Consider the following 52,302-nt stretch of genomic DNA (forward strand, 5'->3'; position numbering starts at 1 on the left):
ACAACGTATAGGGTCTCTGATGAGCAAACTAGACAAAACAGAAGTGTTAAATGCCTTCGAAGCAGCATACGAAGCAGCGAATGGTAAGAAACCTGAAATCACAACAAAACCTGGTTGGTATAGCATCGACGGTGGCAAAAATATGCGCCTTGCTGATGTTGCAGCGCTGACTGAAGAGCTCACTTCTGGTAAAACAGCTGAGCCTAAAGCAGAAGAAGCACCTAAAGCACCAGCGAAAAAAACCAAAACTAAAACCGCTGCACCGGCTAAAACAGCTAAGAAAGCATCGTTCACTGTTGTTACAGCAAACGATGACGGTTACAAAGCTGAAGAGCTTTGGATTGTTAACCTAGCTGAAAAAGACCACGATTGTCGTTTACCGCGTGGTGTTGTGTAATCAAATTACACTTAGCAATTTTAAAAACCGCTACTCGTTAGCGGTTTTTTTATGGCTGTTCATTTGGCTAGTTATAATCCATTGGCTAACATGGCCAAACAACACTATAAATACGGTTCCAATCAATACAGGCATCACTAAAAAGTCCCAGCTTTGCATAGATTGCATTATCAAAATTGGGTTTGCGCCTGCAGCGGGATGTACGGTATCTGTCAACATCATTAGGCTAATTGCAAACCCTGTAGCTATAGCAATTTCAACAGGCCCTACTCCGACATAATTTACAAAAACAACGCCGATTAGTGCAGTTAAAAAGTGCCCACCAATAACATTCTTCGCTTTAGCTAAAGGACTGTGTGGCACACCAAATACCAGCACCGCAGTTGCTCCAAATGGAGCCATCAACCACACCCCATAACTTCCTAATTGCTGTAAATAGGCCAATACAAAAATTGCCATACAAGCAAATATACCCGCAATGGCCGCCTTGCTTACTTTATTCTCCATAAAACCTCCAATAGGTAGACCGATTTGTCTACCAGCAAATGGTAGACAAGTCGGTCTACTTCTGTCAAGCTATCATTAGTCACCTAATGAGACCTTGTTATGGATAAACGAACACATATTATTTTGACCGCCCTGTCACTTTTTTATCAAAAAGGCATTCATAGTGTGGGAATAAACGAAATTATTAGTGTGGCGGGTGTCGCCAAAAAAACCATGTACCATCATTTCGCAAGTAAAGATGAGTTATTATTAGCGTGCCTTAGTGAGCGACATAACAGGTTTTTAAATTGGTTAACGCATGCCACCAGCAAGCTAACTACTGTTGAAGAATTTAAAGTCGCTTTGATCAGCTGCCATGAAGCTTGGTTTAATTCTGAAGTGACTGAGTTAGGTGATTTTAATGGCTGTTTATTTATTAACACTGCCGCTGAGTTTGCTGATCCTACAAGCCCGATAAATCAAGCCTGCAAAGAGCATAAAATGGCAGTACAGCAGTTAATTAAACAGCGTTTATCAGCGTGTAATAACATGGAAAGTTCGCAGCTAGACTCGCACAGCCACTATTTGATGACGCTTGTAGAGGGCATGATCTGCCAAGCAAAACTAGTTGAAATTAAACATTTTCCTCATTTAAAACAATAAATTAACAATAAAAAAGCGGCGCAATGGCCGCTTTCAGTTTAGATTTACGCTATGTTAGATTTTTTCAAAATATAACTTTTCGCGTTTTTTCTCACCCACTTCATTCATGGTGGCAGCATCAAATAGTCGACCATTGATCATGGTGTAATCGATTTTATCTGTATCACGAATGTTAGTTAGCGGGTTCCCGTCAATAACAATTAAATCGGCAAGTTTACCCGGCTCAAGAGAACCGATGTTGTTATCAAGGCCAATGTATTTAGCAGGATCTAAGGTTGCTGCACGAATAGCTTCAAGTGGTGTCATACCACCTTGCGCAAACATCCAAATTTCCCAATGTGCCGCTAAACCTTCACGTTGACCGTGAGCACCAAGGTTTACTAAAACACCTAAGTCTTGCAGCTCTTTAGCAACACGGGCGTTGTTAAAGTGGTTATAGTGATGATCGGGCGCCTTAACACGACGCATTGAGCGAGGTAAAAGCTGATTCTTTGGTACAAACTTACTTAAGCGTGGGTGATTCCACACATCCGTCTTGTCGTACCAATAATTTTCACCCCAAATACCACCGTAAGCTACACCCAGCGTTGGCGTATAACCCACATCGCTTTGAGACCAAAGCTGGCGAATATCATCGTAAATATTGGCAACAGGAATTGAGTGTTCAATACCCGTATGGCCATCAACTACCATAGTTAAGTTGTGCTGCAGTAATGAACCGCCTTCTGGCACAACCATCATTTCAAGTTCACGACCTGCTTCAATAACTTGCTGGCGCTGTTCACGACGAGGTTGGTTATATGATTTAACACTAAACGCACCTACTTTCTTTAAACGCTCAAGGTGGAATTTAGCATCTTCTAACGAGTCAATATGCGATGTATAACCTGGCATATTTGCACCATATAAAATGGTACCCGTTGAGAAAATACGAGGGCCGACAATCATGCCTGCTTTTTGCATTTCGCTTGCAGCAAAAATCTCTGTGGTGTCGTTTGATGGATCGTGAATCGTTGTCACGCCTAACGCTAAGCCCGCTAAGTTCTTCCAGTTTTGCTGTGGAATGATCTCATCGCTACCTTGTGAGCCGTGCGCATGCGCATCAACAATACCCGGCATAATTGTCTTGCCAGTTACATCAATTACTTCTGCGCCTTTAGGAATAGCAACACTGTCTTTACTACCAACCGCTTTAATATGCTTACCATCAGTAACAATAACGCCGTTTTCAATGACCTGCTCACCGTTCATGGTGATAATACGCGCACCAGTTAACGCAAAGATTGATTTAGGCTCCGCCATGGTTTTTGTAAAACCGATGTTATCGCCGCTTTTAACTTTAAAGTCAGTCTCTGCATTTTGGTTAATATCAAATAAACCCGCTAAGCTTGCATGATATAACTCTGGGCCTAAGCTCCAATAAAGTTTATCGCTTGTGCCACTCCAGCTGATGTTTTCACCCGCGCGAACAGAAAGCTGCTCAATTGGGAATTGGCTATCTTTCGGGCCAATATTAATGGTTTTGCCACGCTCAACAAATGGCGTAACAAATACTTTAAAACGCTCTGCAAACGCTAAGTATTGGCCATCTGGTGATACTCTAAACTCTGTAGCATGTTCTGATTCGTAAAGTTTACGAACTTGCTTTGATTCAAGCTCAACAACACTTAATGTTGGTTTCGGCCAAGGGCTCATCACATAAATACGGTCATTCGCTGCACCAAATTGTGGCTGATATCCTGATTTAGTGATTAGCGTCGCTTTACCACCTTTAGCACTTACTGAGTAAATGCCTGGCTCTAATGACCATGTTGGGTTAAGGATACTGCCGCCAGACGCTTTACGGTAAACAACTGTTTTGCCATCAGGGCTGAAAGTTGGCTCTACATATTTACCCGGCTCTTTAGTAATGGTATCGCCACGGCCACTGCGCGCAGATACAACACGTACTGAGCCCTGTTCGTTATCATCCCATGTGGTGTAAACAACCTTCTTACCATCACGAGAGAACTGCGGGAATAATTCAAAGTGGTCGTCTTGCTTAGTCAGGCGCTTTACTTTGCCAGACTCTAAATCACGTTTATAAATATGACCTAGCGCTTCAAAAATAGCCGTTTCACCATCCGGTGAAATTTGTACATTGCGCAGCATTTTCACATCAAAATTATCGCTATCGATGTTTTGTGTAAAACGCACCGCTTTTTGAATTTGCTTATTGGTCTCAACTTTAAATGGAATAGTCGAGACAGACTTATCATCTACATCTAGCTTATGAATGGTACCACCCGCCCAAAAGACCAGCTGTTCGTTATCTGGTGTCCAAGCAATTGTTGGGTATACGCCATGAATTGCCCATGTCTCTTGCATATCACGCTCAAGCTCGCCATACAGCTTGGTATGCTCACCGGTGTGAAGATCATATAAGTACAAGCTTGTTTGGAAATCATCGCGCTTGATATACGCAAGCTTTTTACCATCTGGTGAAGGTGTTGGTCGAATAGCCCCACCCATACCATCTATAATTGTTTCAATTTCGCCGGTTTCACGGTCATAGCGTTTAATTTTATAAATACCCGCTACAGAATCTTTAGAGTAATGGAATGTTTTACCCGGCGTTGCATCATGAGAGAAATAAACATAACGACCATCTGGTGAGAACATTGGCTCGCCTAAGTCTTTTTGGTCGTTTTCGCGTGCGGTTAGCTGTACACCTTTACCACCCGCTTTGTGGTAGAGCCATACTTCACCAGCCCCTAAAGAGCGGCTTGCAGTAAAGTGCTTACGCGCAACTAAGTAGTCACCATCTGGGCTCCAAGCTGGGCTGTTTAACAAACGAAATGTTTCGTTCGTTACGGCTTTTTGGTTTTCACCATTTAAATCCATCACCCAAATGTTATCGCCACCTCCTTGGTCTGAAGTAAACGCAATGTGCTTACCATCAGGGCTAAAACGTGGTTGCATTTGCCATGCAATATCACTGGTTAATTGCGTTGCTGTGCCACCTGACATTGGCATGGTATAAATATCGCCGAGTAGGTCAAACACCACTGTTTTACCATCAGGGCTAATATCTACGTTCATCCACGTGCCCTGCTCAACACTAATTTTAGCGTCTAGGAATTGGCCTTTTGGTGCGTCCACCTGCCATTTGTCGTCATTTGATTGCTCAGCTGCCGCCACTTGCCCAGTTAGAGCAAGTGAAATAGATACAGCGAGCGCTGTATGAAGCATTTTCTTCATTGAAATCTCACTTTTTATTGTTTTGCTTATATGCACACTTTTAAGATTGCACCAAATAGCATAGCAAGATTCCAGTGATTCGTGTTAAACAGACGTAAATAGTCGACTAATGCCACGCAATCGGATCAAACTGATAAAAGCCAACCAGTAAATGATAAATTTCTGGGTCAAACTGTCTTAGCTCAGCGGGTTTTTCTAAGAAGGTTTCGGTGATAACAGCAAAAAACTCTGCCTCATTGGTCGCGCCATAGCTATGAATAACATGAGGCATGCCATAAGCTAAATGGGTTTTGAGTTGATTAAACGCGCGGCTAAATACTTTTGCCCACTTTTGGTAATCTTCGTTACTAGAAAGCAGTGGTGTACCCGTGGTTTTACCGGTTTCTTGGTCGAGCTGATGGGCAAATTCATGAAATACCAAATTATGACCATCACTTGGTAAGCGGTTCCCCTCAAGGACATCATGCCAACTCAATACCAAGGTTCCACCAGGCCATGATTCACCTTGACGCACGGTATTGTGATAACTCACAAGCCCAGCATTATCACGGGAAGTTTGCGGGGCATAATACGCGCTTGGGTATAAAAGGATCTCTTTTACATTACGATACAATGGCCACGGTTTATTAAGCACTAAAACACAGGCATCTGCCGCTACAATCAGCTTCATTGCATCATTAAGCTTAAGACCATCACAACCAATAAAGCGTTTTTCATTTAAAAACCAAACGATGTGACGCTCCAGCTTTTCACGATCGGCATCCGTCATCTTTCGGTAGATAGGCATATATTTTAACAGCAGATTTTTTTGCTGAACATTGAGGGAGTTATTAAGGTATTTTTTCTGCCAAAAGTGATTACGGATATCGTCCCAGCGCCAGTAACACACAACAAAAATTATTAAAAAAAGTATCAAAACCAGGTTAAGCATTACTATCGCCTAAAAAACAATCTTGATACTTTAATGTGTGCAAACAAAAAAAGATCAATTGTTTACACACATTTTTATTTGAAAAGCTGATTAATCGAGCGTAATACAGCCTTGATTATAAATAAAAATTTGGTTTCGACCGTTATTCTTCGCATTGTATAAAGCGTTATCGGCATGTGATAGCAAGCGGTCATAATCAGCAACTTGCGCGTTATCTGCTACACCAAAACTTACCGTGACAGAAAGACTATCTGCTAATTCTGAGAAATCGTAACCCGCTATCTCTAAACGGATAATTTCACACAATCTTGCGGCTTCTTCAGCATTTTTGTATGGGAACAACAGGGTAAATTCTTCGCCACCCCAACGCGCCGCATAGCCTTCATCAGGGAAATTCATACGCAGTAAACGAGCAATTTCACAAATCACTTTATCACCAATTAAGTGCGAGAAATTGTCATTAATCAGTTTGAAGTGATCAATATCCATAATGGCAATACTGAGCGTTTTATTATCACGTTGGAACTGACTAAAGTTTTCAGACAGCCACATATCGAAAGCACGTCTATTCGGTAATTGCGTTAATTGGTCATGATTCGCTAAATGAGCAAAGGCATCGGCTTGCGTTTGCAAATCATGCATTTGCTGTTCAACTTTTTCCGTTAACTCAATTTCAATGCGCTTGTAATGATATAAGCGGTATTTATAAATGGCATAAGCAGCAAAAAGCACAGCAACTAAGACAAATAACTTAAAGCTGGTTTTTTGCCAAAAATAAGGGGCAATTTTAAAACGCAGAACTTGCTCATTATTTTGCCAGTCACTATTTGGGTAACCTGCACGCACTTTAAAGGTATATTTACCTGGTGGTAAATTGGTGTACTCGGTAATGGCCAAGCGCCCCCTGTCTACCCATTGTTGATTGTAACCACTTAGTTGAGTTTGGTAATTTAACCGCCCAGGCATGATAAAACTTAGCCCAGCGTAGTTAAACGAAACACGAGAAACACCAGCAGGTAAGCTCAAAACCTCATTACCAACAGGTAAAGTCATGGGTTTGCCATCGACTTCAAAGCTTTCAATAACCGTCGATAATCGTCGTTTACTGGCTTCTTTTAAGCGCTCTGGTGTCGCAATAGCGACGCCTTTGGCTGTTGCAACCCATACTTGACCATCTGAATGAAGTACAGCAGCAGGGTTTGAACCGCCATTCGCTTGCGCGCTTAGCATGCCATCGCCTTCATCATAAAGCTGCATCGAAACGCTCATTGGTTGAACTTTTTCAGGGTTATCTAAAAGTGCAACTAGCTGAGCTTTGTTCACTTGAATAACACCGCGGTTACTGGTCAGCCACAATGAATCACCTTGCTCTATGACTTGGAATAGCTTATCGACCGGTAAACCTTGGTCTCGACCAAACAAACTCATTTTATCTGTACTGAGATTGTAACGAACGAGACCTCTATCGGTCGCAAGCCACATTTTATAGCCATCTAAGTAAAAGCCGAATGCATATTCAGTGCTGAACTGCTTTGGAAACTCGAGTGTTTTAAACTGCTTTGTCGCTGGGTCATAAATGGACACACCCACTCCCGTGCCGACCCATAACCTGCCATGGTCATCCTCAACAAGGGCCATAATAAAATCACCAATTAAGCCATCTTCGGTGGTGAATAATTCGGTTTGCCCAGCAGGGTCTATTTTGGTTAAACCACCGGCGGTGCCAATCCATAAGTTATCTGCTTTATCGAACAACACAGCACGAACTTCGTTACTGTTCAGGCCATTATTGCGGTTTTTTACTGGGTAAATTTGCCCATTAACCACTTTCATTAAACCGGCAGTGTAAGTACCTAACCAAACACCACCTTGCTTATCCTCGGTTAAACTTAAAACGGATAGTGGGTCTTTTTCATAGGCTTGAGTAAGGGTTGTAAGCTTGCCATTTTCAATGCGATTTAAGCCATTACTGCTACCCACCCATAAGCTGCCATCAGAATGCGATAACACGGTACGTACATAGTCGGATGCAAGCCCACGACTTTCACTCCAATTAGTAAATGGTGCTTCACGCAAGCGGAATAACCCGGCATTAGTGCCAACCCAAATACTTTTTTCGCGGTCTTGCAGTAAAGATAAAATACGGTTGTTGGGTAAGCCATCATCTGCCGCTAAGTTTTCAAGGCCTAAACTACTGAGTCTGAACACCCCTTTATTGATGGTGCCAAACCACAAATCGCCCTGCGCATCTTCGAGTAAGCTGGCAATTGATTCGTTGTTAAGGACAGGATTAATAGCAACAAACTTATCGTTTTGCTTTTGCCATGCGCCTTTTTCAGTGCCGACAATTAAAGTGCCTGACTCAGTTAGTAATAAGGTAAACACAGAGGCATTTGGAAGCCCAGAGTCTTCACTGACCTTACTAACTTGCTTATTCTTTATTTGATAAAGACCATCACTGGTCGCAGCCCAAATCACGCCTGTGTTGTCTTGTAAAAGACGATAGGCGCTTAGCTTATCAAGCAGTTTTTGCTCAGTGGCAGTTTCAGAAGCGCGGTAAACAATGCCTTGCCCTTCAAGTGCCAGCCATAGCTCACCTTGTTCAGTAACAAGTGCATGGTTAACCATGGCTGATGAACTTGGTAATGCTCGCCATCCCCCTTGTGAGCGAAGCGCAATACCGCCACGGGCACCCACGATATATAAATCACCATTATCCATCGGGATCAGGCTACGTAAGCCAGAATCAGGTAAGCCAGGAATTTCTGTTCGAGTAAAAAGTTTAAACTCGCGACCATTAAAACGGGCAAGCCCTTCCCAAGTCGCTATCCAAATGTAACCATCTTTGGTTTGCGTTACGCCATTAATGCTATTGTGAGGAAGGCCGGCGCGAGTGCTCCAAGTCTCTGTAAAATAATCACTTAAAGAGAGGCGTGCAGAATCAGCAAAAACGCTGAAACTCAATAAAAGAAAAATACAACTAACTACCCGCACCATAAAACTAAAACCCTGATATTTATTATCGTTCTATTCAGTGATGTAGCTCTGTGAAGCCAAAGTCATCCCTAACTTCAGATAATACTACATTAGTTGCAATTTTTACTCACTTTAATGACATTTAGCAACAATCAATTACAAAAATTCGTAATTTTTTCTTGCAATATTTTCACAAATCGCGCCACATGCAAGCCATCCATCAAAGCATGATGCACATCGATTGAAAGCGGCATCTTGCCAGTTTGTGAATCATATTGACCAAACACAAACTTAGGAATACCAAGACCATGCCCCTCACTTACAGCATGCGAGAAGCCGCTAAAGTTTAACCATGGAAGTACTGAGATATGAATAAGGTCAGGCTGCCCTTCTGTTGCAGCAAATGCATCAGAGAAAAATGGTTTTGCTTTACTTGTTTTACCCACAGCAATAGCGTGTTTTGAAAAGTCTGCCATCGACGCTTGTTTTTCAAAATAACTAAAGCGAAATGTTTCATCTTCTGCAAGCTCGACCACACTTCCTCTTACCGATGACAGTTGTACCGGCAACGAATCAATAATACGTTGGCGCATTGGTGCATAGTCATGACATGCTTCAAGTGTTAGGTAAACATAGCTGTGAAAGAAGGAATACGGTTCTGCTTTGCACTTGTTGTAAAGAGCCGCCATGTCGAGTGAAACACATACATTAAAATATGGCAGAGAAAATTCTTTGAAAAAAGCGAAATGCTGTTTGCGAGGCCAAGTAGCTAGATCGATAGGTGTGATTTCACAAGATGGAGTTTTCATTAGGTGCCCTCGAGATTTAAAAGCCGAGTTTACCTAGCCTGCGTGACTTCGTCACCTTGATGCGATAAATAACAGAGACAAAAAAGGTGCGACTTGCGCACCTTTTTACCTGTAAATTTATCGATTTACTAAATTATAAGCCGTTTTCGATGATTTCTAATGCGAGTTCATCGGCAATTAAATGCGTCGACTTCTGCTCTTTTTCAGAGCGAGCAAAGATTTCTGTTAGCGTATCAAAAATGCCTTCAACGTGTTTCGTTGATGCTTCTGCACTATAACCTTCTGGTGCCGTTTCGTAATAAACGTTGATGATACCACCTGCGTTAATTACGTAATCAGGTGCATATAAGATACCTTTTTCGCGGATGATCTCACCGTGACGAGACTCTGCTAATTGGTTATTCGCACAACCTGCAATAATTGTTGCTTTTAAACGCGGGATAGTCGTGTCATTTACCGTTGCGCCAAGTGCACATGGTGCATACACATCAACATCTAAGTCGTAGATTTCATCAATACCCACAGCCGTTGCATTGAAGTCATTTACAACACGCTCAACAGCTTGTTCGTTGATATCTGTTACAAATAATGTTGCGCCCGCTTCATGTAGGTGTTTACAAAGGCCATATGCTACTGCACCTAAACCTTGCACGGCTACTTTGATACCAGCAAGATCTTGATGACCTCGTTGATGTTGTAAAGCGGCTTTAATACCTAAGAATGTACCATATGCTGTGAACGGTGAAGGGTTACCACTTTTACCTTCAAGGCCTAATACATAGTTAGTTTCTTTATTCATGATTGCCACATCATCACAAGTGATGTTTACATCTTCAGCTGAATAGTAGCTACCGCTTAAACGCTCTAACTGGCGACCAAATGCACGGAAAAGTTGCTCTGATTTAATTTCTTTAGCATTACCGATGATCACTGACTTACCGCCACCAAATGGTAAACGTGCCACAGCATTTTTGTAGGTCATACCTTTTGATAAACGAAGTGCATCAGTAACAGCATCTTCATCAGTTGTGTAGTTCCACATTCTGCAACCACCAACCGCTGGACCTAACTTGGTATTGTGAACCGCGATAATAGCTTTTAGGCCTGATTCTTTATCTGAACAAAACACCACTTGCTCGTGGTTATCAAAGTCGACTTTATTAAATACAGCCACAGTTAAATACTCCGAAATTTTCTTACCCTAAGGGGTGTGAGCGCTGAAAGTGCCGAGACTTTATCACTTCGTTTGCTCCCTTGCCACTAAATGAGATGATAAAACTAAGTAAAGTTCTCAGACCGAAATAACAACTCAAAAACTAACACTTTATGGAAAAAATATACCAATCAATGTACGCATTAAGCATTGTTAATTCAAAACAAAATATTAACATTACAAACTTTATTACGTGAACGTAAAGGTAAAGTATAGCGTAAAGAAAAAGTGACAAGAAGAATGTGCCGATAAAGCCAATTAAAATCGGCTTTTAAAGAGATGTTAGAGAAATAGCTGAGACTGGTCAGAGCTGAAAAAAAACGGCGCAGGTGCGCCGTTTTTTCAAGAGAGTTGCAAGATGGTTACTTTAATTTGCCATCAAGTTCTTCGATTTTTGCTTTCCAAATAGCAGGACCTTGCGTATGCGCATTGGCGCCTTCACTATCAACAGCAACCGTTACTGGCATATCTTCTACTTCAAACTCGTAGATTGCTTCCATGCCTAAATCTTCGAACGCAACAACACGTGCTTTCTTGATTGCTTTAGATACAAGGTAAGCTGCACCACCTACTGCCATTAAGTAGATAGATTTATTGTTTTTGATTGATTCAACTGTTGCAGGACCACGCTCTGCTTTACCAATCATACCGATGATGCCCGTTTTTTCTAACATCATATCAGTGAATTTATCCATACGAGTCGCAGTTGTAGGGCCAGCAGGACCTACCGCTTCATCACCCACTGCATCTACAGGGCCAACGTAGTAGATAAACTTGTTATCAAAATCAACGCCTTCAGGTAAACCTTCACCTGATTGGATCATATCTTGTAAACGTTTATGCGCGGCATCACGACCCGTTAAGATAGTACCAGACAGAAGAACCGTTTCACCCATCTTCCATTCTTGCGTGTCTTCTTTAGTCAGTGTGTTTAAATCAACACGACGTGTACCTTCACCTACTTCAAATGTAACTTCTGGCCAATCTTCAAGTTTAGGCGCTTTAAGATCGGCTGGGCCTGAACCATCTAATGTGAAGTGAACGTGACGAGTTGCCGCACAGTTCGGGATCATAACCACTGGTTTTGATGCTGCGTGAGTCGGTGCTGTTTTAACTTTTACATCAACTACGGTTGTTAAACCACCTAGGCCTTGTGCACCAATACCTAATTTATTAGCACGTTCGAAGATATCAATACGCATTTTTTCTTCAGTTGTTTCTGCGCCGCGCTCAATAAGCTCGTGAATATCAACCGGATCCATTAATGATTCTTTAGCAAGTACTGCAGCTTTTTCAGCAGTACCACCAATACCTATACCTAGCATGCCAGGTGGACACCAGCCCGCACCCATTGTTGGTAATGTTTTTTCAACCCATGCAGCCACATCATCAGATGGGTTAAGCATAACCATTTTCGTTTTATTTTCTGAGCCGCCGCCCTTCGCAGCCACCATTACTTCTACTTCAGCGCCTGGCACTAAGTCGATATGAACAACTGATGGAGTATTGTCTTTGGTGTTTTTACGCGTGCCAGCAGGGTCTGCAACAATTGATGCACGTAATGGGTTATCTGGGTTTAAGTATGCGCGACGTGTACCTTCATCAACCATTTGCTGAACAGTCATGTCTGTTTTATCCCACTTAACATCCATACCTACTTTTACGAAACAAGTAATGATACCTGTATCTTGGCAAAGTGGACGTTTACCTTCAGCAGACATACGAGAGTTAATTAAAATTTGCGCAATGGCATCTTTTGCCGCTTTGCTTTGCTCTTTATTGTAAGCTTTTTCTAAGGCTTGTACGAAATCGAGAGGGTGATAAAAAGAAATGTATTGCAATGCATCTTCAATGCTATCAATGAAGTCTTGCTGACGAATTGTACTCATTACGGGTTCCTTAAGTTTTTATCGCGTAGCGCTGTACGTGATCCTGAGTAAACCGGTGACGAAGATTTACTCTACGGGTTAGTCATGGCATCACTATAAAGGAAATCATAACGCTGCCAATCAAATTTAACTTATGATACCCTCCTCGCCCGTTTCGGGCTAGTTATTCAGGGCAATGTAGATGATAAACGATGAAAATTTGTGCATTAAATTAAATTTAAGTGGTGATTGTATCGCGCTATTTAGTCATTTTGCTCATTTGCCCCATGCCGTGTTGCTCGATTCAGCCAATAGCGAGCATGTAAATAGCCGCTTCGATATCATTGCTATTGCACCATTAATGCAATTAGAAGTGCGTGAAAATACATGCTTTGTCGACGGCAAAGCACAATCAAGTGATTGTTTTAGCTTGATGAAAGAAGGTCTTCAGGAATTTAATCACACAGCTAACCCTAATAACCTACCCTTTACAGGTGGATGGCTTGGCTATTTTGGTTATGACTTAGGTCGTGTGATTGAAAGTATGCCAAGTACTGCCGAAAACGACATTAACATGCCGCAAATGGCTGTAGGCCTTTATCCAGATGCTCTTATTTATGATAAGCAACAACAAAGCTGGTTTTACGTCTTTCAGCCAAATCATAATCGCTTAGCGCTATATCAGCAGCAGCTAAACGAAACACCAGCAAATGCAGAGTTCGCGCTACAAAGTGACTGGCAGTCAAACATGAGTAAAGCCAGTTACAGCGAAAAGTTCGAGAAAATTCAAGCTTATTTAAAAAGTGGTGACTGCTACCAGATCAACCTTGCGCAGCGTTTTAAAGCTGAGTTTTCTGGTTCAACATGGCAAGCGTATAAACAACTTCGAGAAGCGAATAAAGCACCATTTTCAAGCTATATAAATCACCCAGATGGCGCTATTTTATCTATCTCCCCTGAGCGTTTTATTTCGATTAATCAGGGCCAAATAGAAACCAAGCCAATTAAAGGAACGCTCCCTCGATTGGCTGGCTCTGAACAAGACCAAGCGCAAGCAACTCGTTTACAACAATCTGAAAAAGACCGCGCAGAAAATGTCATGATTGTTGATCTGCTGCGCAACGATTTAGGCAAAGTGGCTCGTCCAGGTAGTGTCACCGTCCCCTCGTTATTTGCCATTGAAAGCTTTCCAGCTGTACATCATTTAGTAAGTACTGTGCGCGCAGAATTAGCAGATGGCAAAGATGCCGTTGACCAAATTCATGCCGCTTTCCCGGGTGGTTCAATTACCGGAGCGCCGAAAATTCGTGCTATGGAAATCATAGAAGAGCTCGAGCCGCATCGCCGTAGTGTGTACTGCGGCTCAATTGGCTATTTAAGTGCCTGTGGCAACATGGATACCAGTATCACAATTCGTACTTTAGTGTGCCACAAAGGTGCAATCTATTGCTGGGCTGGCGGTGGCATTGTGGCTGATTCAAAGGTCGACTTGGAGTACCAAGAAACTTACGATAAAGTAAATAAAATACTGCCTTTATTAAAGTAAAAGTTGAAGTAACTACCTTGAATAGCCAGCAAATAATTGCCCGTTTTAGTTTAAGCCAAACCACAGAGCGCCCAGCAACCATTCGCTTTAATGCCGAAAAGCGTGCCAGTGCCGTAATGTTACCTCTGCTTGATGTTAACGACGAAGCGCATTTGTTGCTGTGCAAGCGACCTAGTTATTTACTTCATCACCCGGGGGAGATTTGCTTACCGGGTGGCAAGTATGAAGAACAAGATGACACTTTGCTGCACACCGCTCTTCGAGAGCTTAATGAAGAGCTTAACATTGCGACACACCAAGTGACTGTCCACGGTAAATTACATCAGTACGCGACCCTAACCGGTTTCACTATTGAGCCTTTTGTGTGTGTGCTTAGTGAAGGCACAACGTGGCAAGCAGATCCCAACGAAGTGGCTGCCAGCTTTTTACTGCCCTTATCTTATTTAAGTAATCAACAAAATTGGCAACCCCTTCCCTTTGTGCGAAATGGTAGAACCATTACTTTGCAAGGTTTGATGACCCCCCATGGACTGCTTTGGGGAGCAACAGCGAGCATAATTAATAACTTTATAAAACAGCTCGCCCTACCAGTTTAATTATCCTGCTTTTAGGGTTACACAGGCACGTTTAAACGTTATCATGTGGCACCGTTCAAAGGCAGGTAGTATGCCGTTAATAGAAAAATGAGTAGCAAATTATGATCAGTGCATTCGATATGTTTAGTATTGGTATTGGCCCATCGTCATCTCACACTGTTGGCCCAATGCGCGCTTCGCGTTTATTTGTAAACGAACTAGAAGAAAAAAACTTACTTGCAAACGTCACCGATATTAAAGTTGAGCTATTTGGCTCACTCGGCCAAACAGGTATTGGTCACGGCTCTGGTAAAGCTGTGATCTTAGGCCTTGCCGGTTATGATCCAGAAACCATTGATGCTGATTTAGTCGACGATATCCTCGCAAAAATCGAAAAAGAGCAGGTTATTTATTTAAATCAAAGCCATAAAGCCAATTTCCCTAAACAAGGTGCGATTGTATTTCATCGTCGTAAAACATTACCAAAACATTCAAATGCAATGGAAATCATTGCCAGCCAAAATGGCGAAAAGTTATTCAGTAAAGTGTATTACTCAATCGGTGGCGGCTTTATCGTCAGTGATGAAGAGTTCGAGAACGAAAAACAAAAAGCACTCGAAATCCGCGAAGAAAACCCAGCGCCTTATCCGTTTAATACGGCAAAAGAGCTGTTAGAACTGTGCCGTGAGTCTGGTTTTAGTGTATCAACGCTAATGATGCACAACGAAAAAACCCTGCGCAGCGAAAAAGACATCAAAGATGAGCTGTTTAATATTTGGCAAGTAATGAAAGCCTGTATTGAGCGTGGTATGCGTACAGAAGGTATCTTACCAGGTGGTTTAAAAGTAAAACGTCGTGCCCCTAGTTTACACCTTAAGTTAAATATTGAGGTAAACAACGACCCATTACGTGCTATGGATTGGGTTGATTTATTTGCCCTTGCAGTAAACGAAGAAAATGCTGCCGGCGGCCGTGTTGTTACCGCACCAACCAATGGTGCTGCAGGTATTTTGCCAGCGGTATTAATGTATTATCACACTTTCATTAAAGAAGTAGATCGTGATATCGCAACACGTTACTTATTAACGGCGGCAGCAATTGGTATTTTATATAAAAAGAACGCGTCAATTTCGGGTGCTGAAGTAGGTTGCCAAGGTGAAGTGGGCGTTGCTTGCTCAATGGCAGCAGGTGCACTTACTGAAATCATGGGTGGCAATGTAGTACAGGTTGAAAATGCTGCTGAAATCGGCATGGAGCACAACCTAGGTCTTACTTGTGACCCTGTTGGCGGCCTTGTGCAAGTACCGTGTATTGAACGTAATGCGATGGGCTCAATTAAAGCAATTAATGCGTCACGCCTTGCAATGCGTGGTTCTGGCGAACAAAAAGTGACCCTTGATAAAGTAATTAAAACCATGCTCGACACAGGGAATGATATGAAAACGAAATACAAAGAAACCGCGCGCGGTGGCTTAGCGGTTAATATCATCGAGTGTTAATTTACAGCACGTTTTGAGCACAATAAAAAAGCCGCTTTAAAGCGGCTTCTTTATCTCTATTTTACTGGTAACTCAATGTTTTCGAAGAGCTTATCAACATCTTCTTGGTTACGTAATAAGCTTGCTCGTTCAACCAGCTCTTTTGTTAAGTGCGGGGCAAAACGCTCAATAAAATCATACATGTAGCTGCGTAAAAAGCTGCCTTTTCTAAAACCAATTTTAGTGGTGCTCGCTTCAAATAAGTGGCTTGCATCAATACACACTAAATCAGTATCTGTTATTTGATCAATCGCCATAGACGCCACAACACCTACACCTAGGCCTAAACGAACATAGGTTTTAATTACATCAGCATCTGTTGCAGTAAAAACAATATGCGGCTCAAGACCATGTGCATTGAAGGCCTTATCTAACTCAGAACGACCAGTAAAACCAAACACATAAGTAATAAGTGGGTATTTAGCCACATCGGCAACCGTTAAATTATCAGCCTTTTGCGCAAGCGGGTGTGTTTTTGCCACAACAATACTGCGATTCCAGTGATAGCACGGCAACATAACTAAATCAGAATATAAATGCAGCGCCTCAGTCGCAATGGCAAAATCAGCATCACCGCGTGCTGCCGCATCGGAAATTTGCTGTGGCGTACCCTGATGCATGTGTAAAGACACTGCTGGGTACTTTTTCATAAAGCCTTGAATAACATTCGGTAATGCGTAACGAGCCTGAGTATGCGTGGTCGCAATGTTAAGTTTACCTTGATCAGGCAAGGTATGCTCATTGGCAACCGCTTTAATACCTTCAACTTTCGACAGTATTTCTCGTGAAATATTAATAATTTCGTTACCGGCACTGGTTACATGGGTAAGGTGTTTGCCACTACGGCCAAAGATCTGTACTCCCAGTTCGTCTTCAAGCATACGAACTTGTTTCGAGATCCCCGGTTGCGAGGTAAATAAACTTTCGGCTGTCGCAGAGACATTCAGTTTATGATTTTGGACTTCGACTATATATCTGAGTTGTTGTAGTTTCATGGCTGCATTGTAAACGTTGTTATTGTTTATTTATAAAGGCTGCAAAGCGCAATGCCAAGCGATATTTCATCGCGCTATACATTTATATCGATTGTTTCTAAGGCTAACACATTAAATTACTGCTCGGTAGCCGTGTTTACTCGCAAAATATTCAATAAAGGTGCTAGTTTAGCGCTATACTCGTTATAAAGTAGTAATCGTAATAAGTTTATTCGAGATAACTACCGCAAAACTGTTCAGATCTAATCTTTTTAAGGTAAGATAAAAAAATTAGATAGTTAAAACTGAGATTTAGTAATGATTGTTTCTATCATCATCATGCTCATTGTTGCATTAATCGTGATCGCTTTATGGGTCAGCGCTGTGCAGCAACATAAAGAAAAACAAGAAGCAGAGCGCCGTAAAGAGCTTACAAAACAAAAAAAAATCATTGAAGAGGCAGAAGATGTACTGCTTAACAGTGCCAATATCCCCATGTCTGAAAATATTCTGCGTATTATTCAACGCCGTATTTATGATGCACTTGTTTCAATGGTCGAGCTTTCTCCAAGCTCAAAAGAATTAAAAAACAGACTAAAAGAATCTAAAGAACGCCTAGCCTCTCCTATCGAAGCAAGTAATAGCGATGCATTAGCACTACCAGATAACGACAAACAATTAATAGCTCTAATTCAAGGTATAAAGAAATTACGAGCAGTACTTCGCTCAGAGCATGGTAAAGGCAAGGTAGATAGCCAAGTATTTGTTGCTGAAGATAAACGCCTTGAAAAATTGCAGTTAAGAATCAATGTAGAAAGCCAAATTAAGCGCGGGATTTCAGCTCGCTCAGCAAATATGGTGGGCTCTGCCAGACAGTATTTTGAAAAAGCACTAGCAACACTGACCTCAGTTAGCTATAGCGATGAATATGTAAACTCGAAAAGACAAGAAGTTGAAGGCTATTTAGAAACGATTAGCTCTGAGTTGAAAGCATCAAATGCAACGTCACTAAAGAAGAAAGCAGAACAAGAGCAGGACGATTTAGACGTATTATTCGCACCAAAGAAAAAGTGGTAAACCACTTTTTCTTTGCTTTGTGCAAGTTAAGATAAAAACGCAAACTTAACAATAAACAGCGCTGTTAATACCCACACACTAATACTGATTTCATCTTTTTTACCACATACCAACTTCACGGCAGTATACGAGATAAAACCAAGGGCGATACCGTGCGCAATCGAGAAAGTTAACGGCGTCATCAATAATACCACACTCACTGGAATGGCATCTGTCATATCATCCCAATTTACCAGCTTTAAGTTTTGCATCATTAACACAGCAACATATAAAATTGCACCTGCCGTTGCATAAGCTGGGATCATGCCAGCAAGTGGCGCAAAGAACATCATTAACAAGAAACAAATGCCTACAACCACAGCAGTTAGACCTGTACGGCCGCCCACAGACACACCTGCAACTGATTCAATGTAAGACGTTGTTGTTGACGTACCAAGCATTGAGCCTGCAATAGTAGCTGTACTGTCGGCACTTAGTGCGCGACCTAAACGAGGCATTTTACCTTGTTCATCAGCAATACCTGCTTTTTGCGTTACAGCAACTAAAGTGCCTGAAGTATCAAACAAATCAACAAATAAGAACGCAAAAACCACTGTTAGCATTGAGATTTCGAATGCTGCTGCAAAATCCAATTGCATAAAGGTTGGTGCAATTGAAGGCGGCATTGAAATAATTCCTTGATACTCCACAAGGTCTAAACCAAGCGCAATTGCGGTTACTAATAAAATACTGATAAGTACGCCGCTTTTCATATCGCGGTATAACAGTGCTGCAATAACAAAGAAGCTAAAAATCGCAAGTAGTGGGCCTGGGGCTGTGATATCGCCTAACTGCACTAAGGTTGCAGGGCTTGCTACGATAATACCGGCGTTTTTCAGTGCAATAAGGGCTAAGAAAGCACCGATACCTGTGGCAATGGCACGTTTTAACACCAGAGGAATAGCATCAATGATCCACTCTCTCACCTTAAATAGGCTTAAGAATAAGAAGATACAGCCAGACATAAAAACTGCACCTAATGCAGCTTGCCAAGTGTAGCCCATGCCCAAAACAACACCATAAGTGAAGAAGGCGTTTAAGCCCATACCCGGAGCCAGTGCTAATGGGTAGTTTGCCCATAAACCCATGATAAAACAGCCAATTGCAGCAGCAATACAGGTTGCTACGAATGCCGCACCTTGATCCATTCCCGCTTCTGCAAGCATGGCAGGGTTAACAAATACAATGTAAACCATGGTAATGAATGTTGTGATGCCTGCAATAGTCTCGCGGCGCACAGAAGTGTTGTTTTCAGTGATTTTGAAAAGTCTTTCGAACATGTTGAACTTTAAGTTGAGATTAATTGGCTAATTTTATCATATTTTATCTCAATAAGAGGACATTTTACCTTGCAATGTTCTAAACTAATAAGGTCTTTTATTTCAAGAAAATAACTAAACTATGTCTGATAATTCGCCAGTAGGCTTAGATTTAGAGCAACAGCTTGATAATGTACTTGCCTTTATTACCCAACCCGATAAAGGGTCGGCGCCAAATAAAAGTACTCAATCTGTTGAAAACGTACTAAACAAAGCTTTGTATTATTTAAAAAATGAACAGCCTCCCCTTGCTGCCAAATGGATGCGCTTAGCAGCTATGGCAGGTAACCATAGGGCGCAATTTTATATGGGGCTGTTTTTCATCAAAGGGCAAGGTGTACCGCACAGTGTTTTTCATGGCGCGGTGTGGTTAAGCCTGGCAAGTAGCCAAGGTTATGAACCTGCAACGGCTGCACTTGATGATCTTAGAAAACACATCAGTACGCGCAGATTACATGATGCGCAAAGCTATGCAGCTACCCTATATGAACAAATCCACCAGCAGCAATTTGCACATTTAATTCCTCGAGATCCTGACGCAAGCTAACACGCGTCAGGTTCTACAACTCATTAATGCTGTCTTGTCAGTTTACTCTCAAATATGATGAGACCTGCACCAACTACAAACAATAAGATACCTATAAACTCAAGCCATACATGGCCTTTATGGGGCTTGATAATAGGTGTTTTTGAAGTAAGGCTATATAAACGCCTGCCTTGATCGTCAGATTCTACAAACGAAATACCTTTATAGTCCGCTGAGATAATAAACTTAAAATCATGCCTGCTGATCATTTCTCGACGTTTTGCATCTATTTTCTCGCGGCTTTGTTCTACGAGTAGCGTACGCCAATCATGAAAAATGCCATCTGGTTCACTATCTTTCACTACACCATATGATTTGTACTCATAGAACTTTGTATTGAATAGCTTTTCTTGATGCCCTAAATAAAACATGGCACAGCCTAGCGCACTTAACAGTATGGCAATATAGACGAGTGAACGCTGTTTAATGAATTGCTTATTACTTTGTTGCTTATACCAAGCTTCAATGTCAGGCACATTAATCAACCGAGTTTTATCTACAGAATGTTTTAATGGCTCCATAAAGTCGCAAATTGTTAGATTGAGCGCCGTTAATATTGAACGAAATGTGTCATTCGAAGGCACTGATTTATCGTTCTCAAGTTTTGAAAGGTAACTTTGTTCTATTCCAACTTGCTCTGCAAATTCTGGTTGGCTTAGTTTTAGCTCACTGCGATAGTGTTTTAGTTGTGTTCCGAATGTACTCATAACGCATTTCCTTTTTGTTGTGGAGCCGCCATTCTTTGCTATTCATGCAGATATAAAAAGCTGAATAAATAGGAATAATGAAGAATATTAGCAAGATAGGATGAAAGATACGAGATACGAGATACGAGATACGAGATACGAGATACGAGATNGGACGGGACTCGAATCCGCGACCCCCGGCGTGACAGGCCGGTATTCTAACCAACTGAACTACCACTCCAGCGCATACTTACAAATTGTCGAAAATTGGCGGAGTGGACGGGACTCGAACCCGCGACCCCCGGCGTGACAGGCCGGTATTCTAACCAACTGAACTACCACTCCACATTTTCGTTGCTGACTGAGTCTCCCCTGACAGCGGCGTGAATAATACGAATCACCCTCTGGTTCGTCAAGGGGTTTTTTGTATTTTTACAGGTTTTTTAGTCATCTGACATCGAAAGGTTTAAAATTTCACCTGATTTATCATTTTTTGAGCCATTTTTGCCAACTTCATTTTCATTCGTTGCTTGCTCATCATTTTCGGTTTGATTTTTTTTCTTTAAAAACGGTAAAGAAATTTTAAATTTCAGCGGTTTCTTCTGAACAAAAATTCTAATTGCCAGCCAACCTAATAAAAGGACGGTTAAATTTCCAACAACAATTAAGGTCACCATGAGCATGGTGGACGCTTTTTGTTCTTCTTCAAGAATTCGTTGTTGCTCTGCTTGCGCTTCTAAATCGATTTCAGGGCGAACAATTTCTGGTACAGCTTCAATTGGTCGCTCAATTTCAAATTTATAAGTAGGTAACGTCGCCATAAATTCACGGTCATTTATGTTGCTACCAAATACAGAGAGCTCAACACTGTATCGTCCCCAATCATAATTTTTAATTGCAAGCTCTCGTGTTTGCGATTTATCAGCATCTAAAGAGAACATTTGCTCTTCATTATTGGGGTAATATATTTTTCCTTGAATAAGTACAGTTTCTGGTTTAACGATTTCAGGATTTAACGAGATCGTTAAAATGTGGTCATCTTCATCTTGCTCAGCAAGTGCTACTTCATAATCAAAAGGCGGCTCATGCACGACTATTGGTTTTTGCACCACGGTACGCTTTAGTATAGGCGTTTCTATATATAGCTCTGGTTGCCACTCTCCTGCCGGAAAGACCAGTTTAAACTCACCGGTAAACACACCATCAAGCGGACGCTCATCAAAGCCACGGCCATCATCTCTAAAATCGGTAACACTTTGCGTGCCCGCACCAAAGTTTGCGTAATCACTATTATTAGTGCTGACAAAATCAACGTGCAAACTTATCACATCGCGAAACTGGCCAACTTCTATTGGTTCACCATCATTTAATACGCGGCCAGTCAGCTTTACTGTTTCGCCACGAAACAGCATGGGCGGGAGTGGATCAACATTAAGCTCTATTTCACCCAGCACCATAATACGGCTATCTGGCAAGATACTGCCGACCACTTGCCAAGGACCAGGCATGGGGTTGCTAATGGTGATCAGGTCGTAGCTCAGTTCATCATGCCAGTCGAGGTCATCATTGTTTACAGAATCAGTAGCGTAATACTTAGTGCCGTCAGGGCGTACTAACACAACGGCAGGAGCACCGCGTTTACGAAAGAAGAGTAAGGTTACTTTATCGACTTTATGGTCAATACGAAAACGGTTCTCTAGCAGGGGAATTTCATTTTGCACCCCATCACGTTCTAATGGGGTTATTTTATCTTGCTCGTTGGCAAATCCCGCTAAGGGAATTAAACACACTAATCCTGCTAGTAGTTGTTTTCTCATTTTATTACCTTATTCTGCACGCCATAGGCATTGGCCACCCTTTGCAACCAAGTCTAAACGCTCTTCGTGAGCGGCGTGCTCTTGTTCTGTTGCTCTTAGTACCACAAGCGGTGCTCTATCAGCACTTAGTCGGCGAATACCACCAGCTTGTTGAGTTGAGCCTTCATCTTTATTTTGATTAAGATTCAGCTTTACTTGCCCACCCGTCATCGACAAGTAAACATCGGCTAAGATCTCAGAATCCAGTAAAGCGCCGTGTAACGTACGCTTTGAGTTATCAATATCGTAACGACGGCAAAGTGCATCAAGGTTATTCTTTTGACCTGGGTGCAAGTCACGCGCCATTTTTAAAGTATCAAGTACAGTACATACATCGGCCGTATTCGGAAAACCTTGATTTAACAATGCAAACTCATTATCCATGTGGCCGATATCGAACGCTGCGTTATGAATAACAAGCTCAGCGCCACGAATATACTCTAAAAACTCATGGGCAATTTGGTGGTACAGGGGTTTATCACGCAAAAATTCATTGGTGATACCGTGAACGTCTATTGCTTCTTCTTCTATTTCACGTTGTGGATTGATATACACATGAAAGTTGTTGCCAGTAAGACGGCGATTTACAAGTTCAACACAACCGATTTCAATAATGCGGTGGCCTTGCTTTGGGTCAATACCCGTGGTTTCTGTATCTAAAACTATTTGTCTATGTGCCATATCGTCTTAAGCCTGACTCTGGTATCTTTCTATATTCACTTTATTGTACACAATATCAAGGTAAAACAGTGCAGAAAACCGTAGAGATTTACACCGATGGATCATGTTTAGGAAATCCAGGGCCTGGAGGGTATGGCATCGTGATGCGATACAACGGCCACGAAAAGCAGTTAAGTCAAGGCTACACCCTAACAACAAATAATCGGATGGAAATGCTCGCAGCTATCGTTGCACTAGAAACCCTCACCCGCTCTTGTCACGTCATTCTGACGACCGATAGCCAATATGTGAAACAAGGCATTGAGTCATGGGTTGAAAATTGGAAAAAGCGCGGCTGGAAAACCGCTGCTAAAAAACCAGTTAAGAATGTCGATTTATGGAAACGACTCGATGCTGCCTGCCAACAACACGAGGTAGAGTGGCGTTGGGTAAAAGGCCATAGCGGCAATAAATACAATGAGATTGTTGACGATCTAGCCCGCGAAGCAGCTGGCAGCGATCAATTACTTGAAGACACAGGTTACGACGGTAATTAAAAGTACCTTGAAATAAACTTGGCGCAGGTCGTTTTATATTTTTGTTATATGTTATAAGATTTGGCTATAACGAAATATAAAGGATTCATTATGGCTCTGCGCATTCACTCTTTTTTTCATCAACAAAGCGCCACTCTCTGTTACTTAGTCAGTTGCGAAAGCACTAAACAGTGCTTGCTAATTGATGCGCCAGCTGATTTTGATATGCCAAGTGGCAAATTAAGTTTTACCACCGCCAATGAGATCATTAACTATATAAAGACTGAGCAGTTGACACTACAATGGCTCCTTGAAACTCATGCCCATGCTGACCATATCACTGCAGCAAGTTACATAAAGCAGCAATTACAAGACACACACCCTTGTAAACTCGGCACGGGTGAAGGGATCACACAAGTGCAACAACACTTTAGCCAACTTTATAATCTTGATATGCCATGTAATGGTGAACCTTTTGATGCTTTATTTGCTGATAAAGCACAATTTCAGTTAGGTGATTACACAGTAGATGTGATTGCCACACCGGGCCATACACCTGACAGCGTGTGTTTTCACATTAATGGCAATGTATTTGTTGGCGACACCTTCTTTATGCCAGACAGTGGCACAGCCCGCTGTGATTTCCCAGGAGGCAGTGCCGGTGAGTTATATGACTCACTACAGCGAATTTTAGCTTTTCCTGACGATACCGTACTTTGGATGTGTCATGACTATCAACCAGATGGCCGCCCTCTTGCGAACAAAACCACTGTGAAAGAACAGCGTGAGCAAAACATTCATTTAAAAGGGGATAAACAAAGCTTTATTGCGACTCGGGAAGGCCGTGATGCAACCTTGGCTGTACCAAAGCTGTTGCACCCTTCTATTCAATTAAATATTCGTGCAGGCCAGTACCCAAGTAAAACAGACACGCAACAACACTATTTAGCTATCCCGCTCACAGTGCTGCTTTGATGTTTGCCTGAGCCCTGCTCCTTTTACCGGCGAAAATTGCGGCCTTGCATGCCATTTAGGTTTAATTGGTGTAAGCGGGGCCACACGTTTTCGAGCCACCAGCATATAAACACTGCCCATTGGCTTTAAATATTGTTGACCAAAACTGCGCCACGCAGCAAAACGCGACAAACGGTTGCCTCTTGCAAGCGATGAATGGATAAATCGCTCGTCGGAAATAATCTCAAAGCCTAATAGATTCAACCAGTCTTTTACTCGTGATGGCGTAAAAAAGCGCCCTGTCCAAGGTAACTTTTGGCGACTAAAAGGTAAAAGCTGCGCCAAGCCACACAAGCTAAACGGGTTAAAGCCCGTGATCACCAGATAGCCACCGGGAATTAAAGTACGATGTGCTTCACGTAAGATGTGGTGTGGATCAGAATGATATTCTAAGCAATGCGATAATATACAAGCATCAACACTGTGCTCATAAAAAGGCAGCTCGTCTACATCAGCAATAACACCGGTAAATAACCCCTGCTCTGCTACACAAACTTGATGCTTAATAGGACTTTCACTGGTTGCCAGCTCGCCACTTAAATTACCAAGTTTGAGCATGTGATAGCCAAACATGCGTGGCAACCATGGCGTTAGCTTACGTTCAATTTCAGCACGTAAATAGTCGCCATGAGGGAACTGCTGCCAAGAGTATGGCTTAGGACCTTCTTGAAAACTAAGGGCTGGTTTCATTTTCTGAGCTCGTTATACTGTGTGTTAACTGTCACTTTATAGAGCAATTAAACATGGTGCAAGTTAAAGCAATTAAAGCCTTTTCTGATAATTACATTTGGTGCATCAGCAATGAAGCTGAGCAAACAGCCTGGGTCGTCGACCCAGGTCAAGCAGAGCCTGTTTTAAACTATCTGAGCGAGCATAACTTAACACTTAGCGGTATTTTGATTACTCACCACCATTATGACCATACCGATGGCGTGGCTGCACTGGTTAAGGAATTTCGTGATATTCCGGTTTATGGGCCAAGACATAGCCCTTTTAAAGGTATTACTCATTGCGTATCAGAAGCGGATAAAGTCACTGTTTATGATTACACCTTTACCGTGCTTGCGACACCTGGTCATACCCTAGACCATGTTTGTTACATTAATGACGAATTAAGTTTTACTGGCGACACCTTATTTAGTGCTGGCTGCGGACGATTATTTGAAGGCAGCGCAGAACAAATGTGGCACTCGTTATGTAAACTAAGAGCCCTGCCAGATGAGTGTAAAATTTACTGCACCCATGAATACACGCAAGCCAACTTAGCTTTCGCAAAAGCTGTAGAACCAAACAATGAGTACTTACTCAGCTACAGTGATGAAGTTGATGCGCTGCGTGCCAAAGACGAAATAAGCTTGCCAACCCAGTTAGGCGTGGAAAAACAAATAAATCCATTTTTACGTAGCAATATAGCAACAATCACTGATGAGCTTCCTGATGAGCTAAAAATTAATTTGGATCTGAATGAACCTTGGCAACGCTTTGCAGGTCTCAGAGCCTGGAAAGATAACTTTTAAAAAAACGTAAACACCGGTAGTTACAATTTTGTATATTTAGATCAGCATCTTGCAATAATAAGCTGACATAAACTGGTCATAAAGTGGCAATATGTTCTCAGAGCAGGTAATATTCGCCGAGTTTTTTTACCTGATGTATGGGTATATATGTATAAGTCTCCTTTAGTTTTATCACTTGCGTTGATTTTAAGTGGCTGCCAATTAACAGCTTCTGATTCAGCAAGTACAGATGTTGCAAACAATAATGTTGAGCAACAATTAGACGGCGCAAGTCCGAGCGATATCAATGATGCATTGATGATTAACGCTCAATATCAACAATTAACCGATATTGATGAGCCGCCTCCTGTATTTGATGATGTATGGGAGCGTATTCGTTATCAGCTTTCGATTGATGTGCCACAAAACCGCCCAGTTGTTGCTGAGCGTAACTATTATGCACGTCATCAGGCCTATTTAGATCGTATCTCTAAACGCGCTGAGCCTTACCTATACTTTATTGTAGAAGAAGTCGAAAAGCGTCAAATGCCAATCGAAATCGCGCTTTTACCTATTGTAGAAAGTGCGTTTGACCCATTTGGTTATTCACATCGCAGTGCTTCTGGCATCTGGCAATTTATGCCACAGACTGGTGAGCGTTTCGATTTAAAACAAAACTGGTGGTATGACGGTCGCCGTGACATTGTACAATCGACCCGTGCAGCGCTAGATTACTTATCATATTTACACAAAACCTTAGAAGGCGATTGGCTAAATGCCATTGCAGCCTATAACTCAGGTGAAGGTCGTTTACTGCGTGCCATTAAAAAGAACCGTAAAAAGCATTTACCAACGGATTTTTGGTCACTTGATTTACCAAGAGAGACCACTGCCTACGTACCTAAGCTGTTAGCGCTGTCTGATCTAGTAAAACGCAGTGACGAATTTGGTGTTAAATGGCAACCAATTATTAATGCTCAAGTCGTTGAAGCTGTTAATGTAGGGAGTCAAATTGACTTAGCACTTGCCGCTGACATGGCAGGTATTAGCTTAACAGAGCTTTATCGTTTAAACCCTGGCTTCAATCGCTGGGCGACGGATCCAAATGGGCCGCACTTTTTATTATTACCGTCTGATAAAGTTGAAGCGTTTACTGACAAGTTAGCTAAAACAGAGCAAAAAGACCGCCTACGCTGGCAGCAATATATTGTTGCACGCGGTGACAGTTTATCTGTGATTGCGAAGAAGTTTTCGACAAGCACAAACGCGATTAAAACACTGAATAAGCTTTCATCGAATACTATTCGTGTTGGTCAGCAATTGCTTGTGCCACTAAGCGATGGTGAGATTAATAGCCAGCATTTACCAAAATCAGTACGTATGGCTGCTAATAAAGCAACACGTAAAAAACTTAGCCATAAAGTCGCCAGTGGCGATACTCTGTGGGATATCAGCCGTGAGTACGATGTGACCATAGCTGAACTTGCAACATGGAATAAGCTGAAAAAAGACGCTGTACTGCGTGTTGGTCAAAAGCTAACTGTGTATAAGCAAGAAAAATCACAACTTGCTGCTACACAAATCAAAGAGCGCACCATTACCTATAAAGTTCGTCGTGGTGACTCGTTAGCGCGCATTGCTGCTAAGTTTAATGTGTCTGTAGAAGATATTATTAAATGGAACTCATTAGCTGGGCAAAAATACATTCAACCTGGGCAAAAGCTTAAATTAAAGGTTGATGTTCGAAGCGCTTAATTGCTTCATCAAATATCAAAAAAAGAGCGCCTAATGGCGCTCTTTGTCTCTCTCATTTAGTATTTATGCTTCAAAGCCCATAAGTGTAATAACTCATTGGCAATGGTCGCTGCGGCAATCGCCGTTAATTCACTTTGGTCATAGGATGGCGACACTTCAACCACATCCATACCGACCATATTAATGCCTTTCAATGCACGAAGTACTTTGAGTACTTTATCGCTGGTTAAGCCACCACATACTGGCGTGCCTGTCCCTGGAGCGAATGCGGGATCAAGGCAGTCAATATCAAAGGTTAAGTACACAGGTAAGTCACCGATGCGCGCTTTGATTTGCTCTGCGATATCTTGCGCTGGCAAATCATTGGCTGCCATTGCGTCTATCACCGCAAACTCATGTTTGCTTTGATCAAAATCAGTACGAATACCAATTTGAATACTGTGATCAACATCAATAAGCCCTTCCATCGGCGCATGATAAAACATAGTGCCGTGATCATAGCGAGAGCCATTGCTGTAAGTATCTGTGTGGGCATCAAAATGCACTAATGCCATTTTACCGTGTTGTTTTGCATGGGCACGCAGTAGCGGCAAAGTCACAAAGTGGTCGCCACCTAAACCTAATAATGTTTTACCTTGGCGAAGAATTTGCTCAGCGGCTAATTCTAACTGCGCGGTAAAATATTCTGGGTCGCCTACTGGGTAAGTAAAATCCCCCGCATCAGCTAATTTTAAACGCTCAAACAACGGAAACGCCCACGGGTACTTGGTTTCTTCCCATGCGAGGTGCACTGAGGCACGACGAATTGCGTCAGGTCCTAAACGTGCACCAGGGCGACCTGAGGTCGCCAAATCAAAGGGTAAACCTAACACCACTACATCGGCATCGATTGCTGTGATGTTTTGCACCATCGGCTGACGTAAAAACGTCATGCCGTTTGAGTACAATGAATGATCTGTGTGGTCAAACAATGTCGACATTGCTTATAACTCTTCTAAATAAGTGTAACCGTTTAAGCCAGTTTGCAGCTCATCTAATACGCTTTGCTGCTCAGTTTCTGGCAATTTAGCTGCCACCAGCTGGGCGTAAGATTGCTGGAAGCTTTCTACATCTAAATGTACGTAAAGCATCATGTCTGCTACGGTATCACCTTCGTTAACTTCAGTGATTTGCGCCTGACCTTGCTCATCCATTTTTATAATTGCACTGTGTGTGTCGCCAAATAAGTTGTGCATATCACCTAAAATCTCCTGATAAGCACCCACTAAGAAAAAGCCCATTAAGTAAGGTTTTTCTTCGCTAAAAGCTGGCACAGGCAATGTACTTTCAATACCTTGACCGTCAACATAGTGCTCCATAGCACCGTCTGAATCGCAGGTAATATCAAGTAACACGGCGCGTTTTTGTGGTGCTTCTGTTAAACCACTTAGCGGTAGAACAGGAAACACTTGGTCAATACCCCATGCATCCGGTAATGACTGGAACAATGAAAAGTTCACAAAAAACTTATCTGCTAAACGCGCATTTAATTCATCTATTATCGGGCGATGAAAACGGTTTTTGTTATCCATATGTTTGTTAAGTTCATAACATACACGTAAGTTAACTTGCTCCGCCCATGCTCGCTCTGTTAAATCTAACAAACCAAGTGCAAATTGATTATGTGCTTCGGCTAAATCACCTTGGCTATCGTGATAAATTTCGATTAATGCACGGTCGTCATTGTCATCACTTAACTGTTGCCATGATGTCCACATGTTTTTTAATAATAGTGGTGCATCAGCGGCTGGGGCTTGAATGTCTTCTGGTACATAGCTTTCGGTACCAATAACATTCGAAATCAACACAGCATGGTGCGCTGTTAACGCACGACCTGATTCAGAAATAATGCGCGGCATTGGCTGCTCATATAACTTACAGGTATCACCAATGGTGTATACGATGTTATTAGCGTATTCACTTAGGCTGTAGTTCATTGAGTTATGTGACTGGCTACGAGTACCGTCATAATCTACCGCTAAACCGCCACCCACATCTAAGCAATCAATTTGTGCACCTAACTTGCGTAACTCACAGTAAAAACGCGCAGCTTCACTCACACCTAAACGAACATCGCGGATGTTTGCCATTTGCGAGCCTAAGTGAAAGTGTACAAGTTGGATCAGATCAAGTTGATTAGATGCTTTAAGGCGATTAACCACACTGAGTACTTGCGATGCCGACAAACCAAATTTTGATTTTTCGCCACCACTTGCTTGCCATTTGCCCTTACCTTGCGATGCTAAACGTACGCGAATACCAATGCGTGGCTTTACGTTTAACTCTTTTGCTTGGCTAAGCACCATGTCTAGCTCAGACAGTTTTTCAAGAACAATGTAAACCTTGTGGCCTAGCTTTTCGCCAATCAATGCTAAACGAATGTATTCTTGGTCTTTGTAGCCATTACATACAATTACCGCACTGGTTTTTTCAGCCATCGCTAATACAGTTAATAGCTCAGGCTTACTGCCCGCTTCTAGGCCCAATTGTTTCTTTTCAATATCAGCTTGGCTTGCAACAATTTCTTCAACAACTTCACGCTGTTGGTTTACTTTAATTGGGTAAACAAGCAAATAGTCTTTTGGGTAACCATAGTTTTCAATCGCCGTGTTAAATGCCTGACATAAGCTATGTACACGATGATGTAAAATTTGTGGAAAACGAACTAACGCAGGCAAGCTTAAGCCTTTATCTTGTAACTGCTGTGCGATATCGATTAGTGCAATGGTTTGCTCTGGGGCATGGGCCTTTGGCGCAACATACACATCACCTTGATCATTAATACCAAAGAAACCTTGGCTCCAATGACGAACATTGTAACTCGTACGAGCTTGTTCTAGTGATGTTGTCTCTTTCATCTATCTTTCTCTTTTATTTTAGTAGTGCCGAAATCGGCAAGGGTTGTTGCCGCGCATTAAATGAAAAATAGTGATTCAAGTCCAACAAGAATTTTTACTCGTAACGAGTGATTTTTGATGTGAAAAACTAATCGATAACCCCCCAATTTTATTAGGGTTTAATGTGGTTGTTAGATTTTAAAATTCCTTTAGATGGACAGGCACTCAATATGGCAAATGAGCAATTTTTAAAAGGACAGTCACTGCAAAAATATATGTTAGAAAATATGTGTTTGTGAAATCCATCTTCATTTCAATGGACAGGCACTACTTTTGTGATGTCATCAGCTTTTGAAGAGTTTGACCCTAGTTGCCTCCACGCTTCATATTGCTCATTGCCATGCCACGTAATACCAATATACTCTTGCCAGTTTTCGAAATCTGTTGTGCGATATTTTTCAACACCACAGCCACCTGCGCCAAAAGCAGTGCGGCAAATTTTTACAGTAAGATGAGTACCGTCAAAATTCAGCTGTGATTGCTTATTATTGCAAACACTTAAAGGACGAGTAGGAAGTGTAAGAATTACTTTTGTTTTTATAGTGCCATTATGATTGAAGACACTAGTGAGGGAATGACATGAGTTTAAATAGAACTGAGTGACACCAATAGTAAGGTCTGGCTGCTTATTTTTAGTAAAATTAGATAGCTTCGGTTTATCACCGCAAGAAGCTATCAATAAAATCATAGTAAAACATAAGATTTTTAAGGAGTATTTATAAATTAAGGTGACCTCACTAAAACATGGCTTAACACTTAAATTATTGGTTAAGCCCTAGCTCCATAAATAAACTTTGTGGATTTTCACTGTAGTTACCAAACGGACCACAACGATTGAAACCTAAGTTTTCGTATAGGCTAATAGATTCTGTTTGCTTAGGACCTGTTTCTAATCGAATTAGTGGAATTTGCTGCTCACCGGCGTGATGCAGTAATATTTGCATAATTCGACGTGATAGCCCTTTACCACGGTAGCTGGGCTTTACATATAGACGGCGGATTTCACCGTATGGAGGGTTGCCTTCTTGCATCACGATTGCGCCACATGCAACGATACCATCTTCATTTTTTAAGCCTATAGCATAAACATTAGGCTCAGCTAGCTCTTCAAGGCTTAAAGATTGGGCTGTAGCAACGGGGTATAATGAGTTTATGAGTCGGTCTATATCAGAAAACACGTTTACTACTTCAGGATCATGTGGATTTAAATCGACTAACTGCATAAAACTCCCATTTTTATATGTCGGTTTTGTTAATTATGTTAACAATAATATCGGATATTAGTCTGATCCTCTACTGTTGTTTTCAATATTCATTTTTATAGGTACTGTTCAGACCGTCATACTATCGCTTAGTTCAACGGTATGTAACTGAAAAAACGCCCAGTTGATAAAAATTAAAGTCCAACCTACACCACCCTATTTAGGATTAATGCTTTCTGCTGACAAATTTTAACAAGACAGTCACTTAAAAATAAAAGCCTTAGAGTTGAAATGAAATTCATCTTAGTTTCAGTTGAAAATGACTTCGCAGAACCACTTATTTAGAAAGTACTGATTTATTCTTAAATTTTGGGACCTATTTCAATATGTATGAGAACCTCTAGACATACTAAAGCAGTGAACTTAAATCCTTCTTACAAAAATCACATAGAAATTAGCTAGCAAACAATAATCGACTATTAGTACAGTTACTTCGTCGCCTGCGAGCAGTTTTACTACAATAATTTTCAATTGCACCTACTCGACCTACAGCTCCATGAAATAAGTTTTCAAAGTGGGTTGTTAGTGTTAACCATTTTTCCGATTCGAAATTCAGCCTTTCAAGAATAGGAGGTAAATGATGTTCTATAAATCCGGGCTTATTAGTACAAATACAACGCCCAGTTTGCTCTACCAGTAGCAGGTATGACTTTAACTCAAAGGGTATTCCCTTTGATTTATACTTACTCATACCACCAATAAAACGAGCTAGTACTTTAGGTTGCTTTGACTCCTTCATGCTCTGGCATCGCTTTTTAAAACTGGTATAGTCCGATTGCTCCGGCGTGCTCGCAGCTTTAGCACGAACAGGGTTTAAGTCAACATAGGCCATACATGCTAAAAGCGCTGATTCATCAAGCAATGCTTGGCTCTTAAAGCGTCCTTCCCAAAAGTGACCCGTACACTCGTCTTCTTTATTTGCACGCCTGGCAATATATTCATTAAGCATCCTCATGAACCAACTAATGCTCGAAAGACGCGATCTATATTCTGCAACCTCTTTATTTAAGAAGACTTGTTGGCCGTCACTTAACGGCTCACCATAGAGAAACTTTTGGCCTAACGGGGTCATTTTACTGAGCTTAAACCAGCGTAAAAGGATGGCCTTATCGGTTAGCCTATTTGCTTTTTTATCATCAACATAAAGCACAATATGAGTATGATTGCTCATCACCGCATAAGCACATACATCAATACAAAATACCTTTGCAAGAGCAAGCAGGCGCTCTTCAACCCACCATCTGCGATGTTCATATGATTTACCTGTGAGTACGTCTTCCCCGCAAAGGTAGGCACGCCTAACACAACGGGATACACAATGATAATATTTGGTGTTCGACAAACAGATTTGCCGCTTCCTTGCTAAAGCCATCGTCCACTCCTTGAACTGATAATTTGAAATGCATTAGCTGTAACTAAAGTGTAGACAAAAATTTTTATGCTGCAAGAGCACTTAAATGTAGTGACTGTCCATTTAAATTTGTTCCTCTAGATTTCAACTAAGTACTGGGCTTAAAATGACTGTCCACGTAAAGAGTTAAACACTTTGTTACGGAAAAAAGCTGTTCAAATATCGTTAAAACCATATACTGCAAACAACAAGAAAAAAGATGAGGTTTTCTCGTGCAGTTCACTCAAGGTATGGAATACTTCTTTTCTGGCTTTAAGTTAATTAGCCAAAAGGGGTTGAAACGTTTTGTACTTATTCCTTTAACAATCAATATCCTGCTTTTTGGTAGTTCGCTGTTTTTTTTATATGGCTGGCTTACCGATGGCTTTGCTTACATGAACTCGTTATTACCCGAATGGCTTAGCTGGCTCGAATGGCTAATGTGGCCGATTGCCGTGCTGGTGATTTTATTTAGTTACAGCATGCTCTTTACGGTAATCACTAATTTTATAGCAGCCCCATTTAACGGCCTACTCAGTGAAAAAGTTGAGCTTTACTTAACAGGGCAAAAAATTAATGACGACAGCCTTTTCGATACAATGAAAGATGTGCCACGTATGCTCGGCCGAGAATGGACAAAACTGTGCTATTACCTACCACGTGCTATTGGCTTTTTTATTTTGTTGTGGATTTTACCTGTGATCGGGCAAGTTTTATGGGTGTTATTCACCTGTTGGATGTATGCGGTGCAATACGAAGACTACGCATTCGATAACCATAAAATTAGCTTTAACGAAATGAAAAATGACTTAAAGCAAAAGCAAACACTTTCTTATGGTTTTGGATTAGCGGTAATGATTTTAACTGCAATTCCATTCATAAACCTTATTGTCATGCCTGTTGCAGTGTGCGGCGGTACTCGTTTATGGGTCGATAATTATCGTAGTAAATACCGTTAAAATTTAGGTTTTCTGATACCTAATAAAAAGGCCAATAGTGTGAGCTATTGGCCTTTTTAATTTCAAATTAAGGTTAACTGTAAAGGCTCTGTGGCACCTTGGTTACATTTAAATGTACGGTGACTTCTTCACGGTCATGATATAAATGCTTGGCTTGTAATTCGTAACTTACACCATACTTTTCAAGCTCTTCTTTAATCATTTTTAAACACTCGTAAACGCTATCAAAACGTTTTTTCATCGGTAGTTTAAGATTAAAAATAAGCTCTTTTGCGTAGGCATTCACCGCCCAATCTATCATTAGATTGGTCACTTTAGCCGGCTTTTCTACCATGTCACACACTAACCATTGAATATTGCGCTTTTCTGGGCGGTATTTAAAACCATCTACTCTAAAGTGCTTAACCTGACCAGTTTCCATCAAGTCATCATTCATAGGGCCATTATCGATTGCGCTTACAAACATTCCACGGCGCACCAGCTGATAAGTCCAACCACCAGGGCAAGCGCCTAAATCAACCCCTCGCATGCCAGGTTGCATACGCTCTTCAGCTTCATGGGGTGGAATAAATACGTTAAAGGCTTCATCAAGTTTCAATGTTGAGCGGCTCGGCGCATCATTAGGCATACGTAAACGCGGAATGCCCATAAAGAAAGGCGAATTATTAAATGTGTATGAGTAGCCAACATAAGCACTGTCGTTTGCTAAAAATAACACATGCATAACGGGTTTTTTCTCGGCAAGCTCGCGTGTTACCTTCGAGCGCTTTTCAAGCGATTTTTTCAGTGGCGTCGAAATCTTCTTGCAGAACTTACTAAGCTCTTTACCTTCATTGGTGTCTGGCGTTTCTACACGTAGGTCACCACATTCAGGAAACTCAGCGGCAGCTTCAACAATAGCACTTACACGGTCTTCAAGTGGCATGTTATCGACTAAGGTGCCAGTAAACCATTGGCGAGCAAATACCATATTCTTGAAATCTACTTTTTTGATAATTTCTTCACCGTGGCTTGCATCAAAACATTCGTAAACAACAATACCTGTATTTGGTTTTGTTTTTACGTAACCAGCAAAGCCTTGTTCAGCAGCCTGAAAAGTAATTTCAGCAGCGGCATCATTTTCAAAACCACTGCGACAATAAATAACTACACTCGACATAGATAACCCTTAAAACTTATATCGTGCTGCTTGAACTAACAAAATAGCCCAACCAATAATAAAACAAACACCGCCAATTGGGGTGATAGGCCCAAGCCACTTCATGCCCGTTAGTGCGAGTAAATACAAACTACCGCTAAATAACACGGTCCCTGCGATAAAAAATCCACCAGCCCAGCTTAAGTTCATGCCCCACTTAATTAAGATAGCAATTGCTATCAATGCAAGGCCATGCACCATTTGGTATTCAGCAGCGGTTTTAAAAATTCCAATCGCATACTCAGAAACACGGCTTTTTAAACCATGAGCAGCAAATGCGCCAAGCATTACCGAAAGCATGCAAAATAAGCTACCAATCATTAAATATAGTTTTATCATTGCGCATCTCCAGCCGCTAAATTCATAATAAACTGCGCTGCATAATCTGCAGCTTGCTGTAAGTTTTCTTGTTCTGTAATGCCACTTTTTTTACGAGGTTTTAATGAGTGGTCACCATCTTTGAGAAATATAATCTCTGGCGGATTAACCATTTCAAGCTCAGCGAGTTCTTGCTGATTACCAAATGTATCACGCTCACCTTGCAGGACTAAAAAAGGGCATGGCATATCAACAAAATGGTCTATGCGAAGTTTTTCGGGTTTACCCGGTGGGTGAAACGGATAGCCAAAAGCAACCACGCCAGCAATTTGAGCTTGGTCCTGCTCGTTACAGAGCATAGAAGCCATACGCCCACCCATAGATTTACCCCCAATAAATAGCGGCAATTCTGGCTGGCGCTCGGCTAAAACTTCACTAAAGTAGGCAAGTAACTTAGGAGCACGCTCGGGTGGTCTACGCTTGCCTGTTTCTTTTGCAATTTGCATATACTGAAAATCAAACAGCGCTACATCAATATCATGCTGACTAATCAAGTTAGCCATTGTTTGCATAAACTCAGAATCACTGCCTGCCCCTGCACCATGGGCAAATATAAATTGTGCACGCGCCTTGCCCGTTGCACTTTTAAACCACTGTAACATGTTAATACTCTTGTTCTTGCTCAACTAAACTCAGCATCCAGTCTTTGAAAGAGACTATTTTACCAAGCTCTGTTTGCGATTCGCGGATCACTAAATAATAAGCATTTTTACTCTCTAATGAGTGACTAAATGGAATGACGAGTCGGCCCGCATCAATATCAGGTTTTGCTAAAACGCTATTACCAATTGCAACCCCCTGCCCATGAACCGCGGCTTGCAATACCATCGATGAGTGACTAAAAATCGGCCCTTGGTTAACTTGTACATTACGTACACCTGCCGTTTTCATCCACGTTTTCCAATTTTTACGGGTGGTATCATGCAATAAGGTATGATTTGCTAAATCACTGGGTTGATTAAGCGGCTTAGGGCCCGTTAACAACAATGGGCTACATAAAGGCACTAAGTATTCAGTATGCAGCTTATATGTCTGCACCCCACTCCAGTGACCACGGCCGTAGTAAATAGCAATATCAACATCGTCAGAAAGTGAATTTTCATCCTGATCTTGCGCCTTAATTCGCACGTCGATTTCTGGATGTAATTCATTAAATAAACTAAGTCTGGGTACTAACCATTGAATCGCAAAGCTTGGCGTTAAACTTACCGTGAGTGAACCTTTCGCACCTCGGGCAAGTAGTTTTTCAGTGGCATCGATCAGCTGGGTAAAAATTTCTTTAATATCTAAAAAGTAGCCTTGCCCTTCTTCAGTTAAAAGCAAAGAACGATTTTTACGTAAAAACAGCTTTAAACCTAAATGCTCTTCAAGGGTTTTAATTTGGTGGCTCACCGCGGCCTGCGTTACATATAGCTCTTCTGCTGCTTTGGTAAAGCTCAAATGGCGGGCAGCGGCTTCGAATGCTTTTAGTGCATTTAAAGGAGGTAAACGACGAGACATAAACACCAAACTTAGAATTAGTTTTTCTTATGCATCGATTATAGCGATACAAATAAAAAAAGGCGACCATGGCCGCCTTATTCATACTTATATACTTAAATTATAAATCGCTTGCGCTGGTATCGAGTGGTGCAAAGCTTTTAACTAAGTCATCAACCGCTTTCATTTGCGATAAATAACCTTCTAGCTTGCTTAGTGCAAGTGCACATGGACCATCACATTTTGCTTCATTCGGATTAGGGTGCGCTTCAATAAATAAACCCGCAATGCCTAATGCCATACCACTGCGAGCAAGTTCTGCAGCTTGAGCACGACGACCATCCGCAGAGTCAGCTCGGCCACCTGGACGCTGTAATGCGTGCGTTGCATCAAAGATAACCGGAGCCATAGGTTTCATATCATCCATACCAAGCATATCAACCACAAGGTTGTTATAACCAAAGCTAGTACCACGCTCACACAGTGCAACATTGTTGTTGCCCGCTTCATTAAACTTTTTAATGATATGACGCATTTCGTGTGGTGCCAAAAACTGCGGCTTTTTCACATTGATAATAGCGCCAGTTTTTGCCATGGCTACAACTAAGTCAGTTTGACGAGCAAGGAATGCCGGTAACTGAATTACATCAACCACTTCAGCTACAGGAGCTGCTTGATGCGGCTCATGTACGTCAGTGATCAGTGGCACATTAAAAGTAGATTTAATTTCTTCAAAGATTTTTAAACCTTCTTCCATGCCCGGGCCACGGTATGAGTTAATTGAAGAACGATTAGCTTTATCAAAAGAGGCTTTAAAAACGTATGGAATGTTTAGCTTTGATGTTACTTCTACGTAATGCTCCGCAATGCGCATCGCTAAATCACGTGATTCAAGTACGTTCATACCACCAAACAATACAAATGGTTTGTCGTTGGCTAATTCAATCTCGTTAATTTTAATTAACTGGTTGTTCATTTCTATTCCTTAAGGTGCAACAGCTTGTAGCATTAATCCACAAATATAAGCCATGTAGGTACCAACACCATAGCCTAAAACAGCAAGTAAAACACCTACTGGCGCAAGCGATGGGTGGAAAGCTGATGCAACAACAGGTGCTGATGCCGCGCCGCCTACATTGGCTTGAGAGCCTACTGCCATGTAAAACAGTGGAGCTTTAATTAATTTCGCCACAATAAGCATTAAGCTTGCATGGGTAATCATCCAAATCGCACCGAGTACAAAGTACATTGGCGAGTCAAAAATCGCGGTAATATTCATGTGTAAGCCAATTGAAGCAACAAGAATATATAAAAAGCTTGATGCTACTTTTGACGCACCAAAAGCTTCAATATGGCGAACTTTAGTAAACGATAAACTAATACCAATCGTGGTAGAGATAACAATTAACCAAAAGAATTTACTGTTTAAACTATACTCTTGTGCCCATGGGAAGTTAGCCCCAAAAAACGGACCTAAAAAGTCAGCACAAAAATGCGCAAGGCCTGTAATACCAAAAGCAATTGCAATAATTGTCATGTAATCATTTAAGGTAGGCATGCGCGCATGCTCAGCATGATACTTTTCTACGCGCTCTTTTAAATCTTCAATTGCACGCGTATCCGCGCCTGTTTTAGCATCAATCGCCTTATGGTTTGCTGCCATTAATAACAACACGGCCATCCATAAGTTCGCCACAATCACATCAACAGTCACCATTGCAGAGAAGATATCGCCGCCTACTTCAAACATTTCTTTCATTGAAGCTTGGTTTGCGCCGCCACCAATCCAGCTGCCGGCAATGGTCGTCATACCACGCCACACTGCGTCAGGGCCATGACCACCTACCGCTTCTGGGTAAACAGCACTCATCACTAAGATAGCCAATGGGCCACCGATAACAATACCCATGGTGCCTGTTAAAAACATGATCAACGCTTTTGGCCCAAGGTTAAGGATTGCTTTTAAGTCAATACTGATAGTAAGCAATATTAAGCAAGCTGGCAGTAAATAGCGCGACGCCACAAAATAAACATTTGAAGAATGACCATCAACAATACCAAAGGTATTGAGTAGTGATGGTAAAAAGTAGCAAAGTAATAATGCCGGTACATACTTATAAAATTTTTGGCAGGCAGCATTATTACTGTGCGAGGTTTTAAAAATAAACCCCAAAATAACGGCAAGCAAACCAAGTACGACTGCGTCATTGGTAATTAGCGCACTGTGGGCGTCAGTCATAAATGTTCCTTTAAATTAGTGGTGTGTATTATTGTTGTCTTCTATTTCAGCAATTTGATGCTGAATAACTTCGATAGCAGGATCATCTGGGCACTCATTGACAAAGTACTGCAAATCATCCCGTGCCATTTTTGGGCAATCTAGCTGATTAAGTAAATAGCCGCGGTCACGACGCTCATACGGGTCATCACCAAGTAATTCCATCAGCATTTCCACACAATGCAAAGCATGACCAAATTTACTTTCGCTGATAAACGACCATTTTTGTTGAGCTAGATACAGCTTGTAAAGTTCTTCTTCAAAAATCAGTTCAAGCGGTTCTTGCTCATCGCCATTTTCTTCACAGGCATTCTCTGGTGTTATATACCAACTCTGCTGACCTGTGCTTGGCTCAATTAAATAACCTTCTTCATCACTCATCCCAACGTGAACGTGCACGTCTCCCTGACTAAGCGTGACTGTGGCGTCTAGTTCAGCATGCTGTAATAAATGACAAAGTAAAATTGCCAGCGTGGTTTGTGTGCCACTGCGCATGGTAATGGTGTAGCTAAAACTATTTAACGTATACTCAGGCACTTTTAAGCTTGATGAGCTAAACAGCCATTGCTGATAAAAGGTATCAAGTAACTTATCGAGACGCTCATGTGGCTCTTTTAATTCAGCGCAAAGAGCTGTTACCGTATTTTCAAGCTCATTAAGGGTGTCATAACAGGCTGTTAAATCAGCTTGTTGATCCCACTTTAATTCGGCGTCGATACAACGATAAAGCACTTTAGAAGAAAATGCGTCAAAGGCCTCATCTTGATAGGATTCATTTTGATCTTCAAACCAAGGGGTGGTCATTTATACTGCTACATCTCTTTCAAAAACGAACAGCTAGTTTACCTACTTTTGCCCTAAGTTACCAATACTGAGCGATGAGATATAAAAAAGCGGTACGACAGCCTATGCCATCAAATACCGCCTAGAGATTTGTTATAAAAGAAGTGCTGTTTTAGCAGACGCTAAATAACCAATTGCTAATAAAATAAGCGTGGTTATAGCAAGTAATACAACCTTCGCGCCTTGTGCGCTTTGCTTAGCAGCAACAATACCTAGCACAATATAAGCAACCACTAAGATTATCTTTTCTAATAACCAAGATTGTTCAAGTGGGTTGAAACCTGCCATTACAATCAATGCCACGGCAGAAACAAGTAATAAGGTGTCGATACTGTGGCTGCCAATAAACACTACTTTATTTTTTGCCAGAGCGCCCGTCTTCAAGCGTGAAAAAGAACGAACGTAAAATAAGATAATACTCAACACGGCAAACAACATGTGAGTATGTTTTACTGCTAAATAATCCATATGCCCCTAATTTTATTTTAATTAATCTGGATAACGTACAAGTACGTCTTCTATTTCTTTAACACGCTGATTAAACACTTCGATTAGCTTAGGATCGAATTGTTTACCCTGTTGCGCATTAATTTCTTTCACAACATCGTCTAGTGACCACGGCTCTTTATAACAACGCTTATGGCGCAGTGCATCAAACACATCAGCTAAAGCCACAATGCGACCAGCAATTGGAATGTCTTCACCTTTTAAACCTTTCGGATAGCCTGAACCATCCCAACGCTCATGGTGCGATAACGCAATAATCGCCCCAGTATTAACAATGTCACGATTTGAGCCTTTTAAAATTAAATGACCTTTTTCAGCATGCTGTTGCATGATGGCCCACTCTTCGTCGGTAAGTGGCCCTGGCTTATTTAAAATGGCATCAGGAATACCCACTTTACCCACATCATGCAGTGGCGCTGCTAAGCGAATAAGCTCTGCTTCGCGTTTTGATAGACCATAGCCCATAGCAAGTTCATAACAAATGTGCGATACACGTTTTACATGATTACCGGTTTCTGTTGAACGTTGCTCTAATGCTTCACTAAGTCTAAATACTAACTCTTGCTGTGTTGCTTCAATTTCAGATTGTAGCTGCACATTTTCATACGCCAGCTGTACATTTTGCGAGAAAATTTCAATCAAATGACGCTGAGTGTCGGTTAAATGCTTAGGGATACCGGAAATAAATAACATCGAGTTGTGATTACATTCACTACAGCAATAAGCAAATAAATAGTTTTCACGGTAGACGATGGTTTTTTCGCTCAGTGCTTGTTGGCAGGCTTGTAACTGCTCCTCATCAAGCACTTCTTCAATCGCCTTGCCTTCACTGCGTTCAAACTCACCTCGCCCTGAAAACACCACAAGCTTCTTTTGGTTATCTTGCGGGTTACTGGCAACTAAACTTGTTGCATACATAGCTTGATCAACAGTACCTAGCAATGAGGTAAGTTGCTGCATCACCCCTTCAATAAAGCTTTCTAGTGAATGAGTTGAGAAAATATTACGAGATGCTTTAATAATTTTTTCAAGGCCTTGGCGAGATTGCTCAATCGATAAAATGTCACGGTAAGAACGTAAGCTCGACATCACCACAGTGAATAGTTTTTGTGCTGTTAGTTCCGTTTTTGATTTGTAGTCATTGATATCGTAATTAACGATAACTTGACGCTCTGGCGCTTGCCCAGGCTGACCTGTACGAAGAATGATCCGAATATGATTATTTTTTGCGGTTTCGCGAATGAACTTAGCAACTTTGAGACCTGCATCATCGGTTTCCATAACCACATCGAGTAGTACGATAGCAGCATCTGGGTGCTGTTGAATAACCTGCTTGGCTTCTTCACCCGAATAGGCGCTAATAAACTCTAAACGTTTATCTTGAAATTCAAAGTCACTCAACGCAAGCTTTGTTACGGCATGTACTTCTGGCTCGTCATCAACGACGATGACTTTCCAACTACCCTGAACCACCTCATTTACTTCATCAAGTGCTTCATCCGAAAACAAAAAATCATCCATTCTATGGGATCCTCAAAGGCTATGTACGCACAGTGCACTTAATTGTTATTTAGGCCATTGTGCTAACGTTACACGGTCATTACCGCCAAGATCTTTAATTGTAAGTATATGGCTATACGACATTTGTGCAAAAAATTCTTGTACCTTCACACTTTGTTTGTAGCCATGTTCAATTAAAAGATAGCCATTTGTTGCTAAATAGTCACGTGCGATAGTAATAATTTGTTTAATATCAGCCATACCGTCGTCATCTGCAACTAATGCAGAGAGCGGCTCAAAGCGAACATCACCTTGGCTTAAGTGCTCATCATCATGTTCAATATACGGTGGGTTGCTAACAATTAGGTCAAACTTTTGTGTACTTACTGCACTAAACCAATTGCTTAACGCAAAAGTGGCGTTGCTAATATTGAGTCGTTGTTTGTTCTCTTCGGCAAGCTCAACTGCATCAGCCACTCTATCAACCCCTGTCACCTGCCAATTAGGCATTTCACTGGCTAATGCCAAGGCAATTGCCCCTGTGCCAGTGCCTAAGTCAAGCACGTTTGCAGCAGTAGGAAGCTCAAGGCCTAAAGCATATTCAACTAACGTTTCTGTATCAGGTCTTGGGATCAGAGTTGTTGGATTAACCTTTAAAGGAAGACTCCAAAATTCACGAAAACCAACAATATGAGCAACTGGTTCACCATTTAAACGACGCTGACATGCTTGTTCAAAGTCAAGTTGTTGCTGTTCGGTAAGTTGTTTTTCGGGCCAGGTAAATAAATAACTGCGAGGTTTATCAAGAATGGATAATAACAGGACTTGTGCGTCTAACTTAGCACTGTCGCTGCTAGGCGTTAATAACGCCGTTGCAGCAACAATTGCTTGTTCAATGCTTTGTGGCACGATTATTCATCGCCCATCGCAGCAAGTAAGTCAGCTTGGTGTTCTTGCATTAGAGGTTCGATAACACTTCCTAAATCACCGGCAACCACTTCATTCAAACGATAAAGTGTTAAATTAATACGGTGATCGGTAATACGACCTTGCGGGTAGTTATAAGTACGAATACGCTCAGAGCGGTCACCACTACCTACTAAGTTACGACGTTCTGACGCTTCAGCCGCTTGACGCTTTTCATCTTCAGCTTGTTGTAAACGTGCACCTAGTACAGACATCGCTTTGGCACGGTTTTTATGCTGTGAACGCTCATCCTGACACTCTACAACCACACCCGTTGGAATATGTGTAATACGGATTGCTGAGTCAGTTTTATTTACGTGCTGACCACCGGCACCCGATGCACGGAAGGTATCGACTTTAATATCAGCAGGGTTAATTTCAATTGCTTCCGCTTCAGGAATTTCTGCCATAACGGCTACAGTACAAGCTGAGGTATGAACACGGCCTTGTGATTCTGTCTCTGGAACACGTTGTACACGGTGCGCACCTGATTCAAACTTAAGCTGACCATACACGCCTTCGCCAGAGATATGCGCAATGACTTCTTTATAACCGCCGTGCTCACCTTCGTTAGTACTTACTACTTCTACTTTCCACTTTTTAGTTTCAGCGTAGCGGCTGTACATACGGAATAAGTCACCTGCGAAAATAGCAGCTTCATCACCACCGGTACCGGCACGAACCTCTAAATAAACGTTATTATTGTCTTTAGGGTCTTTTGGTAACATTAGAATTTGGATTTCATCTTCTAATGCAATAATTTGTGCTTTTGCTTCTTTGTATTCTTCTTGCGCCATTTCACGCATATCAGGATCAGAGTCTTTTAACATTTCTTCAGCTGTAGCAACATCATCTTGTGCTTGTTGGTACGCTAAAAATGCTTTTACGATTTCTTCTAATTCTGAGTATTCTTTAGATAAGGCACGAAAGCGATTTTGGTCGCTGATCACAGAGGGGTCGCTTAGTAGCGCTTGCACTTCCTCATAACGCTCAACTAAGGTTTCTAATTTTCTATAAACAGACTCTTTCATTTAACGACTATTCCTGATCAATACCTAACATTTTCTTTAATTGGCTTAACTCCGCTGCTTCACCTTTTTTAGCAGCATCTTGAATGGCACGGGTAGGTGCGTGCATCAAGCGGTTGGTCAGTTTGTTTGCCAACTCGAGTATTACTTTTTCTGCCTCTTTACCTGCTTGTAGCTGGCCAAGGGCTTTTTCGACAAGTTCTGACTTTATATCTTGTACATCGTTGCGATAATGGCGAATAAGATCCACCGAATCGAGTGAACGCAACCACATAGCAAATTCATCGGTACGTGAGCGAATAATAGCTTGCGCTTGCTCCGCAGCCTGCTCACGGGCGGCGATATTCTCGCTTACTATGGCTTGTAAGTCATCAACTGAATACAAATAGGCAGCATCTAATTCGCCTACTTGGCTTTCGATATCACGCGGTACCGCAATATCGATAAATAACATTGGTTTGTGGCGGCGCTTTTTCAACGCCTGTTCTACCACCCCTTTACCAATAATAGGCAAGGTACTGGCGGTTGAACTAATAACAATATCGGCGTCGTGTAAACGCTCAGGTAACTGGGCAAGTGCAATCACATCCGCGTTAACCTCACTGGCTAAGGTTTTAGCGCGTTCAATAGTACGGTTTGCCACCGTTATTTTTTGCGGATCGTTTTGGTATAAGTGCTTAGCAACTAATTCAATCGTCTCACCTGCACCAATTAGCAGTACATTGGTTTTATCTAGTTTACCGTAAATATGTTTCGCAAGATTTACCGCAGCATACGCAACCGATACGGCGCTGGCACCGATGTCAGTTTCGGTACGAACTTGTTTTGCCACAGAAAATGTTTTTTGAAACAAGCGGTCAAAGGTTACACCAATGGCATCGTGAGTTTTTGCATTATGGTAGGCTTGTTTTATTTGCCCTAAAATTTGCGGCTCGCCGAGTACTAACGAATCTAGACCACAAGACACCCGCATTAAGTGATTAATTGCTTCGTGATCTTCATGATAATAGATATTATTGCTCAGTTCTTGTTCATCCAAACCATGGAAACTGGCTAACCAGCGCAACAAGGTTTGGGAATTACGCTCGGCAAGGCTACAATAGATTTCAGTTCGGTTGCAGGTCGAAACGATAACCGCTTCATTAAAATGCGCATGACCACTTAATTGCTGTAACGCCTCAGACATTTGCTCAGGCGAAAACGCGACTTTTTCGCGTAATTCTACGGATGCGGTTTTGTGATTTATACCAAGTGCTACGATGGTCATATGTACCAAATATTGCTAAGCCCAGCTGTAAAGGCATTAATTTTACCAAAAATCAGCGGAATATGGAAAGTAAGGAACGACATTTGATTAAACAATATTTGATTTTATTCATGTTTTTTTTATTTATCGGCGGTTGTGCGCAAAAAATTTCAACTGTTGATTACATTTATCCTGACTGGAAAAGCCGATTAGAACAACAAGCACAGTGGCAAGTGCAAGGCAAAATGGCATTTATTAGTACAGAGCAGCGCCAGTCAGCCAATTTAAATTGGCAACATGATGAGCAATACAGTGACATGGTACTTACCAGTTTTATTGGTACCCGCATTTTGTCTTTAAAACAAAATGCACAAGGTGCTGAACTTGAGTATGACGACAATGTGTATACCGACCGTGATGCCTCAATGTTGTTATATCGTTTAACCGGCTTTTCAATCCCATTAGATAATGCCGCAAAGTGGCTAAAAGGCACCGTCGAGAACGACCAAGCCAATTATGATGAGCAAGGCCGTTTAAAAAGTCTTATTTGGCAAGCTCACAATGGTCAACAGTGGCAAATAACCTATTCAGACTACATCAAACAAGATGGTTATTGGCTTCCTGTTAAGCTAAGCCTTAAAAACAATAAAATTCGTATTAAAATTCAACTTAATGATTGGCAGTTAAATTAATCATGACACACGCTTCAACCGCCCCGCTAACTTTAATAGCACCTGCAAAACTTAATTTATTCCTTCATATAAATGGTCGCCGTGAAGATGGCTACCATGAACTCGAAACCTTATTTACCTTTTTAGAGTTTGGTGATGAGTTAACATTTACTGTCAACAACGAGCCAGGTATTTCTGTAACCGGTGATACAAACGGTATTGAGCTTGCAGATAACCTTATATATAAAGCAGCCCGTTTATTACAACAACACTGTAATTGCCAACAAGGCGCTTCAATAAAGCTATTAAAACGTTTGCCAATGGGCGGTGGTGTAGGCGGCGGCTCATCTGATGCCGCCACTACTCTACTTGCTCTTAATAAACTATGGGGCTGTGATTTATCACTTACAGAATTAGCAGAGCTTGGGGTGAAATTAGGCGCTGATGTACCGGTATTTATAAATGGTCACACTGCCATTGCGCATGGGATTGGCGAGCAACTAGAAAATGTTGAATTACCGCAAAGTTGGTTCTGTGTGGTGCATCCAGGGCAGCATGTGAGCACCGCGAAAATTTTTACCCACCCAGATTTAAAGCGCGACACACCTAAGCTAAAAGCAGACTGGCAAACAGAAAATTTAGGCAATGATTGTGAGGCTTTAGTTAAAAAGCTCTGCCCCGAGGTTGAAAAAGCCCTGCAGTGGTTGCTAAAATACGCCCCGTCAAAGATGACTGGTACAGGCGCTTGCTGCTTTGCTGAGTTTTCAACCGAGGCACAAGCACAACAAGTTTTAGCTCAATTACCAGAAAAATGGACAGGTTTTGTTGCAAGTAGTGCTACACTTTCTCCTGCTCATACAGCATTAAATGCTCACTTTGAAATGAAGTAACGTACAAGTAAATGTTAACCTGCTTTGGTGCCCACCATAGCCTGTTAGTCCCAAAATTCAGTGCCTGAGGAACCCTACCGTGCCTGACATGAAGCTCTTCGCTGGTAACGCAACACCTGAGCTAGCTCAAAAAGTTGCAAAACGTTTGTATATTGAATTAGGCGATGCTGTTGTTGGCCGTTTTAGTGACGGTGAGATCAGTGTTCAAATTAATGAAAATGTTCGTGGCTCTGACGTTTTCATTGTCCAATCAACCTGTAACCCTACTAACGATAACTTAATGGAGCTTATCGTTATGGTTGATGCCCTACGTCGTGCGTCTGCTGGACGTATTACAGCCGTTATCCCTTACTTTGGTTATTCACGTCAAGACCGCCGCGTGCGTTCTGCTCGTGTACCAATTACAGCTAAAGTAGTTGCAGATTTCCTTTCAAGTGTTGGTGTTGACCGCGTTCTAACGGTTGATTTACACGCTGAACAAATCCAAGGTTTCTTCGACGTACCAGTTGATAACGTATTTGGTAGCCCAGTTCTACTTGAAGATATGAAAGAACGCGACTTCGATGACGTTGTTGTTGTTTCTCCTGATATCGGTGGTGTTGTTCGTGCTCGTGCAATCGCTAAGCTATTAAATGACACAGACCTTGCAATTATCGACAAGCGTCGTCCACAAGCAAACGTTTCACAAGTAATGCACATTATTGGTGACGTTGAAGGTCGTGACTGTATCATCGTTGATGACATGATCGATACCGGTGGCACTTTATGTAAAGCAGCAGCAGCGCTTAAAGAACACGGTGCAAAACGCGTATTTGCTTACGCTACTCACCCAGTACTTTCAGGTAATGCAGCTGAGAACATTCGTAACTCAGTCATTGACGAAGTTATCGTAACTGACTCAATCACACTATCTGATGAGCTTAAAGCAATTGATAAAATCAAAGTGCTTACACTTGCAGATATGCTTGCTGAAACAATCCGTCGTATCAGCAACGAAGAATCTATTTCAGCGATGTTTGAACACTAATCAACATTACTGCAATACTAAAAAAGCACCGTCTAGGTGCTTTTTTTGTAGTCGTTATTTATTTTCCCCGAAAGGGGTGGTATGATAGCGCGCCTTTTGGCTGGGGACCTTGGTCGCAAAGGCCCTAAGACTATTAATTATTGGAGACATTATGTCAACTTACACATACAATGCAGAATTACGTACAGAAACAGGTACTGGTGCGAGCCGCCGCCTACGCCGTGAAGATAAAGTTCCTGCAATCCTTTACGGTGCTGACAAAGAAGCTGCATCAATCGTTCTTGCACACAAAGATATGATCAAAGCGCAAGAAGACGAAGGTTTCTACACGCACATCCTTACTTTAAACATCGGTGGCGAGTCAGTTGAAGCTATCCTTAAAGATATTCAACGTCACCCGTACAAGCCTAAGATCACTCACTTAGACTTCCAACGTGTAGATGCTACTCACAAACTTCACACTAAAGTGCCAGTACACTTCATCGGTGAAGAGAAAGTAACTAAAGCTGGTAACACTGTTGTTCACCAATTAACTGAAATCGAAATCACGTGTCTTCCTAAAGCACTTCCTGAGTTCGTTGAAGTTAACGTTTCAGACTTAGTAGCTGGTGATTCAATCCACCTTTCTGACCTTAAACTTCCTTCAGGTGTTTCATCTGTTGAGCTAACTAAAGGCGCTGATCACGATCAGTCAGTTGTTACTGTTAAAGCTAACAAAGCAGCTCCAGCTGAAGAAGAAGCTTCAGAAGACGCTGCAGAATAATTTTTAAGGTGTAAACACCTTGAATTCTATTCAAATGCTTGTGGGCCTGGCTAATCCAGGCCCCGAATACGCAAACACACGCCATAATGCAGGTGCTTGGTTCATCGAAGAACTGGCTGCACGTTATAACTGCACACTCAAACATGATCCTAAATATCACGGCCTCACCGGCAAAGTGATTATTCAAGGCCAAGAATTTAAATTACTGATCCCTACAACTTATATGAATTTAAGTGGTAAGGCGGTGAGTAGTCTCGCTAATTTCTTTAAAATCCCTGTTGAGAACATTCTCGTTGCTCATGACGAAATGGACTTAGATCCTGGGATTGCAAAACTTAAAAAAGGTGGCGGCCACGGCGGTCACAATGGTTTAAAAGATATTATTGCGAAAATGGCAAACCAAAAAGATTTCATGCGCCTTCGCATAGGCATTGGTCATCCAGGCCACCGAGAAATGGTAACAGGCTGGGTGCTAGGTAAAGCCGCGAAAGACGATCAAGAAAAAATGGACGCCGCCGTTGACGAAGCAGTTCGTTGTATGGAAATACTTGCAAAAGATGGTGTGTTAAAAGCACAAAACAGACTACATTCATTTAAACCTTAATCCGTTTTAATGAAATTACACAAGGTATCTTACTATGGGTTTTAAATGTGGCATCGTTGGTTTGCCAAACGTTGGTAAATCAACTCTATTTAATGCACTAACTAAAGCGGGTATTGAAGCCGCTAACTTCCCTTTCTGTACCATTGAGCCTAACACGGGTGTGGTACCGGTTCCTGATGCGCGCTTGAATGATTTAGCCGCTATCGTAAATCCTCAGCGTATTTTACCAACGACGATGGAATTCGTTGATATTGCCGGTCTAGTAAAAGGCGCATCGAAAGGTGAAGGTTTAGGTAACCAATTCCTAGCAAACATTCGTGAAACAGATGCGATTGGTCACGTTGTTCGTTGTTTTGAAGACGAAAACATTGTTCACGTTGCTGGCACAATTGACCCTGCTGATGATATCGATGTAATTAACACTGAATTAGTACTTGCTGATATGGACAGTGCTGATAAAGCGATTGTTCGTAATGCTAAAAAAGCAAAAGGCGGCGACAAAGACGCTAAAGAGCAAAATGCTGTTTTAGAAAAAGTAAAAGTACACTTAGATGAAGGTTTAACGTTACGTTCTTTAGAACTAACAAAAGAAGAAAAAGCAGCAATTAAGCCACTTAACTTCTTAACAATCAAACCTACCATGTACATTGCGAACGTGGCAGAAGATGGTTTTGAAAATAACCCTTACCTAGACAAAGTACGTGAAATTGCCGCTGCAGAAGACGCAGTTGTTATTCCAGTATGTGCAGCGATTGAATCTGAGTTATCTGAACTTGAAGAAGAAGATAAACTAGAATTTATGGCTGACCTAGGTTTAGAAGAACCAGGTCTTAACTTAGTGATCCGTGGTGGTTACGAGTTACTTAAATTACAAACCTACTTCACTGCTGGCGTTAAAGAAGTACGTGCATGGACAATCCCAGTAGGTGCGACTGCACCACAAGCTGCGGGTAAAATCCACACTGACTTTGAACGTGGCTTTATCCGTGCACAAACTATCGCATTTGACGACTACATTGAGTTTAAAGGCGAAAGCGGTGCTAAAGATGCTGGTAAGATGCGTCAAGAAGGTAAAGAATACATCGTTAAAGACGGCGATGTGATGAACTTCTTATTTAACGTATAAGCATATTCGTTCATTCGATTATAAAAGGCTCGTTATTACGAGCCTTTTTTATAGCCTAAATATTCCTAAAACATTAAAGCATGGTGAGTAATACCTCTGCTTGTTCTTTTTAGTGATGTACGGTGTTATTTATGCTTAACAGTAAATCGTATTAATAAATACGTCGAAAGCAAATGAGTGATAACAACTGTCAATTAGAGGGGGTTTAAAAACTCGCTAGCAATTTTGCGACCTATTGACTGCTTGATTAGCAAATTGTGGGTATTTTAGAAGTAAAAACTAGGCCGATTAATCGCAAATTTGCCTGTATAAAATCATTCGCTTTTCATTTTTTGCAGTTAAACACGTTAAAAAAACACACTTACTAATTTTGAAACTTGATTTTTGTATGAAAATCAAGCAACTTTAAATGTGCGTTTTAAAACTCTTATTATGCATTTGGGAATTAAACTAATAAATTGCAGTCAAAAAAACAGCAATTTAAATGAAATTTAGCCACTTAGCTTAATTTTAATGCAAACAAACACTGATAAGCATTTTTTTGCAAAAAAGGTGTTGACGGATTTAGGTCATATCAGCATAATACGCCCCGCACTCAGCGATGAAGTGCTAACAAAAAAGATGGCTAAGTAGCTCAGTTGGTTAGAGCACATCACTCATAATGATGGGGTCACAGGTTCAAATCCCGTCTTAGCCACCATTCTTTTTGTTGCTCAATGAAGAGTTTAAAATAACTACCAGTACTTTAAGTACGAATGATGCGGGAGTGGCGGAATTGGTAGACGCGCTGGATTTAGGTTCCAGTAACTTCGGTTGTGAGAGTTCAAGTCTCTCCTTCCGCACCATGTTCTTAAGTAGAACTAAAACTCTTCAAGTTTAGCGTTGGGATATCGCCAAGCGGTAAGGCAGCAGGTTTTGATCCTGCCATTCCCAGGTTCAAATCCTGGTATCCCAGCCAACTACTTACTTCCCTTTCAAGTTTCAAGTTTCAAGTTTCAAGTTTCAAGTTTC

The 52,302-nt window shown here is 41.6% G+C and carries 48 protein-coding genes and 4 tRNA genes; 21 read left to right on the top strand and 31 right to left on the bottom strand.

The genetic code is table 11. The features are described from left to right. The first annotated feature begins 19 nt into the window (after window positions 1-19). Complete coding sequence (locus tag AN213_RS00875; RefSeq protein WP_054561783.1) at window positions 20-397, top strand: hypothetical protein; 378 nt, start codon at window positions 20-22, stop codon at window positions 395-397. A gap of 30 nt (window positions 398-427) precedes the next feature. Here AN213_RS00875 and AN213_RS00880 read toward each other — a convergent pair whose 3' ends face one another. Next, window positions 428-904 carry an HPP family protein gene (locus AN213_RS00880; RefSeq protein ID WP_055196865.1) on the bottom strand — a complete coding sequence of 159 codons (477 nt, stop codon included), beginning with the start codon at window positions 902-904 and terminating at the stop codon, window positions 428-430. A gap of 99 nt (window positions 905-1,003) precedes the next feature. Here AN213_RS00880 and AN213_RS00885 point away from each other — a divergent pair, with 99 nt between their 5' ends. Further along, window positions 1,004-1,546, top strand: a complete 543-nt coding sequence (locus AN213_RS00885; RefSeq protein ID WP_055196867.1) for a TetR/AcrR family transcriptional regulator — start codon at window positions 1,004-1,006, stop codon at window positions 1,544-1,546. A gap of 54 nt (window positions 1,547-1,600) precedes the next feature. Here AN213_RS00885 and AN213_RS00890 read toward each other — a convergent pair whose 3' ends face one another. The 6 genes from AN213_RS00890 to AN213_RS00915 all read right to left on the bottom strand — a co-directional run bounded on the left by AN213_RS00890 (window position 1,601) and on the right by AN213_RS00915 (window position 12,604). Further along, entirely contained in the window at window positions 1,601-4,786 is a 3,186-nt protein-coding gene (locus AN213_RS00890; protein WP_055196870.1) for an amidohydrolase family protein, read from the bottom strand. Between the two features lie 106 nt (window positions 4,787-4,892). Next, complete coding sequence (locus AN213_RS00895) at window positions 4,893-5,717, bottom strand: M90 family metallopeptidase (protein ID WP_054551610.1); 825 nt, start codon at window positions 5,715-5,717, stop codon at window positions 4,893-4,895. A gap of 90 nt (window positions 5,718-5,807) precedes the next feature. Further along, window positions 5,808-8,714, bottom strand: a complete 2,907-nt coding sequence (locus AN213_RS00900; protein WP_055196872.1) for a ligand-binding sensor domain-containing diguanylate cyclase — start codon at window positions 8,712-8,714, stop codon at window positions 5,808-5,810. Between the two features lie 131 nt (window positions 8,715-8,845). Next, on the bottom strand, window positions 8,846-9,502 hold the full coding sequence (locus AN213_RS00905) for a CatA-like O-acetyltransferase (protein WP_054561788.1): 657 nt from the start codon (window positions 9,500-9,502) through the stop codon (window positions 8,846-8,848). 133 nt (window positions 9,503-9,635) lie between these two features. After that, window positions 9,636-10,676 (bottom strand): Glu/Leu/Phe/Val dehydrogenase, encoded by a 1,041-nt coding sequence (locus AN213_RS00910; protein WP_054561789.1) that lies wholly within the window; start codon window positions 10,674-10,676, stop codon window positions 9,636-9,638. A 401-nt stretch (window positions 10,677-11,077) separates the two neighbouring features. Further along, a complete protein-coding gene (locus tag AN213_RS00915) occupies window positions 11,078-12,604 on the bottom strand; it encodes a fumarate hydratase (protein WP_054551614.1) in 1,527 nt (508 codons plus the stop codon). Between the two features lie 181 nt (window positions 12,605-12,785). On the opposite strand from AN213_RS00915, the gene pabB reads away from it, so the two are divergent. The 3 genes from pabB (at window position 12,786) to AN213_RS00930 (ending at window position 16,203) form a co-directional block, all read left to right on the top strand. Beyond that, window positions 12,786-14,129, top strand: a complete 1,344-nt coding sequence (gene pabB / locus AN213_RS00920) for an aminodeoxychorismate synthase component I (protein ID WP_055196874.1) — start codon at window positions 12,786-12,788, stop codon at window positions 14,127-14,129. 17 nt (window positions 14,130-14,146) lie between these two features. Continuing rightward, window positions 14,147-14,725: a CoA pyrophosphatase gene (locus AN213_RS00925; protein WP_055196876.1), complete on the top strand. Its 579-nt coding sequence runs from the start codon at window positions 14,147-14,149 to the stop codon at window positions 14,723-14,725. A 101-nt stretch (window positions 14,726-14,826) separates the two neighbouring features. Continuing rightward, window positions 14,827-16,203, top strand: a complete 1,377-nt coding sequence (locus AN213_RS00930; protein ID WP_054551617.1) for an L-serine ammonia-lyase — start codon at window positions 14,827-14,829, stop codon at window positions 16,201-16,203. Between the two features lie 56 nt (window positions 16,204-16,259). Here the strand turns inward: AN213_RS00930 and cysB are convergent, their stop codons facing one another. Next, a complete protein-coding gene (gene cysB, locus AN213_RS00935) occupies window positions 16,260-17,237 on the bottom strand; it encodes an HTH-type transcriptional regulator CysB (protein ID WP_054551618.1) in 978 nt (325 codons plus the stop codon). Between the two features lie 297 nt (window positions 17,238-17,534). Here cysB and AN213_RS00940 point away from each other — a divergent pair, with 297 nt between their 5' ends. Beyond that, a complete protein-coding gene (locus tag AN213_RS00940) occupies window positions 17,535-18,293 on the top strand; it encodes a hypothetical protein (RefSeq protein ID WP_054561792.1) in 759 nt (252 codons plus the stop codon). A 26-nt stretch (window positions 18,294-18,319) separates the two neighbouring features. On the opposite strand, the gene AN213_RS00945 is transcribed toward AN213_RS00940, so the two are convergent. Further along, window positions 18,320-19,612 (bottom strand): NCS2 family permease, encoded by a 1,293-nt coding sequence (locus AN213_RS00945; RefSeq protein WP_054551620.1) that lies wholly within the window; start codon window positions 19,610-19,612, stop codon window positions 18,320-18,322. Window positions 19,613-19,733: 121 nt separating this feature from the next. On the opposite strand from AN213_RS00945, the gene AN213_RS00950 reads away from it, so the two are divergent. Further along, a complete protein-coding gene (locus tag AN213_RS00950) occupies window positions 19,734-20,198 on the top strand; it encodes a sel1 repeat family protein (RefSeq protein ID WP_054551621.1) in 465 nt (154 codons plus the stop codon). A gap of 23 nt (window positions 20,199-20,221) precedes the next feature. Here the strand turns inward: AN213_RS00950 and AN213_RS00955 are convergent, their stop codons facing one another. The 4 genes from AN213_RS00955 to dnaQ all read right to left on the bottom strand — a co-directional run bounded on the left by AN213_RS00955 (window position 20,222) and on the right by dnaQ (window position 23,460). Then, the gene (locus tag AN213_RS00955) at window positions 20,222-20,944 is read right to left on the bottom strand and encodes a helix-turn-helix domain-containing protein (protein ID WP_055196878.1); all 723 of its coding nucleotides are present in this window, start codon (window positions 20,942-20,944) and stop codon (window positions 20,222-20,224) included. Window positions 20,945-21,191: 247 nt separating this feature from the next. Further along, window positions 21,192-21,268, bottom strand: a tRNA-Asp gene (locus AN213_RS00965). 98 nt (window positions 21,269-21,366) lie between these two features. Then, window positions 21,367-22,740: a TIGR03503 family protein gene (locus AN213_RS00970; RefSeq protein WP_054561794.1), complete on the bottom strand. Its 1,374-nt coding sequence runs from the start codon at window positions 22,738-22,740 to the stop codon at window positions 21,367-21,369. A 9-nt stretch (window positions 22,741-22,749) separates the two neighbouring features. After that, a complete protein-coding gene (dnaQ, locus tag AN213_RS00975; RefSeq protein WP_054561795.1) occupies window positions 22,750-23,460 on the bottom strand; it encodes a DNA polymerase III subunit epsilon in 711 nt (236 codons plus the stop codon). 68 nt (window positions 23,461-23,528) lie between these two features. Between dnaQ and rnhA the strand changes: the two genes are divergently transcribed. Both rnhA and AN213_RS00985 read left to right on the top strand, forming a co-directional pair. Further along, window positions 23,529-23,996, top strand: coding sequence for a ribonuclease HI (gene rnhA, locus AN213_RS00980; protein ID WP_054561796.1), 468 nt, complete (start codon window positions 23,529-23,531; stop codon window positions 23,994-23,996). Between the two features lie 90 nt (window positions 23,997-24,086). After that, window positions 24,087-24,950 (top strand): MBL fold metallo-hydrolase, encoded by an 864-nt coding sequence (locus AN213_RS00985; RefSeq protein WP_055196881.1) that lies wholly within the window; start codon window positions 24,087-24,089, stop codon window positions 24,948-24,950. Here AN213_RS00985 and AN213_RS00990 read toward each other — a convergent pair. Next, window positions 24,921-25,679: a class I SAM-dependent methyltransferase gene (locus AN213_RS00990; protein ID WP_054561798.1), complete on the bottom strand. Its 759-nt coding sequence runs from the start codon at window positions 25,677-25,679 to the stop codon at window positions 24,921-24,923. The two genes, AN213_RS00985 and AN213_RS00990, sit on opposite strands and share 30 nt — an antisense overlap. 53 nt (window positions 25,680-25,732) lie before the next feature. Between AN213_RS00990 and gloB the strand changes: the two genes are divergently transcribed. Together gloB and AN213_RS01000 are read left to right on the top strand one after the other, a co-directional pair. After that, window positions 25,733-26,506 carry a hydroxyacylglutathione hydrolase gene (gene gloB, locus AN213_RS00995; RefSeq protein WP_055022140.1) on the top strand — a complete coding sequence of 258 codons (774 nt, stop codon included), beginning with the start codon at window positions 25,733-25,735 and terminating at the stop codon, window positions 26,504-26,506. A gap of 147 nt (window positions 26,507-26,653) precedes the next feature. Continuing rightward, on the top strand, window positions 26,654-28,240 hold the full coding sequence (locus tag AN213_RS01000; RefSeq protein ID WP_055196883.1) for a LysM peptidoglycan-binding domain-containing protein: 1,587 nt from the start codon (window positions 26,654-26,656) through the stop codon (window positions 28,238-28,240). A gap of 56 nt (window positions 28,241-28,296) precedes the next feature. Here the strand turns inward: AN213_RS01000 and speB are convergent, their stop codons facing one another. The 5 genes from speB to AN213_RS01025 all read right to left on the bottom strand — a co-directional run bounded on the left by speB (window position 28,297) and on the right by AN213_RS01025 (window position 33,810). Next, entirely contained in the window at window positions 28,297-29,220 is a 924-nt protein-coding gene (gene speB / locus AN213_RS01005; RefSeq protein WP_054561801.1) for an agmatinase, read from the bottom strand. A gap of 3 nt (window positions 29,221-29,223) precedes the next feature. Next, window positions 29,224-31,137 carry a biosynthetic arginine decarboxylase gene (gene speA / locus AN213_RS01010; RefSeq protein ID WP_055196885.1) on the bottom strand — a complete coding sequence of 638 codons (1,914 nt, stop codon included), beginning with the start codon at window positions 31,135-31,137 and terminating at the stop codon, window positions 29,224-29,226. 292 nt (window positions 31,138-31,429) lie between these two features. Next, on the bottom strand, window positions 31,430-31,864 hold the full coding sequence (locus AN213_RS01015) for a hypothetical protein (RefSeq protein WP_055196887.1): 435 nt from the start codon (window positions 31,862-31,864) through the stop codon (window positions 31,430-31,432). A gap of 73 nt (window positions 31,865-31,937) precedes the next feature. Beyond that, window positions 31,938-32,399 (bottom strand): GNAT family N-acetyltransferase, encoded by a 462-nt coding sequence (locus tag AN213_RS01020; protein ID WP_054561803.1) that lies wholly within the window; start codon window positions 32,397-32,399, stop codon window positions 31,938-31,940. Window positions 32,400-32,832: 433 nt separating this feature from the next. Beyond that, window positions 32,833-33,810, bottom strand: a complete 978-nt coding sequence (locus tag AN213_RS01025) for a transposase (RefSeq protein WP_055196888.1) — start codon at window positions 33,808-33,810, stop codon at window positions 32,833-32,835. 269 nt (window positions 33,811-34,079) lie between these two features. On the opposite strand from AN213_RS01025, the gene cysZ reads away from it, so the two are divergent. After that, entirely contained in the window at window positions 34,080-34,787 is a 708-nt protein-coding gene (cysZ, locus tag AN213_RS01030) for a sulfate transporter CysZ (RefSeq protein WP_275669112.1), read from the top strand. Window positions 34,788-34,860: 73 nt separating this feature from the next. Here the strand turns inward: cysZ and rlmM are convergent, their stop codons facing one another. The 12 genes from rlmM to hemA form a co-directional block, all read right to left on the bottom strand. After that, a complete protein-coding gene (gene rlmM / locus AN213_RS01035) occupies window positions 34,861-35,946 on the bottom strand; it encodes a 23S rRNA (cytidine(2498)-2'-O)-methyltransferase RlmM (RefSeq protein ID WP_055022133.1) in 1,086 nt (361 codons plus the stop codon). A gap of 9 nt (window positions 35,947-35,955) precedes the next feature. Then, the gene (locus AN213_RS01040) at window positions 35,956-36,324 is read right to left on the bottom strand and encodes a DUF423 domain-containing protein (RefSeq protein WP_054551639.1); all 369 of its coding nucleotides are present in this window, start codon (window positions 36,322-36,324) and stop codon (window positions 35,956-35,958) included. Continuing rightward, entirely contained in the window at window positions 36,321-36,965 is a 645-nt protein-coding gene (locus tag AN213_RS01045; protein WP_055196892.1) for an alpha/beta family hydrolase, read from the bottom strand. Before AN213_RS01045 ends, AN213_RS01040 begins: the two co-directional genes overlap by 4 nt. 1 nt (window position 36,966) lies before the next feature. Next, a complete protein-coding gene (locus tag AN213_RS01050; protein WP_054561808.1) occupies window positions 36,967-37,863 on the bottom strand; it encodes a transcriptional regulator GcvA in 897 nt (298 codons plus the stop codon). Window positions 37,864-37,963: 100 nt separating this feature from the next. Beyond that, the gene (gene kdsA, locus AN213_RS01055; protein ID WP_054561809.1) at window positions 37,964-38,818 is read right to left on the bottom strand and encodes a 3-deoxy-8-phosphooctulonate synthase; all 855 of its coding nucleotides are present in this window, start codon (window positions 38,816-38,818) and stop codon (window positions 37,964-37,966) included. A gap of 9 nt (window positions 38,819-38,827) precedes the next feature. Beyond that, window positions 38,828-40,081 carry a DUF819 domain-containing protein gene (locus AN213_RS01060; RefSeq protein ID WP_054561810.1) on the bottom strand — a complete coding sequence of 418 codons (1,254 nt, stop codon included), beginning with the start codon at window positions 40,079-40,081 and terminating at the stop codon, window positions 38,828-38,830. Between the two features lie 15 nt (window positions 40,082-40,096). Beyond that, the gene (locus AN213_RS01065) at window positions 40,097-40,924 is read right to left on the bottom strand and encodes a tetratricopeptide repeat protein (RefSeq protein ID WP_054561811.1); all 828 of its coding nucleotides are present in this window, start codon (window positions 40,922-40,924) and stop codon (window positions 40,097-40,099) included. Window positions 40,925-41,056: 132 nt separating this feature from the next. Beyond that, window positions 41,057-41,431, bottom strand: coding sequence for a SirB2 family protein (locus AN213_RS01070; RefSeq protein ID WP_054561812.1), 375 nt, complete (start codon window positions 41,429-41,431; stop codon window positions 41,057-41,059). A 21-nt stretch (window positions 41,432-41,452) separates the two neighbouring features. Continuing rightward, on the bottom strand, window positions 41,453-42,991 hold the full coding sequence (locus AN213_RS01075) for a DUF3369 domain-containing protein (protein ID WP_055196895.1): 1,539 nt from the start codon (window positions 42,989-42,991) through the stop codon (window positions 41,453-41,455). 45 nt (window positions 42,992-43,036) lie between these two features. After that, entirely contained in the window at window positions 43,037-43,879 is an 843-nt protein-coding gene (gene prmC / locus AN213_RS01080) for a peptide chain release factor N(5)-glutamine methyltransferase (RefSeq protein ID WP_055196898.1), read from the bottom strand. A 2-nt stretch (window positions 43,880-43,881) separates the two neighbouring features. Continuing rightward, window positions 43,882-44,967: a peptide chain release factor 1 gene (prfA, locus tag AN213_RS01085; protein WP_054551648.1), complete on the bottom strand. Its 1,086-nt coding sequence runs from the start codon at window positions 44,965-44,967 to the stop codon at window positions 43,882-43,884. Window positions 44,968-44,974: 7 nt separating this feature from the next. Beyond that, window positions 44,975-46,231, bottom strand: a complete 1,257-nt coding sequence (gene hemA / locus AN213_RS01090) for a glutamyl-tRNA reductase (RefSeq protein ID WP_054561815.1) — start codon at window positions 46,229-46,231, stop codon at window positions 44,975-44,977. An 83-nt stretch (window positions 46,232-46,314) separates the two neighbouring features. Here hemA and lolB point away from each other — a divergent pair, with 83 nt between their 5' ends. The 9 genes from lolB (at window position 46,315) to AN213_RS01135 (ending at window position 52,249) form a co-directional block, all read left to right on the top strand. Then, complete coding sequence (gene lolB / locus AN213_RS01095; RefSeq protein ID WP_095209678.1) at window positions 46,315-46,902, top strand: lipoprotein insertase outer membrane protein LolB; 588 nt, start codon at window positions 46,315-46,317, stop codon at window positions 46,900-46,902. A 2-nt stretch (window positions 46,903-46,904) separates the two neighbouring features. Beyond that, on the top strand, window positions 46,905-47,771 hold the full coding sequence (gene ispE / locus AN213_RS01100; protein ID WP_055196902.1) for a 4-(cytidine 5'-diphospho)-2-C-methyl-D-erythritol kinase: 867 nt from the start codon (window positions 46,905-46,907) through the stop codon (window positions 47,769-47,771). 79 nt (window positions 47,772-47,850) lie between these two features. After that, window positions 47,851-48,798, top strand: a complete 948-nt coding sequence (locus AN213_RS01105) for a ribose-phosphate pyrophosphokinase (protein ID WP_054551652.1) — start codon at window positions 47,851-47,853, stop codon at window positions 48,796-48,798. A 151-nt stretch (window positions 48,799-48,949) separates the two neighbouring features. Further along, a complete protein-coding gene (locus AN213_RS01110; RefSeq protein WP_054551653.1) occupies window positions 48,950-49,561 on the top strand; it encodes a 50S ribosomal protein L25/general stress protein Ctc in 612 nt (203 codons plus the stop codon). A 19-nt stretch (window positions 49,562-49,580) separates the two neighbouring features. Then, window positions 49,581-50,165: an aminoacyl-tRNA hydrolase gene (pth, locus tag AN213_RS01115; protein WP_082389177.1), complete on the top strand. Its 585-nt coding sequence runs from the start codon at window positions 49,581-49,583 to the stop codon at window positions 50,163-50,165. A 34-nt stretch (window positions 50,166-50,199) separates the two neighbouring features. Then, window positions 50,200-51,291: a redox-regulated ATPase YchF gene (ychF, locus tag AN213_RS01120; RefSeq protein WP_055196903.1), complete on the top strand. Its 1,092-nt coding sequence runs from the start codon at window positions 50,200-50,202 to the stop codon at window positions 51,289-51,291. A 623-nt stretch (window positions 51,292-51,914) separates the two neighbouring features. Continuing rightward, window positions 51,915-51,991, top strand: a tRNA-Met gene (locus AN213_RS01125). Window positions 51,992-52,051: 60 nt separating this feature from the next. Further along, window positions 52,052-52,136, top strand: a tRNA-Leu gene (locus AN213_RS01130). 38 nt (window positions 52,137-52,174) lie between these two features. Then, window positions 52,175-52,249 (top strand) — tRNA-Gln (locus tag AN213_RS01135). Window positions 52,250-52,302: the final 53 nt, after the last annotated feature.

The sequence above is a fragment of the Pseudoalteromonas sp. P1-8 genome (assembly GCF_001399985.1).
In the GTDB taxonomy this organism is placed as follows: Bacteria; Pseudomonadota; Gammaproteobacteria; order Enterobacterales; family Alteromonadaceae; genus Pseudoalteromonas.

Excerpts from the sequence above, each read along its gene's own strand:
- AN213_RS00905 (WP_054561788.1), bottom strand. The coding sequence starts at position 9,502 with ATGAAAACTCCATCTTGTGAAATCACACCTATCGATCTAGCTACTTGG.
- AN213_RS01020 (WP_054561803.1), bottom strand. The coding sequence starts at position 32,399 with ATGCAGTTAGTCGATTTAAATCCACATGATCCTGAAGTAGTAAACGTG.
- dnaQ (WP_054561795.1), bottom strand. The coding sequence starts at position 23,460 with ATGGCACATAGACAAATAGTTTTAGATACAGAAACCACGGGTATTGAC.
- cysB (WP_054551618.1), bottom strand. The coding sequence starts at position 17,237 with ATGAAACTACAACAACTCAGATATATAGTCGAAGTCCAAAATCATAAA.
- gloB (WP_055022140.1), top strand. The coding sequence starts at position 25,733 with ATGGTGCAAGTTAAAGCAATTAAAGCCTTTTCTGATAATTACATTTGG.
- AN213_RS00970 (WP_054561794.1), bottom strand. The coding sequence starts at position 22,740 with ATGAGAAAACAACTACTAGCAGGATTAGTGTGTTTAATTCCCTTAGCG.
- AN213_RS01070 (WP_054561812.1), bottom strand. The coding sequence starts at position 41,431 with ATGGATTATTTAGCAGTAAAACATACTCACATGTTGTTTGCCGTGTTG.
- ychF (WP_055196903.1), top strand. The coding sequence starts at position 50,200 with ATGGGTTTTAAATGTGGCATCGTTGGTTTGCCAAACGTTGGTAAATCA.
- speA (WP_055196885.1), bottom strand. The coding sequence starts at position 31,137 with ATGAAAGAGACAACATCACTAGAACAAGCTCGTACGAGTTACAATGTT.
- AN213_RS00940 (WP_054561792.1), top strand. The coding sequence starts at position 17,535 with ATGATTGTTTCTATCATCATCATGCTCATTGTTGCATTAATCGTGATC.
- AN213_RS01050 (WP_054561808.1), bottom strand. The coding sequence starts at position 37,863 with ATGTCTCGTCGTTTACCTCCTTTAAATGCACTAAAAGCATTCGAAGCC.
- AN213_RS00950 (WP_054551621.1), top strand. The coding sequence starts at position 19,734 with ATGTCTGATAATTCGCCAGTAGGCTTAGATTTAGAGCAACAGCTTGAT.
- AN213_RS01045 (WP_055196892.1), bottom strand. The coding sequence starts at position 36,965 with ATGTTACAGTGGTTTAAAAGTGCAACGGGCAAGGCGCGTGCACAATTT.
- AN213_RS01015 (WP_055196887.1), bottom strand. The coding sequence starts at position 31,864 with ATGATTTTATTGATAGCTTCTTGCGGTGATAAACCGAAGCTATCTAAT.
- AN213_RS00955 (WP_055196878.1), bottom strand. The coding sequence starts at position 20,944 with ATGAGTACATTCGGAACACAACTAAAACACTATCGCAGTGAGCTAAAA.
- speB (WP_054561801.1), bottom strand. The coding sequence starts at position 29,220 with ATGTCGACATTGTTTGACCACACAGATCATTCATTGTACTCAAACGGC.
- AN213_RS00875 (WP_054561783.1), top strand. The coding sequence starts at position 20 with ATGAGCAAACTAGACAAAACAGAAGTGTTAAATGCCTTCGAAGCAGCA.
- AN213_RS00880 (WP_055196865.1), bottom strand. The coding sequence starts at position 904 with ATGGAGAATAAAGTAAGCAAGGCGGCCATTGCGGGTATATTTGCTTGT.
- AN213_RS00990 (WP_054561798.1), bottom strand. The coding sequence starts at position 25,679 with ATGAAACCAGCCCTTAGTTTTCAAGAAGGTCCTAAGCCATACTCTTGG.
- AN213_RS01075 (WP_055196895.1), bottom strand. The coding sequence starts at position 42,991 with ATGGATGATTTTTTGTTTTCGGATGAAGCACTTGATGAAGTAAATGAG.
- AN213_RS00900 (WP_055196872.1), bottom strand. The coding sequence starts at position 8,714 with ATGGTGCGGGTAGTTAGTTGTATTTTTCTTTTATTGAGTTTCAGCGTT.
- AN213_RS00945 (WP_054551620.1), bottom strand. The coding sequence starts at position 19,612 with ATGTTCGAAAGACTTTTCAAAATCACTGAAAACAACACTTCTGTGCGC.
- prfA (WP_054551648.1), bottom strand. The coding sequence starts at position 44,967 with ATGAAAGAGTCTGTTTATAGAAAATTAGAAACCTTAGTTGAGCGTTAT.
- AN213_RS00985 (WP_055196881.1), top strand. The coding sequence starts at position 24,087 with ATGGCTCTGCGCATTCACTCTTTTTTTCATCAACAAAGCGCCACTCTC.
- AN213_RS00885 (WP_055196867.1), top strand. The coding sequence starts at position 1,004 with ATGGATAAACGAACACATATTATTTTGACCGCCCTGTCACTTTTTTAT.
- AN213_RS00890 (WP_055196870.1), bottom strand. The coding sequence starts at position 4,786 with ATGAAGAAAATGCTTCATACAGCGCTCGCTGTATCTATTTCACTTGCT.
- AN213_RS01000 (WP_055196883.1), top strand. The coding sequence starts at position 26,654 with ATGTATAAGTCTCCTTTAGTTTTATCACTTGCGTTGATTTTAAGTGGC.
- hemA (WP_054561815.1), bottom strand. The coding sequence starts at position 46,231 with ATGACCATCGTAGCACTTGGTATAAATCACAAAACCGCATCCGTAGAA.
- AN213_RS01110 (WP_054551653.1), top strand. The coding sequence starts at position 48,950 with ATGTCAACTTACACATACAATGCAGAATTACGTACAGAAACAGGTACT.
- AN213_RS01060 (WP_054561810.1), bottom strand. The coding sequence starts at position 40,081 with ATGACTGACGCCCACAGTGCGCTAATTACCAATGACGCAGTCGTACTT.
- pabB (WP_055196874.1), top strand. The coding sequence starts at position 12,786 with ATGATAAACGATGAAAATTTGTGCATTAAATTAAATTTAAGTGGTGAT.
- kdsA (WP_054561809.1), bottom strand. The coding sequence starts at position 38,818 with ATGAACAACCAGTTAATTAAAATTAACGAGATTGAATTAGCCAACGAC.
- AN213_RS01040 (WP_054551639.1), bottom strand. The coding sequence starts at position 36,324 with ATGATAAAACTATATTTAATGATTGGTAGCTTATTTTGCATGCTTTCG.
- AN213_RS01065 (WP_054561811.1), bottom strand. The coding sequence starts at position 40,924 with ATGACCACCCCTTGGTTTGAAGATCAAAATGAATCCTATCAAGATGAG.
- cysZ (WP_275669112.1), top strand. The coding sequence starts at position 34,080 with ATGGAATACTTCTTTTCTGGCTTTAAGTTAATTAGCCAAAAGGGGTTG.
- ispE (WP_055196902.1), top strand. The coding sequence starts at position 46,905 with ATGACACACGCTTCAACCGCCCCGCTAACTTTAATAGCACCTGCAAAA.
- AN213_RS00895 (WP_054551610.1), bottom strand. The coding sequence starts at position 5,717 with ATGCTTAACCTGGTTTTGATACTTTTTTTAATAATTTTTGTTGTGTGT.
- AN213_RS00915 (WP_054551614.1), bottom strand. The coding sequence starts at position 12,604 with ATGAGTACAATTCGTCAGCAAGACTTCATTGATAGCATTGAAGATGCA.
- rlmM (WP_055022133.1), bottom strand. The coding sequence starts at position 35,946 with ATGTCGAGTGTAGTTATTTATTGTCGCAGTGGTTTTGAAAATGATGCC.
- AN213_RS01025 (WP_055196888.1), bottom strand. The coding sequence starts at position 33,810 with ATGGCTTTAGCAAGGAAGCGGCAAATCTGTTTGTCGAACACCAAATAT.
- AN213_RS00930 (WP_054551617.1), top strand. The coding sequence starts at position 14,827 with ATGATCAGTGCATTCGATATGTTTAGTATTGGTATTGGCCCATCGTCA.